Source organism: Pseudomonas sp. GLN_2 (genome assembly GCF_043106005.1).
In the GTDB taxonomy this organism is placed as follows: Bacteria; Pseudomonadota; Gammaproteobacteria; order Pseudomonadales; family Pseudomonadaceae; genus Aquipseudomonas; species Aquipseudomonas alloputida.
This window is the reverse complement of the sequence record NZ_JBICMC010000074.1, coordinates 1-57,053: the sequence shown is the minus strand read 5'-3', so window position 1 is coordinate 57,053 and position 57,053 is coordinate 1. Positions and strand designations below refer to the sequence as shown.

At 62.8% G+C, this 57,053-nt stretch carries 49 protein-coding genes (1 of these 49 running past the window's edge); 22 read left to right on the top strand and 27 right to left on the bottom strand.

Features of this window, described 5'->3' with window-relative positions; all coding sequences use genetic code 11:
• Both ACF8Q6_RS16665 and ACF8Q6_RS16660 read left to right on the top strand, forming a co-directional pair.
• Positions 1 to 780: the 3' end of a hypothetical protein gene (locus tag ACF8Q6_RS16665; RefSeq protein WP_392499128.1), read on the top strand. It extends 852 nt beyond the left edge of the window; only the last 780 of its 1,632 coding nucleotides appear in the window; its start codon lies beyond the left edge, outside the window; its stop codon occupies positions 778 to 780.
• A 350-nt stretch (positions 781 to 1,130) separates the two neighbouring features.
• Positions 1,131 to 1,793, top strand: coding sequence for an Ig-like domain-containing protein (locus ACF8Q6_RS16660; protein WP_080574926.1), 663 nt, complete (start codon positions 1,131 to 1,133; stop codon positions 1,791 to 1,793).
• A 165-nt stretch (positions 1,794 to 1,958) separates the two neighbouring features.
• Here ACF8Q6_RS16660 and ACF8Q6_RS16655 read toward each other — a convergent pair whose 3' ends face one another.
• Complete coding sequence (locus tag ACF8Q6_RS16655; RefSeq protein WP_392491434.1) at positions 1,959 to 3,365, bottom strand: purine-cytosine permease family protein; 1,407 nt, start codon at positions 3,363 to 3,365, stop codon at positions 1,959 to 1,961.
• 316 nt (positions 3,366 to 3,681) lie between these two features.
• Between ACF8Q6_RS16655 and ACF8Q6_RS16650 the strand changes: the two genes are divergently transcribed.
• The 10 genes from ACF8Q6_RS16650 (at position 3,682) to ACF8Q6_RS16605 (ending at position 13,342) form a co-directional block, all read left to right on the top strand.
• Positions 3,682 to 4,167: a flavin reductase family protein gene (locus ACF8Q6_RS16650; RefSeq protein WP_003256061.1), complete on the top strand. Its 486-nt coding sequence runs from the start codon at positions 3,682 to 3,684 to the stop codon at positions 4,165 to 4,167.
• A gap of 80 nt (positions 4,168 to 4,247) precedes the next feature.
• Positions 4,248 to 5,288 carry an LLM class flavin-dependent oxidoreductase gene (locus ACF8Q6_RS16645; RefSeq protein WP_318080108.1) on the top strand — a complete coding sequence of 347 codons (1,041 nt, stop codon included), beginning with the start codon at positions 4,248 to 4,250 and terminating at the stop codon, positions 5,286 to 5,288.
• Between the two features lie 263 nt (positions 5,289 to 5,551).
• Entirely contained in the window at positions 5,552 to 6,148 is a 597-nt protein-coding gene (locus tag ACF8Q6_RS16640) for an amino acid synthesis family protein (protein WP_003256068.1), read from the top strand.
• Between the two features lie 68 nt (positions 6,149 to 6,216).
• Positions 6,217 to 7,050 carry an alpha/beta fold hydrolase gene (locus tag ACF8Q6_RS16635; RefSeq protein WP_003256070.1) on the top strand — a complete coding sequence of 278 codons (834 nt, stop codon included), beginning with the start codon at positions 6,217 to 6,219 and terminating at the stop codon, positions 7,048 to 7,050.
• Positions 7,047 to 8,528 carry an aldehyde dehydrogenase gene (locus tag ACF8Q6_RS16630; RefSeq protein WP_392491432.1) on the top strand — a complete coding sequence of 494 codons (1,482 nt, stop codon included), beginning with the start codon at positions 7,047 to 7,049 and terminating at the stop codon, positions 8,526 to 8,528. The genes ACF8Q6_RS16635 and ACF8Q6_RS16630 overlap by 4 nt, the downstream gene beginning before the upstream one ends.
• A gap of 12 nt (positions 8,529 to 8,540) precedes the next feature.
• Entirely contained in the window at positions 8,541 to 9,026 is a 486-nt protein-coding gene (locus ACF8Q6_RS16625) for a flavin reductase family protein (protein ID WP_003256072.1), read from the top strand.
• Positions 9,027 to 9,210: 184 nt separating this feature from the next.
• Entirely contained in the window at positions 9,211 to 9,600 is a 390-nt protein-coding gene (locus tag ACF8Q6_RS16620; RefSeq protein WP_003256073.1) for a carboxymuconolactone decarboxylase family protein, read from the top strand.
• Positions 9,601 to 9,688: 88 nt separating this feature from the next.
• Positions 9,689 to 10,441, top strand: coding sequence for a GntR family transcriptional regulator (locus ACF8Q6_RS16615; RefSeq protein ID WP_012052005.1), 753 nt, complete (start codon positions 9,689 to 9,691; stop codon positions 10,439 to 10,441).
• 2 nt (positions 10,442 to 10,443) lie between these two features.
• The gene (locus tag ACF8Q6_RS16610) at positions 10,444 to 11,007 is read left to right on the top strand and encodes an NUDIX hydrolase (RefSeq protein WP_392491186.1); all 564 of its coding nucleotides are present in this window, start codon (positions 10,444 to 10,446) and stop codon (positions 11,005 to 11,007) included.
• Positions 11,008 to 11,158: 151 nt separating this feature from the next.
• On the top strand, positions 11,159 to 13,342 hold the full coding sequence (locus tag ACF8Q6_RS16605) for an ATP-binding protein (protein ID WP_392491185.1): 2,184 nt from the start codon (positions 11,159 to 11,161) through the stop codon (positions 13,340 to 13,342).
• A 22-nt stretch (positions 13,343 to 13,364) separates the two neighbouring features.
• On the opposite strand, the gene ACF8Q6_RS16600 is transcribed toward ACF8Q6_RS16605, so the two are convergent.
• Positions 13,365 to 13,997, bottom strand: coding sequence for a LysE family translocator (locus tag ACF8Q6_RS16600; protein ID WP_392491184.1), 633 nt, complete (start codon positions 13,995 to 13,997; stop codon positions 13,365 to 13,367).
• A 66-nt stretch (positions 13,998 to 14,063) separates the two neighbouring features.
• Positions 14,064 to 14,678 carry a LysE family translocator gene (locus ACF8Q6_RS16595; RefSeq protein ID WP_003256078.1) on the bottom strand — a complete coding sequence of 205 codons (615 nt, stop codon included), beginning with the start codon at positions 14,676 to 14,678 and terminating at the stop codon, positions 14,064 to 14,066.
• A gap of 111 nt (positions 14,679 to 14,789) precedes the next feature.
• Here ACF8Q6_RS16595 and ACF8Q6_RS16590 point away from each other — a divergent pair, with 111 nt between their 5' ends.
• Positions 14,790 to 15,242, top strand: coding sequence for an Lrp/AsnC family transcriptional regulator (locus ACF8Q6_RS16590; protein WP_392491183.1), 453 nt, complete (start codon positions 14,790 to 14,792; stop codon positions 15,240 to 15,242).
• A 377-nt stretch (positions 15,243 to 15,619) separates the two neighbouring features.
• Positions 15,620 to 17,032 carry a purine-cytosine permease family protein gene (locus ACF8Q6_RS16585; RefSeq protein ID WP_392491182.1) on the top strand — a complete coding sequence of 471 codons (1,413 nt, stop codon included), beginning with the start codon at positions 15,620 to 15,622 and terminating at the stop codon, positions 17,030 to 17,032.
• A 244-nt stretch (positions 17,033 to 17,276) separates the two neighbouring features.
• On the opposite strand, the gene ACF8Q6_RS16580 is transcribed toward ACF8Q6_RS16585, so the two are convergent.
• The gene (locus tag ACF8Q6_RS16580; protein WP_392491187.1) at positions 17,277 to 17,981 is read right to left on the bottom strand and encodes an NUDIX domain-containing protein; all 705 of its coding nucleotides are present in this window, start codon (positions 17,979 to 17,981) and stop codon (positions 17,277 to 17,279) included.
• 136 nt (positions 17,982 to 18,117) lie between these two features.
• Here ACF8Q6_RS16580 and ACF8Q6_RS16575 point away from each other — a divergent pair, with 136 nt between their 5' ends.
• The gene (locus ACF8Q6_RS16575) at positions 18,118 to 18,768 is read left to right on the top strand and encodes a nicotinamidase (RefSeq protein WP_392491181.1); all 651 of its coding nucleotides are present in this window, start codon (positions 18,118 to 18,120) and stop codon (positions 18,766 to 18,768) included.
• Positions 18,765 to 19,964, top strand: a complete 1,200-nt coding sequence (pncB, locus tag ACF8Q6_RS16570; RefSeq protein WP_392491180.1) for a nicotinate phosphoribosyltransferase — start codon at positions 18,765 to 18,767, stop codon at positions 19,962 to 19,964. The genes ACF8Q6_RS16575 and pncB overlap by 4 nt, the downstream gene beginning before the upstream one ends.
• 91 nt (positions 19,965 to 20,055) lie before the next feature.
• Here pncB and ACF8Q6_RS16565 read toward each other — a convergent pair whose 3' ends face one another.
• Positions 20,056 to 20,940 carry a LysR family transcriptional regulator gene (locus tag ACF8Q6_RS16565; RefSeq protein ID WP_392491179.1) on the bottom strand — a complete coding sequence of 295 codons (885 nt, stop codon included), beginning with the start codon at positions 20,938 to 20,940 and terminating at the stop codon, positions 20,056 to 20,058.
• Between the two features lie 112 nt (positions 20,941 to 21,052).
• On the opposite strand from ACF8Q6_RS16565, the gene ACF8Q6_RS16560 reads away from it, so the two are divergent.
• Positions 21,053 to 22,114 (top strand): YeiH family protein, encoded by a 1,062-nt coding sequence (locus tag ACF8Q6_RS16560; protein WP_019751092.1) that lies wholly within the window; start codon positions 21,053 to 21,055, stop codon positions 22,112 to 22,114.
• Between the two features lie 213 nt (positions 22,115 to 22,327).
• A complete protein-coding gene (gene ppnN, locus ACF8Q6_RS16555) occupies positions 22,328 to 23,701 on the top strand; it encodes a nucleotide 5'-monophosphate nucleosidase PpnN (RefSeq protein WP_003256095.1) in 1,374 nt (457 codons plus the stop codon).
• Positions 23,702 to 23,822: 121 nt separating this feature from the next.
• Here the strand turns inward: ppnN and ACF8Q6_RS16550 are convergent, their stop codons facing one another.
• Together ACF8Q6_RS16550 and pssA are read right to left on the bottom strand one after the other, a co-directional pair.
• Positions 23,823 to 24,968: a GGDEF domain-containing protein gene (locus tag ACF8Q6_RS16550; protein ID WP_143493915.1), complete on the bottom strand. Its 1,146-nt coding sequence runs from the start codon at positions 24,966 to 24,968 to the stop codon at positions 23,823 to 23,825.
• A gap of 233 nt (positions 24,969 to 25,201) precedes the next feature.
• Positions 25,202 to 26,530, bottom strand: coding sequence for a CDP-diacylglycerol--serine O-phosphatidyltransferase (gene pssA, locus ACF8Q6_RS16545; protein ID WP_392490902.1), 1,329 nt, complete (start codon positions 26,528 to 26,530; stop codon positions 25,202 to 25,204).
• A 181-nt stretch (positions 26,531 to 26,711) separates the two neighbouring features.
• On the opposite strand from pssA, the gene ACF8Q6_RS16540 reads away from it, so the two are divergent.
• Positions 26,712 to 27,719, top strand: a complete 1,008-nt coding sequence (locus ACF8Q6_RS16540) for a GlxA family transcriptional regulator (protein WP_392490903.1) — start codon at positions 26,712 to 26,714, stop codon at positions 27,717 to 27,719.
• Positions 27,720 to 27,843: 124 nt separating this feature from the next.
• On the opposite strand, the gene ACF8Q6_RS16535 is transcribed toward ACF8Q6_RS16540, so the two are convergent.
• From ACF8Q6_RS16535 to katG, 3 genes are all read right to left on the bottom strand, one after another.
• Entirely contained in the window at positions 27,844 to 29,178 is a 1,335-nt protein-coding gene (locus tag ACF8Q6_RS16535) for an MFS transporter (protein ID WP_336088558.1), read from the bottom strand.
• A 162-nt stretch (positions 29,179 to 29,340) separates the two neighbouring features.
• Positions 29,341 to 30,552 (bottom strand): M24 family metallopeptidase, encoded by a 1,212-nt coding sequence (locus ACF8Q6_RS16530; protein ID WP_392490710.1) that lies wholly within the window; start codon positions 30,550 to 30,552, stop codon positions 29,341 to 29,343.
• Positions 30,553 to 30,711: 159 nt separating this feature from the next.
• Positions 30,712 to 32,967, bottom strand: a complete 2,256-nt coding sequence (gene katG, locus ACF8Q6_RS16525; RefSeq protein WP_392490709.1) for a catalase/peroxidase HPI — start codon at positions 32,965 to 32,967, stop codon at positions 30,712 to 30,714.
• 386 nt (positions 32,968 to 33,353) lie between these two features.
• On the opposite strand from katG, the gene ACF8Q6_RS16520 reads away from it, so the two are divergent.
• Complete coding sequence (locus ACF8Q6_RS16520) at positions 33,354 to 34,259, top strand: LysR family transcriptional regulator (protein WP_012051988.1); 906 nt, start codon at positions 33,354 to 33,356, stop codon at positions 34,257 to 34,259.
• 59 nt (positions 34,260 to 34,318) lie between these two features.
• Here ACF8Q6_RS16520 and ACF8Q6_RS16515 read toward each other — a convergent pair whose 3' ends face one another.
• Positions 34,319 to 35,197, bottom strand: coding sequence for a DMT family transporter (locus ACF8Q6_RS16515; RefSeq protein ID WP_003256106.1), 879 nt, complete (start codon positions 35,195 to 35,197; stop codon positions 34,319 to 34,321).
• A gap of 245 nt (positions 35,198 to 35,442) precedes the next feature.
• Here ACF8Q6_RS16515 and ACF8Q6_RS16510 point away from each other — a divergent pair, with 245 nt between their 5' ends.
• Positions 35,443 to 36,267 (top strand): aldo/keto reductase, encoded by an 825-nt coding sequence (locus ACF8Q6_RS16510; protein WP_392490708.1) that lies wholly within the window; start codon positions 35,443 to 35,445, stop codon positions 36,265 to 36,267.
• A gap of 30 nt (positions 36,268 to 36,297) precedes the next feature.
• On the opposite strand, the gene ACF8Q6_RS16505 is transcribed toward ACF8Q6_RS16510, so the two are convergent.
• The 5 genes from ACF8Q6_RS16505 to ACF8Q6_RS16485 form a co-directional block, all read right to left on the bottom strand.
• Positions 36,298 to 38,394, bottom strand: a complete 2,097-nt coding sequence (locus ACF8Q6_RS16505; RefSeq protein WP_392499118.1) for a putative bifunctional diguanylate cyclase/phosphodiesterase — start codon at positions 38,392 to 38,394, stop codon at positions 36,298 to 36,300.
• Between the two features lie 160 nt (positions 38,395 to 38,554).
• Positions 38,555 to 39,049: a GNAT family N-acetyltransferase gene (locus ACF8Q6_RS16500; RefSeq protein WP_003256109.1), complete on the bottom strand. Its 495-nt coding sequence runs from the start codon at positions 39,047 to 39,049 to the stop codon at positions 38,555 to 38,557.
• Between the two features lie 117 nt (positions 39,050 to 39,166).
• Complete coding sequence (catA, locus tag ACF8Q6_RS16495; protein ID WP_003256110.1) at positions 39,167 to 40,102, bottom strand: catechol 1,2-dioxygenase; 936 nt, start codon at positions 40,100 to 40,102, stop codon at positions 39,167 to 39,169.
• Positions 40,103 to 40,145: 43 nt separating this feature from the next.
• Entirely contained in the window at positions 40,146 to 40,436 is a 291-nt protein-coding gene (catC, locus tag ACF8Q6_RS16490) for a muconolactone Delta-isomerase (RefSeq protein WP_003256111.1), read from the bottom strand.
• A gap of 17 nt (positions 40,437 to 40,453) precedes the next feature.
• On the bottom strand, positions 40,454 to 41,575 hold the full coding sequence (locus ACF8Q6_RS16485; RefSeq protein WP_392491652.1) for a muconate cycloisomerase family protein: 1,122 nt from the start codon (positions 41,573 to 41,575) through the stop codon (positions 40,454 to 40,456).
• A 135-nt stretch (positions 41,576 to 41,710) separates the two neighbouring features.
• Here ACF8Q6_RS16485 and catR point away from each other — a divergent pair, with 135 nt between their 5' ends.
• The gene (gene catR, locus ACF8Q6_RS16480; protein WP_392491653.1) at positions 41,711 to 42,583 is read left to right on the top strand and encodes an HTH-type transcriptional regulator CatR; all 873 of its coding nucleotides are present in this window, start codon (positions 41,711 to 41,713) and stop codon (positions 42,581 to 42,583) included.
• Positions 42,584 to 42,715: 132 nt separating this feature from the next.
• Here catR and ACF8Q6_RS16475 read toward each other — a convergent pair whose 3' ends face one another.
• From ACF8Q6_RS16475 to ACF8Q6_RS16425, 11 genes are all read right to left on the bottom strand, one after another.
• On the bottom strand, positions 42,716 to 43,615 hold the full coding sequence (locus tag ACF8Q6_RS16475) for a helix-turn-helix transcriptional regulator (RefSeq protein ID WP_392491654.1): 900 nt from the start codon (positions 43,613 to 43,615) through the stop codon (positions 42,716 to 42,718).
• Positions 43,612 to 45,024, bottom strand: coding sequence for an aminotransferase (locus ACF8Q6_RS16470; RefSeq protein WP_392491656.1), 1,413 nt, complete (start codon positions 45,022 to 45,024; stop codon positions 43,612 to 43,614). The genes ACF8Q6_RS16475 and ACF8Q6_RS16470 overlap by 4 nt, the downstream gene beginning before the upstream one ends.
• A gap of 34 nt (positions 45,025 to 45,058) precedes the next feature.
• Positions 45,059 to 46,162, bottom strand: coding sequence for a polyamine ABC transporter substrate-binding protein (locus ACF8Q6_RS16465; RefSeq protein WP_392491658.1), 1,104 nt, complete (start codon positions 46,160 to 46,162; stop codon positions 45,059 to 45,061).
• A gap of 296 nt (positions 46,163 to 46,458) precedes the next feature.
• Positions 46,459 to 47,160, bottom strand: coding sequence for an NAD(P)H-dependent oxidoreductase (locus ACF8Q6_RS16460; protein ID WP_017148265.1), 702 nt, complete (start codon positions 47,158 to 47,160; stop codon positions 46,459 to 46,461).
• Between the two features lie 43 nt (positions 47,161 to 47,203).
• A complete protein-coding gene (locus ACF8Q6_RS16455) occupies positions 47,204 to 48,616 on the bottom strand; it encodes an aldehyde dehydrogenase family protein (protein ID WP_392490155.1) in 1,413 nt (470 codons plus the stop codon).
• Complete coding sequence (locus ACF8Q6_RS16450; RefSeq protein WP_392490154.1) at positions 48,609 to 49,799, bottom strand: pyridoxal phosphate-dependent aminotransferase; 1,191 nt, start codon at positions 49,797 to 49,799, stop codon at positions 48,609 to 48,611. Before ACF8Q6_RS16450 ends, ACF8Q6_RS16455 begins: the two co-directional genes overlap by 8 nt.
• Positions 49,800 to 49,823: 24 nt before the next feature.
• Complete coding sequence (gene alr, locus ACF8Q6_RS16445; protein WP_392490153.1) at positions 49,824 to 51,053, bottom strand: alanine racemase; 1,230 nt, start codon at positions 51,051 to 51,053, stop codon at positions 49,824 to 49,826.
• Between the two features lie 34 nt (positions 51,054 to 51,087).
• Positions 51,088 to 52,695: a 5-guanidino-2-oxopentanoate decarboxylase gene (locus ACF8Q6_RS16440; protein ID WP_392490152.1), complete on the bottom strand. Its 1,608-nt coding sequence runs from the start codon at positions 52,693 to 52,695 to the stop codon at positions 51,088 to 51,090.
• The gene (locus tag ACF8Q6_RS16435) at positions 52,688 to 54,805 is read right to left on the bottom strand and encodes an acetate--CoA ligase family protein (protein ID WP_392490151.1); all 2,118 of its coding nucleotides are present in this window, start codon (positions 54,803 to 54,805) and stop codon (positions 52,688 to 52,690) included. The genes ACF8Q6_RS16440 and ACF8Q6_RS16435 overlap by 8 nt, the downstream gene beginning before the upstream one ends.
• A 17-nt stretch (positions 54,806 to 54,822) precedes the next feature.
• Positions 54,823 to 55,983: an acyl-CoA dehydrogenase family protein gene (locus ACF8Q6_RS16430; protein ID WP_392490150.1), complete on the bottom strand. Its 1,161-nt coding sequence runs from the start codon at positions 55,981 to 55,983 to the stop codon at positions 54,823 to 54,825.
• A gap of 33 nt (positions 55,984 to 56,016) precedes the next feature.
• Positions 56,017 to 56,811, bottom strand: a complete 795-nt coding sequence (locus tag ACF8Q6_RS16425; protein ID WP_014756237.1) for an enoyl-CoA hydratase/isomerase family protein — start codon at positions 56,809 to 56,811, stop codon at positions 56,017 to 56,019.
• Positions 56,812 to 57,053: the final 242 nt, after the last annotated feature.

The window sequence follows — 57,053 nt, the reverse complement described above, 5'->3', positions numbered from 1 at the left end:
ACGGCTTGGGGAACCAAGCTCGACAAACAGTTGAAACTCTCGGCAGGGCAATTGCTTGAATATGCTGATGCGATCGCGAAATCAGACGCTGATTATCTGAGCATGCGGAGCCACGTTTACACGACTTCGACCTCCACCGACGGTGAGCGAAGCGTGTCTCTTGGCGATAAAGGCAAGGCTTACTCTGCAATCAGTGGCGAACCATTCTCACCATCCTCCGGACTTTCCTCCAACTGGTTCGAAACATATTCCGCTCTGGTCGCCTATGATCAAGACAAGCACTACTGGACAAAAGTGTTGCAGCCCGAATCGCAAGCGCTCCATTTTACGGGCGTCGTAGTGAAACCTAGTGACACATTCAGTGTTACCGCAAAAGGGGAAATTGCTGCCCGCCCAGACCAGAACGTGAAGTCTACCCTTGAATCTGACCGCCTGCGCGTTTATGTTGGGTATTTGGAAGCAACTCTTCCCGCCCCCGAAATCAATCCAAAATTGAACAAAAACATATTGAACCCCGCATTGAGCACTTTCGAGTTAGGCGCTGAAATTATAATTCCCGAGATAAATGGATTCAGCATGCCATATACGGTAACTCTGGTTTGGACTACCTCCGCAGGGGGACATTTTGAGGACGTGCAAATTGTTGACACAGCAACACCCTTATCGGACTTTCTGATCCCTAGAGCCGAGCTTGAACTCAATGATAAGACATCCATCGATGTTCAGGTCTACTACACCGTATCTAAAGACGGCAGGCGAGTCAGACCTCGGCCAATTTAAAGTTGAACATTAATGCATCACTTTTTAACCCACGCATTTACATTTTGGCCGGGGCAGCGCTGTTGTTGCCCCTCCCCGCGAGCGCTACTCGTCGGGCTGATCGGCACTCGCAGCGGCACCCCACCGAGGTCGAAGGCGGCCAAGCAGGTGAAGGTCGCGGCATCGATCACTGCAAACGTCAAATGGTCGGGGACAGACGCCAATGCTTGCTTTGCGCTGTACAAATGCGCTTGATCTGAAAACAAGTGCAAGACAACTGGCAGAGAGCTCACCTGACATTTTTGACAGTTTCGACAGTTCAGGTTTCAGCTAATACTCATGATTGCGTTCGCCAACTCACCGGAGCCAGCATGAATACCGACACTTCATCACCAGCGGTAACATTACCCAAAGTATCTGCCTCTCTCACCTTCAAGATATCAAGTACATTGTCGTTCGGCACCGACCATGTACAGCAATTGGGCCCAAATTACATCATCGTTCAAAACCGCCCCCCCAAACACCCGACCGCTCAAGCCAATGCCTCCTACCAGCGTACGGCTGAAGGCGGCGTGCCCCCCTATACTTACACTTCGAGCGCCCCACATATTGCTGTGGTGTATCAGGACGGAAAAGTGGTGGCCGCAGGCGCAGGCAAGGCGCGTATCACGGTTACCGATAGCAGCGGCGCGCAAGCCAGCTATGCTATTACTTTCAAGGGCGTAGTAAGGCTGGTCCGCCGGTGCGATCGCATCTGGTGGCCTGGTCCCGCGTCCCATAGGCTGCGCCCCGAGCACCATGCGTTGACGCGGAGACAAATGAATCTGTTCTGGTTACAGTACAGAAATGAGGCACCCGGATATTCTGTACCGCAGATCCTGGGTTGGCCCAACACAGCCTACTGGTCAGCAGACAATTGGTTAGGCGGCCCGAGTGCATACGCAGTAGCATTCAATCAGGTAACGCCGAACTTCCAAGGTTATTTGGCCACAGGAGGAACGGTCTTGCCATCAATTAGCCGGGTGGGCTGGTAAAACAACGACCAGGCCACTGAGCACCACGGCGGCCTGGTCACCCACTCATGTGTAGATTGCGCAGAGCCCACGGCTTGCGCTGTGTCTTTAGGAACGGGCTTGTCCTATCGGCGGACCGCTCGCGATGGACTGAAGCCCAGACTTTATCGCAGCAATGTCAATCCATCAGTCATTGATACTCACAACCCGCCCCGCCGTCTCGACAGCCTTCCCCCGCGTCGCCAGGCAGTAGTAAAGCGGCACGGTCACCAGCAAGCCGAACAGCCACGACAGGTCAGCCCCTTCGACAATGTTCGAGTACGGCCCCACATACAGCGAAGTATTGGCAAACGGCAGCTGCACCAGGATGCCGCAGGCATAGGCGATGATCGCGTGGTGGTTGAAGCGGCCATAGATGCCGCCGTCGGCACTGAAGATCGAGGCGATGTCGTACTGGCCCTTCTTGATCAGGTAGAAATCGATCAGGTTGATCGAAGCCCACGGTACCAGCACCAGCAGCAGCGCCAGGATCAGGCCGATGAACTGGCCGATGAAGTCCGCCGAGGCATTCAGTGCCACCATCCCGCAGCCCACCAGAATGATCGAGGCCAGGATCACCCGTACCCTGATGCTCGGCGTCCACTCGGCCATGAAGGTCTGGATCGCGGTCACGATCGACAGCACGGCGCCGTAAAGGTTGAGGGCGTTGTGGCTGATGATGTTAAGCAGGAACAGCACCATCAGGATCGGGCCCAGCCAGCCGGTAGCCTGCTTCACCGCGTCCATTGCGTCGGTGCCTTCCGGCACGCACAGCACCGCCACCGTACCAAAGCTGAAGCACAGGATGGTGCCCAGGGTGGCGCCGAAGTAAGTGGCCCAGAACGGCTTGGCGATGCCCACTTCACGGGGCAGGTAGCGCGAGTAGTCAGAGGTGTACGGCGAGAAGCTGATCTGCCAGATCACACCCAGCGACACGGTGGCAATGAAGCCCGACAGGTTGAACGCGCCACGGCTGAAGAAGTCTGCCGGCAGGTCCTGGATGAACATCATGATGAAACCGGCCAGCAAAGCCGAACCCATCACCCAGGTACCGATGCGGTTGAGGATATGGATGAAGCGGTAGCCGATCACGCCAATGGCAGTAGCGCTCAGGGCACCGATCACGATCGCGCCGGGCATCGGCACGCTCGGCGCGATGCCGTGGATGGTCTTGCCTGCCAGGACAATGTTGGAAATAAAGAAGCCGACATAGATCAGCGCAGTGAAGAACACGATCAGCAAGGCACCGTAACGGCCAAATTGGCCACGGCTTTGCACCATTTGCGGAATGCCCAGCTGCGGCCCCTGTGCAGAGGCCAGGGCGATGACCACGCCCCCGACCAGATGGCCCAGCACGATGGCGATCAGGCCCCACAACAGGTTCAGGTGGAACACCTGGACCACCATGGCGCCGGTCACGATAGGCAGTGGCGCGATGTTGGTACTGAACCAGAGGGTGAACAGGTCGCGCGCCTTCCCATGGCGCTCGGCAGGTGGAACGTAATCGACCGTGTGATTCTCGACAAACTGGTGTTGCGACGACGGTTGGGACATGGTTTTCAGCTCGAAAGGTCGTTTTTATCTTTGTAAGGAAACCGCATCAAGGCGGCCTCTCAGCTGCGGACCATATTATGGTATTCCAAACTTTTGACAACACTGATCCGCATGAAAAAACGGCCACTGATCCGCTTGCGAAACCCCTGCGACAAACCGCCTCACCGCTCAAGGCCACGTTTTTCGTGGCTTTGGGCCGTTCATCGCGAAAACTCAGGGTTGAAAATTCCGCTTGCAAAATAGGTATTACGGTATACCATCAGACACATCAACGATAAAAACCGCGGACCACCGCAGCCCTTCAGAGGTACTCCCGATGATCGACGCAACTGTCTACAAGAACGTTCTGGGCTCCTTCCCGTCCGGCGTTACCGTCATCACCACCCAGGACGACGACGGCTCGGTCGTCGGCCTGACCGCCAGCGCCTTCTCCTCCCTGTCGATGGACCCGCCGCTGGTGCTGTTCTGCCCCAACTACACCTCCGACTCCTACCCGGTACTGATCAAGCAGAAGCGCTTTGCCATTCACCTGCTGTCCGGTGAACAGCAGGCTGAAGCCTACGCGTTCGCCAAGAAGGGCAAGGACAAGGCCAGCGGCATCGAGTGGACCCTGAGCGAACTGGGCAACCCGATCCTGGCCGGCGCCACCGCCGTCATCGAATGCGAACTGTGGCGTGAATATGAAGGTGGCGACCACGCCATCATGGTCGGCAAGGTACACAACCTGATCGTCCCTGCCGAAGCGCCACGGCCGATGGTGTACTGCCGCGGCAAGATGGCCAGCCTGCCGGCCTTTGCCTGAAGCCTGCAGTTGGACGCAGCCTGCTCCCACACTGAAGCCCGATTGACTGACGGGCAATAACAAGCGTTGAGGAAAAACCCATGAAATTTTCGTTGTTCGTACACATGGAACGTTGGGATGAACAGGTCAGCCACCGCCAGCTGTTCGAAGACCTGACCGAACTGACCCTGATGGCCGAAAACGGCGGTTTCAGCACCGTGTGGATCGGCGAACACCACGCCATGGAATACACCATTTCGCCAAGCCCGATGCCGCTGCTGGCCTACCTGGCCGCGCGCACCGAGAAGATCCGCCTGGGCGCTGGCACCATCATCGCGCCGTTCTGGAACCCGATCCGCGTCGCTGGCGAATGCGCCCTGCTCGACGTGATCAGCAACGGCCGCATGGAAGTCGGCCTAGCCCGCGGCGCCTACCAGTTCGAGTTCGACCGCATGGCAGGTGGCATGCCGGCCACCGACGGCGGCAAGGCACTGCGCGAGATGGTGCCGGTGGTGCGCAAGCTGTGGGAAGGCGACTACGCCCACGACGGTGAAGTCTACAAGTTCCCGACCTCCACCAGCGTACCGAAGCCGTTCAACGCCACGCCGCCCATGTGGATCGCCGCCCGCGACCCGGACTCGCACAACTTCGCCGTTGCCAATGGTTGCAATGTCATGGTCACCCCGCTGATGAAGGGGGACGAAGAAGTGCTGGACCTGAAGAACAAGTTCCAGGCCGCCCTGGACAACAACCCAGGCGTGCCGCGCCCGCAACTGATGGTGCTGCGCCACACCCATGTGCACAGCCCGGCTGATCCGGAAGGCTGGAAGGTCGGCGCCCAGGCGATCTCGCGCTTCTACCGCACCTTCGATGCCTGGTTCGGCAACAAGACCACCCCGGTGAATGGCTTCCTGGAGCCGAGCCCGGAGTCGAAGTTCGCCGAAGTGCCGGCGTTCCAGCTGGAGAACATTCGCAAGAACACCATGATCGGCACACCGGAAGAGATCATCGCACGCATCAAGTACTACCAGGAACTGGGCGTCGACGAGTTCAGCTTCTGGTGCGACAACAGCTTGCCCCACGCCGAGAAGAAGAAGTCGCTCGAGCTGTTCATCAAGGAAGTGGTGCCGGCGTTCGCCTGAATTCCCATTGCCTGAATCATTGCGGGACGCGCCCGCTCCCGTGGGCCCCTTCGGCCTGCGTGAGCGGGCTTTTTTTGAGACCTGTGCAGTCCCTGTGGGAACGGGCAAACCCGCGAAGAGACCAGTACAGACAACAGAGAAATCAAGGCATCAGGCCACCTTTCGTCCCCTGACAAGAGAAATTTCCTGACACCTCTTGCACAACAAATATTATGGTATACCATCAGACAACAAGAGCTGATAACCCTCACCAGGAGCCATCCATGAGTTTCGAAATCCGCAAGATCGTCACCTACTCCGAAGAGACCCGTATCGAAGGCGGCAAAGCCACCGACAAGCCGGTGACCATGGTCGGCCTGGCCGTCGTGATCAAGAACCCGTGGGCCGGTCGCGGTTTCGTTGAAGATCTGAAGCCGGAAATTCGCGCCAACTGCTCGGAGCTGGGTGCCCTGATGGTCGAGCGCCTGACTGCTGCCATTGGCGGTGCCGACAAGATCGAGGCCTACGGTAAGGCCGCCGTCGTCGGCGCCGATGGCGAAATCGAGCACGCCTCGGCCGTCATCCATACCCTGCGCTTCGGCAACCACTACCGCGAGGCGGTACAGGCCAAGAGCTACCTGAGCTTTACCAACAAGCGCGGCGGCCCAGGCACTTCGATCCAGATCCCGATGATGCAGAAGGACGACGAAGGCCTGCGTTCGCACTACATCACCCTGGAAATGCAGATCGAAGATGCCCCGCGTGCCGATGAAATCGTCGTGGTCCTCGGCGCAGCCGATGGCGGCCGCCTGCACCCGCGCATCGGCAACCGTTACATCGACCTGGAAGAACTGGCTGCAGAAAAAGCCAACGCTCAATAACAACAACCAAGACGGGCCGGGGCGTGGCGTGCTTACCCGCCGCGCCCGACCTTCAAGGAGCGCCCTCCATGATTCAGCCTGTCGCTGAACGCACACCTGCCGGCACCAGCTATCTGGATGTCGGCCAGGGCCAACCCGTGGTGCTGATCCACGGCGTGGGCCTGAACAAGGAAATGTGGGGCGGTCAGTTCGTTGGCCTGGCCAACGACTACCGCGTCATCGCCTACGACATGCTCGGCCACGGTCAAAGCCGCGTACCGGCCGCCGACACACCGCTGGAAGGCTATGCCGACCAGCTCGCCGAACTGCTTGACCACCTGCAAATTGCACAAGCCACCGTGATCGGCTTCTCCATGGGCGGCCTGGTTGCCCGTGCGTTCGCCCTCAATTACCCGCAGCGCCTGGCTGCACTGGTCGTGCTCAACAGCGTGTTCAACCGCACCCCCGAGCAAAGTGCCGGGGTGATCGCCCGCGCTGCCCAGGCGGCGGAGCTGGGCCCAGACGCCAACGTCGATGCTGCCCTGGACCGCTGGTTCAGCCGTGAATACAAGGCTGCCAACCCGGCGCAGGTCGCCGCCATTCGCCAGGTGCTGGCGAGCAACGACCCGCAGGGTTACCACACCACTTATTCGCTGTTCGCCACTCAGGACATGTACCGCGCCGACGACCTGGGCAGTATCCAGGTGCCGACGCTGATCGCCACCGGCGAACTCGACTCGGGCTCCACCCCGGCCATGACCCGCCAGCTCGCCGCCAGCATTCCTGGCGCACGCAGTGTGGTCCTCGCCGAGCAACGGCATATGATGCCAGTGGAAGCACCGCGTGAAGTCAACAAGATGCTGCTGGACTTCCTCACCCAAGCCCGCACCCTCACCGAATCCGCCAAGGGGATTGTTGCATGACCCTCGTTCGTTTCCAGATGTGCATCGACGGCCAATGGCGCGATGCCCAGAACGGCAAGACCTTCGACAGCCTCAACCCGGCCACCGCCCAGGCCTGGGCGCAACTGCCCGACGCCGATGAAGCCGATGTGGAGCTGGCCGTTCAGGCCGCCCAGCGTGCCTTCGACAGCAAGGCGTGGCGCAGCATTACCGCCACCGCGCGCGGCAAGCTGTTGCGTCGTCTGGGTGACCTGATTGCCGAGAACAAGGAGCACCTGGCCCAGCTGGAAAGCCGTGACAACGGCAAGCTGATCCGCGAAACCCGCGGTCAGGTCGGCTATCTGCCGGAGTTCTTCCACTACACTGCGGGCCTGGCCGACAAGCTCGAAGGCGGCACCCTGCCGCTGGACAAACCCGACCTGTTCGCCTACACCGTGCACGAGCCAATCGGCGTGGTTGCCGGGATCATCCCGTGGAACAGCCCGCTGTACCTCACCGCGATCAAGCTGGCCCCTGCCCTGGCTGCCGGCAACACCATCGTGCTCAAACCGTCCGAGCACGCCTCGGCAACCATCCTCGAGCTGGCCCGACTCGCCCTTGAGGCCGGCTTCCCGGCCGGTGTGGTCAACGTGGTCACCGGCTACGGCCCCAGCACCGGCGCGGCGCTGACCCGCCACCCGCTGGTGCGCAAGATCGCCTTCACCGGCGGTGCCGCCACCGCCCGCCACGTGGTGCGCAGCAGTGCCGAAAACTTCGCCAAGCTGTCGCTGGAACTGGGCGGCAAGTCGCCGAACATCATCTTCGCCGACGCCGACCTGGACAGCGCCATCAATGGCGCCGTGGCCGGCATCTACGCCGCGTCCGGGCAAAGCTGCGTGGCCGGTTCGCGCCTGCTGGTGCAGGATGAAATCTTCGACGTGTTCGTCGAGCGCCTGATCGCCCGCGCCAAGCGCATCCGCATCGGCAACCCGCAGGACGACGCCAGCGAAATGGGTCCGATGGCCACCGCGCAACAGCTGGCAGTCGTCGAAGGCTTGGTGGCAGCAGCCAAGGCCGAAGGCGCAAAACTGCACATGGGCGGAAAGCGTGCCGACGTTGAAGGTGACGGCTGGTTCTACGAGCCGACCCTGTTCGAGTGCGACAGCAACGCGATGACCATCATGCAGGAAGAAGTGTTCGGCCCGGTCGCCGCGGTGATCCGCTTCAAGACCGAAGAAGAAGCGCTGGCCATAGCCAACGACTCGCAATTCGGCCTGGCTGCCGGCATCTGGACGCGCGATCTGGGCCGTGCCCACCGCCTGGCCCGCGACGTGCGTTCGGGGATCATCTGGGTCAACACCTACCGTGCCGTGTCGGCCATGGCACCGATAGGTGGTTTCAAGAACAGCGGCTACGGCCGTGAGAGCGGCATCGATTCGGTGCTGGCCTATACCGAGCTGAAGACCGTGTGGATCAACTTGTCCACCGCGCCGATGCCCGACCCGTTCGTGATGCGCTAAGAGGAACACGAGATGATCGAACCCGGCATCTACAAAGACGTGATGGGCTCCTTCCCATCCGGCGTCACGGTAGTGACCACCCTGGACGCCGACGGCGGCATCGTCGGCATCACCGCCAGTGCATTCAGCGCGCTGTCGATCGACCCGGCGCTGGTGCTGTTCTGCCCCAACTACGCCTCCGACACCTACCCGATCCTGCGCGACAGCAAGCAGTTCGCCATCCACCTGCTGTCCGCCGACCAGACCGCCGAAGCCTATGCCTTCGCAGGCAAGGGCAAGGACAAGGCCAAGGGCGTGGAGTGGCACCTGAGCGAGCTGGGCAACCCCCTGCTGGCCAAGGCTACGGCGATCATCGAGTGCGAGTTGTGGCGCGAGTACGACGGCGGTGACCACGCGATCATTGTCGGCGCGGTGAAGAACCTGGTGTTGCCGGCCGAGCCGGTGACCCCGATGGTCTACCACAAAGGCAAGCTCGGCGCCCTGCCGCCGCTTGGCTGATACATCTTGAAGTCGGTGTTGGCCGCTTCGCGGGCTCGCCCGCTCCCACAGGTATCGCACAGATCCTGGAACCCGTGGAGCGGGCAAGCCCGCGAAAAGCCAACACCGATGACCCTGTTTTCAGGGGTCGCGCTAATCGTCTCACCCTCGGTTGCGGCCCCTGTTTTATGCCGGAGTACTGCACATGAGCAATGAAAAGTACGAAAAGGGTCTGAAAATCCGCACCCAGGTGCTGGGCGAGGACTACGTCAACCGCTCGATCCAGAACGCAGATGAGTTCACCAAACCGTTGCAGGAGCTGGTCACCGAGTATTGCTGGGGTCACGTCTGGGGCCGTGAAGGCTTGTCGCTGAAAGAGCGCAGCATGATAAACTTGGCCATGATTTCCGCGCTCAACAGGCCCCACGAGCTCAAATTGCACATTCGCGGTGCCCTGCGCAATGGCCTGAGCCGTGAACAGATTCGCGAAATCCTGCTCCAGGTCGGCATTTATTGCGGCGTACCCGCGGCGGTGGACAGTTTCCGCCTGGCCCGTGAAGCCTTTGCCGAAGCCGATGCGGAGCCAACCCGTTAACAACGGGCTGTTCGAACCACTGCATGGAAAGCCTCGGTTCGAGGCATTCCGCGATGTTGGCGCAACAGCCTCATAAAGAGCGCACCTGATGAAACGCCAGCCACTCGACGACAGCTTCAAGGTCAACCGCAATCCCGTTACTCTGCGCGAAATCGTGCTCGACAAGCTGCGCGCCGCTATCATGAACTTTCACCTGCTGCCCGGCGACCGCCTGGTCGAACGCGATCTGTGCGACCGCCTCGGCGTCAGCCGCACTTCGGTACGTGAAGCGCTGCGTCACCTGGAGTCCGAAGGCCTGGTGGAGTTCGCCGACGCCAAAGGCCCACGCGTGGCCATCATCACCCTGGAAGACGCACGTGACATCTATGAGCTGCGCTGTGTGCTCGAAGGCCTGATCGTGCAACTGTTCACCCTCAACGCCAAGGCCAAGGACATCCGTGCGCTGGAACGCGCGCTGGAAGTGAACCGCGAGGCACTGGAAGAAGGTGAGCTGCAACAGGTGCTGGATTCGGTACAAGGTTTCTACGATGTGCTGCTGGAAGGCTCCGGCAACCAGGTGGCGGCCCAGCAGTTGCGCCAGTTGCAAGCACGCATCAGCTACCTGCGCGCCACCTCGGTATCGCAGGAAAACCGCCGCGGCGCCAGCAACCGCGAAATGGAAAAGATCGTCGAGGCCATCAAAAGCGGTGACCCGCTGGTAGCCCACCAGGCCTCGGTCGACCACGTCCGCGCCGCCGCCAAGGTGGCCTTGGACTACCTGCGCCAGAAGCAGGATGACAACGCCAAGGTGCGCGACATTGTCGAACCCTTGGCCCTGAAGGAACCCCGCATAGGTCGCTGATCATGCCCAATGCCCCGCGCTACTGCCCGCACTGCACCACGGAACTGGCCCGGGGCGTTCCCACAGGCGATACCCACGAACGCCTGCATTGCACCGGCTGCGGCTACATCCATTACATCAACCCCAAGATCATCGCCGGCTGCATCATCGAGCGCGATGGAAAGTACCTGCTGTGCCAGCGCGCCATTCCCCCTCGCCCCGGCACCTGGACCTTGCCTGCGGGGTTCATGGAAGCTGGCGAAACCACCGAGCAGGCGGCGCTGCGCGAGGTATGGGAAGAAAGCGGCGTACGTGCAGACATCGTCTCGCCGTATTCGATCTTCAGCGTGCCAAAGATCAGCGAGGTCTACATCATCTTCCGAGCCATCGTCACCGAAGAAACCGGGCAGTACGGGCCTGAGACGCTGGCGTACAAGTTCTTCGAGCCGGCTGAAATCCCCTGGGATGAGATCTACTACCCGGCCATCCGGCAAATTCTCGAACGCTACATCCTCGAGCGGCAGGCCGGGGTGTATGGCATTTACATGGGCAATGATGACACCGGCAAGGTGCACTTCATGCGCTAGCCGGTACGGCCTCTTCGCGGGTGAACCTGCACTCACCCGGATTGCGCAGTCACCGAGGCTCGTGCAGTGGCACAGCCCCTCACAAAACCCTCGCCAACGGTCTATTCTCGGTGCACCCTAAGGGCCTTGAGAAAGAGGACCGGCAAAGCACATGGCTAGATGGCTAGATGGCGGCGGGCTAATGGCCGAACGCATCCGCAACCACGACTGGGCCACCACCCCACTGGGCCCGCTGGAACATTGGCCCGACGCCCTGAAAACCACGATGGCTCTGTGCCTGGCCTCGCGCTTTCCGCAAGCCGTGCTCTGGGGCCCGGACTTGATCACCCTGTACAACGATGCCTTCACCCCGATTCTCGGTCGCAAGCCCCTGGCCTTGGGCATCCCCTTTCGCGACGTGTGGCACGAAGCCTGGGATGAAATCAGCAGCATGGCGGCCCGCGCGTTGGCCGGCGAAGCGGTTTACATCGAAGACTTCCCGCTGATGATCGACCGCAACGGCGGCCTGGAGCGGGCCTATTTCACCTTCTGCTACAGCCCGATTCGCGGCCATGATGGCGAAATTCTGGGCATGCTCGACACGGTCACCGAAACCACCGCCAGTGTGCTCACCAACCAGCGCCTGAACTTTCTCGATACCCTCGGGCGAGCCGTGACCGAGGCGGCCGACCCGGACCAGATCATGGCCATCACCACCCGCATGCTGGTCGAGCACCTTGGCTTGTCCAGCTGCGCCTATGCGGTGATGGACCCCGACGAGGACGGTTTCACCATTTGCGGCGATGCGGTGACACCCGGCTCACCACGCCTGGTCGGCCACTATCACCTGCATGACTTCGGCCGCCTGGCGGTCAGCCGCCTGCGCAGCGGCCTGGCTCTGGTGATCAACGACAACCTGCGCGAACTGGCCACTGACGAGGCGGCGACTTTTCAGGCCATCGGCATTACGGCCACCATTTGCATGCCACTGATCAAGGGTGGCAGGCTGACCGCGCTCATGGCGATTCACGACCGCGTATCCCGGGTATGGACTGACTACGAGCAAACACTGATCAGCGAAGTGACCGAGCGATGCTGGGCGCACATACAGCGGGCCCAGGCCCATGCCGAAGTGCGCGAAGCGATGGCGGCCCTTGAAGCGCTCAACACCACCTTGGAACATCGCGTAGAAGAACGCACCACTCAGTTGCTGCACACCGAGGCCGTGCTGCGCCAAGCCCAGAAGCTGGAAGCCATTGGCCAGCTGACCGGCGGCGTAGCCCACGACTTCAATAACCTGCTGACCATCATCCGCTCGTCGCTGCACTTCCTGCAGCGCCCCAACCTGGCCGAGGAGCGCCGCGAGCGCTACCTCAAGACCATGTCCGACACAGTCGACCGTGGTGCCAGACTGACCGGCCAGCTACTGGCCTTCGCCCGACGCCAGGCCCTCAGCCCACAGGTGTTCGAAGCCGGGCCACGGCTGGAAGCCATGGCCGACATGCTCGACACCGTCACTGGCGCGCGCATCCGGGTCGAGCTGCAGCTACCCCAAGCGCCCTGCCACATCCGCGCCGACCTCAGCCAGTTGGAAACCGCGGTAATCAACCTGATGCTCAACGGCCGCGATGCCATGGCTGGCGAAGGTGCCTTGCAGCTGCGCCTGCAGGCCGACCAGTGCCTGCCGGCCTTGCGCGGTCAGCCTTCACAGCCAGGCCCGTTCGCGGCGATATCGGTGAGCGACAACGGAGTCGGTATTGCCACCGAGTTGCTGGAGCGCATCTTCGACCCGTTCTTCACCACCAAGGCCCCAGGTGAAGGTACCGGGCTCGGGTTGTCGCAGGTGTTTGGTTTCGCCAAGCAGTCCGGGGGCGATGTACAGGTGAACAGCATCCCCGGCCAGGGCACCACCTTTACCCTGTATCTGCCGCAGGAGGCCCCAGCTGCAGCCGCGCCCGAAGACGCCTCGGCCGGCAGCCAGCCACAGGTACAGGGCGAGCGGCGACGAATACTGGTGGTAGAAGACAATCCCGACCTGGGCAGTTTCACAGCTCAGCTCCTCGAGGACCACGGCTACCAAATCAGCTATGCACGGTCTGCAGAAGAAGCGCTGGCGCAGTTGACTGGCCCGGCAGGTGATTTTGATGCGGTGTTTTCCGATGTGGTCATGCCCGGCATGGGTGGCTTGGCACTGGCCCGCGAACTTCGCCGCCAGCGCCCGCAGTTGCCGGTGATCCTCACTTCGGGCTATAGCGAGGCGATTGCCGAAGGCGGGCACCAAGGGTTCACCTTTCTGGCCAAACCCTACTCGGCAGAACAGGTGTGCCAGATACTCGGCAAAGTATTCGGCCATTGATACCTTGCATCGCAATAGGCGATCAACGGCGCCCTTCTGCCAGCATGCGCACCGCCAGCCCCGCCAGCACCGTTCCCATCAACCAACGCTGAACCTGTTGCCACAGCGGCCTGCCAGCCAGGAACACGGCGATGGAACCGGCCATGATCGCAATCAGCGCGTTGACCGTAACGCTGATGGCGATCTGCGTCGAACCCAGCACCAGCGACTGCAACAGCACGCTGCCGTGGCCCGGCTCAATGAATTGCGGCATGAGCGACAGGTACATGACGGCGATCTTGGGGTTGAGCAGGCTGGTGGCAAACCCCATGGTGAATAGCCGCCGCGGGCTGTCGGCGGGCAGTTCACGGAGCTGGAACGGCGATTGGCCACCCGGCCGCAGCGCCTGCCAGGCCAGGTACAACAGGTACAGCGCGCCACCGATGCGCAGCGCGTCGTAGGCAAAGGGTACCGCCATCACCAGCGCCGTGATGCCCATTGCCGCGCAGAACATGTAGATGACGAAGCCCAGAGCCACACCGCCAAGCGAAATCAAGCCGGCTTTGCGGCCCTGGCAGATCGAGCGGGAAATCAGGTAGATCATGTTCGGCCCTGGGGTCAGGACCATGCCGAGGCAAATCAGGGCGAACGTGAGCAGTTGCGTGGTTTCGGGCACGGGGCACATCCTGGTTGTGCATTAGGGTGCAGCGAGTGTATCTGAAGTCATGCTGAACCGGTAAATTCAGGTCATTTGCCCGGCTATCAAGCCCAGGGCCACGGTAATCATCGCCATCCCCGACACCCGCCCGACCAGCTTTGCCGCACCCGGCCGAGTGCTCAGCACCGCTTTGGCGCCATAGCCGACCAGCGTGTAGATCACCAGCGAACTGCACAGGTGGACCAGCCCCAGCAACAAGATCTGCAAGGGCACAGGCCAGCTCGACTGCGGGTCGGTGAACTGCGGCAGCAGGGCCAGGAACAGCAGGAATACCTTGGGGTTCAGGCCGCTGACGCAAAACCCCTTCAACGCCCAGCGTGAGCCCGACTCCCCCGCGCCGCCCTGCCCGGCCGCCGGCAATGCCGGGCTGAGCAACAGGTTGCCGCCCAGCCACAGCAAGTAGCTGCACCCCGCCAGGGTCAGCAAGGTCAGCGCCAACGGGTGACCTGCCAGCAAACTGCCGACCCCGGCCGCCACCACCAGCGTGGCCAGGAAATGCCCCGACAACATCCCCGCCACCGCTGGCATCACCCAGCGCCCACGCATGCCGGCCGAGATGGCATAGGCCCAGTCTGCACCGGGGGTAATCACGAACAGCATCGACACAGCCCAGAACGCCGTCAGCACACTGATAGCCACTTGAATCTTCCTTATCTACTGCATTGGGGTGTCGAAAGATTACGGATTTCGCTCGGGGATTTTCTTTCGTATATTTCCCCTTAGCATTTATGAATTGGAAGATTCTTCCCAATGGACAGAACTGATCGAAAAATCCTTGCCGAGCTGCAAAAAGACGGGCGCCTGTCGATAACCGAACTGGCCGACCGCGTAGGGCTCAGCCTTTCACCCTGCCATCGGCGTTTGAAGGCACTGGAAGAGTCCGGCGCCATTCTGGGCTATCACGCACGGCTGGCACCGAGCGCCCTTGGGCTGAACTTTGCCGCGCTGGTATTCGTGACGCTACGCGAGGTGACCCGCCAGCCGGTAGCGGACTTTGAAACGGCACTGGCGCAGATCCCACAAATTGTCGAAGCGCAGCGGCTGTTTGGCGACCCGGATTACCTGCTGCATGTGGTCGCCAAGGACCTGCCGGCGTTTCAGAAGCTGTATGACGAGCATCTGACCAGTATTCCCAATGTGAAACGCTTGAGCTCGACCTTGGTGATGAAGGAAGTGATTCAGGATCGGTTGCTCCCCATGTAGCTGTTTCCTCTTGTGCCGGCCCCTTCGTGGTAAACCCGCGCCTGCTGCAGGAGCGGGTTTACCCGCGAAAAGGCCGGCCCAGGCAACCTTTCATCTGCCCTGAAAACGCGCACATCGCACCAACCCAGCCCACCGTGATCCGGGTTGCCAACCCGCCGCCCCTCTACCCCAGGGCCTTCAGCCAGCTGGCACTCTCCTTGCTACCGTCACCCGCTTAAGCTTTTGTCAGCCTTAGTTTTTTTAACGCTTATGGGTACATATTTACTAATTTCTCGTTACCCCCGCGCCCCTCATCATCGCTCCAACAAGAACGCGTCGCCCACCGCCGGCACGCCCCCGGGCAGTTCCCAATGCCCTACCTTGCCTTGGAGTCAGTCATGACCAGTGCAGCCAATTCGGCACCCCTGATAGAAAAACACACGATCGGCTACGTGCCCCCGCAAGACCGCCATGGAAAGGTAAGGGATCTGTTCACACTCTGGTTCGGCGGCAACATCGCGCCGTTGCCCATCGTCACCGGCGCGCTGGGTGTGCAGCTGTTCCACCTGAACCTGGTATGGGGCATCGTCGCCATCCTCGTCGGTCACCTGGTCGGCGGGGTGCTGATGGCCCTGCACTCGGCCCAGGGCCCGCAAATGGGCATTCCGCAGATGATCCAGAGCCGCGCCCAGTTCGGCACCCTCGGCGCGCTGCTGGTGGTGGTGATCGCCGGCGTCATGTACATCGGTTTCTTCGCTTCCAACATCGTCCTTGCCGGCAAGTCACTGCATGGCGTGGTCGACGCCGTTCCGGTACCGGTGGGCATCGTCATCGGTGCGCTGGGTTCAGGCATCATCGGCATCATCGGCTACCGCTTCATCCACGTGCTCAATCGCATTGGCACCTGGGTACTGGGTATCGGTATCGTGGTTGGCTTCGGCTACATCCTCACCCATGTGCAGAGCGACGACTTCCTCACCCGCGGCGGCTTCAACCTGGCCGGCTGGCTGGCCACCGTGTCGCTGGCAGCGCTGTGGCAAATCGCCTTTGCGCCCTATGTGTCGGACTACTCGCGCTACCTGCCGGCAGATGTAAAAGTCAGCTCGACCTTCTGGACGACCTACCTGGGCTCGGCCCTGGGCTCGAGCCTGTCGTTCATCTTCGGCGCCGTGGCCGTGCTGGCGATCCCGGCCGGCATGGACACCATGGACGCGGTCAAGCTGGCCACCGGCACGCTCGGCCCGATCATGCTGGTGCTGTTCCTGCTCAGTGTGATCAGCCATAACGCCCTCAACCTGTATGGTGCGGTGCTGTCGATCATCACCCTGGTGCAAACGTTCGCCTACCGCTGGATCCCCACCGCCAAAAGCCGTGCAGTGCTGTCGCTGATCGTGCTGTCGGCCTGCTGCGTGGTAGCGGTGTTCGCTTCGGCAGACTTCATCGGCCACTTCGTTGACATGGTGCTGGTACTGCTGGTGGTGCTGGTGCCGTGGACGGCGATCAACCTGATCGACTTCTACGCCATTCACAAAGGTGATTACGACATCCAGTCGATCTTCCAGGTCGATGGTGGTATCTACGGGCGTTACAACCCGCAGGCCCTGATCGCCTACGCTGTGGGTATCGTGGTGCAGATACCGTTCATGAACACCCCGCTGTACGTCGGGCCGATTTCCGAGCACATCAACGGGGCTGACCTGTCGTGGCTGGTAGGGTTGGCGATCACGTCGCCGCTGTACTGGTGGCTGGCGAGCCGTGACAGTGCCTACCGTCGTCGGCAGACCAGCGCCAAGCTGGCAGCAGTGGCTTGATCGGTACTGGCCTTTCGCAGCAAAAGATGAAACGGCCGGGTGCAGGAGCCCGAACGCCTGGCCGAGACCTTTGCAGCTCGACCACGACCAACAGAAGCTGTGTTAATCGCGCTGGCGACCATCCTTGCGGCAGCGCGCAGGACACCAGTTGGACAAGGTCATACGAGGCGCTGCGCGCTCGCGGTCTTGAAAATGGCACGTTTTATAAGGTTCATTGCTTGAATCAGCAAACGTGCTGGCGCTATCAGCTCCCCTCCGGCAGCAGACTGCGATCAAACATGAATGGCCGTTCGCCCTGCGGCGTGTACTGATACAACTGCTGCGGCCGGCCCAATTTGGGCTGGTTTTTCTCCCCGGTGTCACTCACCCACCCCAGCTCGCGCAAGCGCTCCAGGCGTTTGCGCAACGAGGTGCCGTTCACTGCCTGCCCCAGGCACGCCTGCACCGCCCCCAACGCATCGAGCACAGTGAATTTCTCCGCCAGCAGGTACAGCGGCAGGCTGCTATACACGGTCTTCGCCGCAAGCCGCTCGCGAGCGCGCTCTATCAGCAGGTTGTGATCGAACGGCAACAGCACCTTGCGCGCCAACACGCGTTCCAAATCGAAAAATGCCAATTGCTCGCCTTCGACTACCTGCCCCGGATCTAGCAAGGCCAGGTAATAAGTACTGAGCGACCAACCACGTGGATCGCGAAAAGCATTGCCCTCGGTGCCAACCTGTTCCATGTAGCAAGGCGCAACCTGGGTTTTCTCATGCAGCGCTCGCTCGGCAGCAGCTTCCAGACTGGTATCGGGGGTGCGGCCATTGACGATAACCCCGGGCAAAGCCCACTGGCCGGCGTGAGGTTCACGTTCACGGCGGTGCAACAACACTTGCAGATGCTGCGCACTCGGCGCCAGACGCAAGGCGACGATATCGACACTGGCCAAAACTTCGACTGTACTCACCGGAAACTCCCACTTCAGTGACGCAATAATCCACCAGAGCATATAAATAAAGCAACCATAAATTCCGCAATAAAAGCGACTTGACATACATAATACACCAGGTGAATTATATAGGCATTCCAGCAAGGAGAACGCCATGAAGATCGCCAGTTTTGATGTCGACGCGCAGAACGGTTTCACCAGCAACGCGGCGCAGGAGCTGCCCGTACCCGAAGGCGATGAAATTGCCCCCGACCTGAACGCCATGGCCCTGCGTGCCGACCTGCGCCTGGGCAGCAAGGACGCCCACCCGGCCAATGCTGCCTGGGTGGTTGCCGACCCCGCGCACATGCTGCGGCCCCTGCAACTGACCAACGCCGACCTCACCTGGGTCAGCCACTGCGTCCCAGGCACCCTGGGCTTCGAGCTGCTACCCGGCCTGCCCGCCCCGATCGATTACGACTATTTCGTGTGGAAGGGTGTCGAACCCGACCTGCACCCCTACGGCGCCTGCTACCACGACCTGGCCGAGCGCCGTTCTACCGGTGTGATCGAGTACCTCAAGGTGCAGCAAGTAGACGCGGTGATCGTCGGTGGCCTGGCCTTGGACTACTGCGTCAAGACCACCGCCCGCCAGCTGCGCCAGGCGGGCTTCCAGGTGTTGCTTTACCTGCCGGCCTGCCGCGCACTCACCCAGGCAGGTGCCATCGAAGCCTGTGGCGCCTTGGCGGCGGAGGGTGTGATCCTTTGCGGTGATGAAGCGGCGCTCGACCACCAGCTTGCCCTGATCAAGGAAAAACGCCCATGAGCGAGAGTGTTTTCGGACCACGCATCATCCAGAACCTGCTGGACACCGACTTCTACAAAATCACCATGATGCAGGCGGTGCTGCACAACTACCCCAATGCCGAAGTGGAATGGGAGTTCCGTTGCCGCAATGGGGAGGACCTGTCCCCTTACCTGGCAGAGATCCGCTACCAGATAGAGCAACTGGCCGAGGTCACGGTCACGCACGATCAATTGGCCTATCTGGAGAAGTTCCCGTTTCTGAAACCCGACTTCATCCGCTTTCTCAACCTGTTCCGTTTCAACTTGCGCTATGTCCAGGTTGGCCTGGATGACGCCGGGCAACTGGCTATCCGGGTGCGTGGGCCGTGGCTGCACGTGATCCTTTATGAAATTCCGCTGCTGGCGATCATCAGCGAGGTGCGCAACCGCTATCGTTATCGCCAGGTGGTGATCGAGCAGGTCGGCGAGCGCCTTTATCAAAAGCTCGACTGGCTGAAGGCCGAGGCCAGTGCCGATGAGCTGGCCGGTTTCCAACTGGCCGACTTCGGTACCCGACGGCGCTTCTCCTACCGGGTGCAGGAAGAGGTGGTGCACATCCTCAAGCATGATTTTCCCGGACGATTCGTCGGTACCAGCAATGTGCACCTGGCGCGCGAATTTGAGATCAAACCGCTTGGGACCATGGCGCACGAATGGTTCATGGCCCACCAGCAGCTCGGCCCGCGCCTGGTCGATAGCCAGGCTGCTGCGCTGGAATGCTGGGTGCGGGAGTATAGGGGGTTGTTGGGTATCGCCTTGACAGACTGTATCACCATGGACGCCTTCCTGGCTGATTTCGACTTGTACTTCACCAAGCTGTTCGATGGCCTCCGGCATGACTCGGGCGACCCGCTGGCCTGGGCGGAAAAGGCTATTGCCCACTACCAGCGGCTTGGGATCGACCCGAAAAGCAAGACACTGATTTTTTCCGATGGGCTGGACTTTGCCAAGGCGCTGGGGCTGTATCGGGCGCTGCATGAGCGAGTCAATGTGAGCTTTGGTATCGGTACCCGGCTGACTTGCGATATCCCGGGGGTGGAGCCGATGAACATCGTGATCAAGATGACCGACTGCAATGGGGCGCCTGTAGCGAAAATTTCCGACAGCCCAGGCAAGACACAGTGCCGGGATGAGAATTTTGTGGCTTATATGAAGCATGTTTTCAGGCTGGTGTGAGGGCGCCTGTGCTGGCCTATTCGCGGGTAAACCCGCTCCTACGGGGCCCGCTCCGCCCTATTAGGGCTGATCCGCGAAGAGGCCAGTACAGTCAACCTACCTCCTGCATATCCACACACAACTCAAGAAACCGAGCCGCCGCCCGAGACGGCGTGGCCGCATGCGGCATCAGTATGGAAAATCGCCGCACCAACCTCGGCCCTAACTGCAGCCGGTGCAGCGCCCCATCTTCATGACGAATGGACATCGCCGACACAAAGCCAACCCCCATCCCGGCCCGGACCGCCTCCTTTACCCCTTCAACGCCAGCGATCTCCAGCGCCACACGCATCGCCACGCCATCACGGGCAAACGCCCGCTCGACGATCTGCCGCACACCCGAGCCGCTTTCACGCAGTACCAAGGGGTAGGTGCCGAGCGCCGCCAGTGTCTGCTGGTCACTGCTTGCCAGGGGATGCCCGCGGGGCACAATCGCCACGATCTCGTCCTCGCGCCACGGCGTCACTTGCGTACCCAACGGCAACTCCTGCCCGGGCGGCCCCTCGATCAGGGCAATATCAACACTGTCCAGGGCGGCGACGATCTCCGCCGTGTTGCCATGCGAGGTGCTGACCAGCACATCCGGATGACGCCCGTGAAAATCGGCGATCAGGTAAGGCAGCAGGTAACTGGCGGGCGTGGTACTGGCGCCGATGCGCAAGGTGCCGCGCTCCAGCCCGCGCATGGCCTCGCGCAATGCTTGGGCCTGGCGGAAGGTTTCGCGCAGGCGCTCGGCATGCGCCAGCAACTGCTCACCGGCCGCTGTCAGCCGCACGCCGCGGCCGGCACGTTGGTAAAGGGGTTCGCCAAACGCCTCTTGCAAGAGCTTGAGCTGGCCGGACACCGCCGGCTGCGACAGATGCAGGGATTGAGCGGCATGGCTGATGTTGCCGTGCTCGGCAACCGTGGCAAATGTTATCAGCTGTTCTGGGGTCATGATTCAAAAATATCAGCTAAACGGATATTTGCCATCCTAAATTACGATTTTTTATAAGCTTATAACCAGATTAACGTAGGCCTTGTCGAAACACCTTTTCCGGAGGACTCACATGGCCACGGTTCCGTCCAACCCTGCCTTTGCCCCTACCCTCTCCACCCGAGGGCGGCTCAATGGCATTCTTTTCGTCGCGCTGTTCGCGGTCGCAGTCACTCAACTGGCGGCCCTGCCCGCTATTGCCAACCTGGGCATCAGCCCGCTGATCGTGGGTATCGTCGCAGGTGCCTTGTATGGCAACGCGTTGCGTGACGGCGTACCGGCAAGCTGGGCGGCAGGCATCAATTTTTCCGCACGCGGCCTGTTACGCATTGCTGTGGCATTTTTTGGCCTGCGGGTAAGCCTGCAGGAAATTGCCGAAGTCGGCTGGTCGGGGCTTATCGTGTCGGTGCTGGTAGTCACCAGTACCCTGCTGATCGGCCTGTGGTGTGGCATGAAAGTGTTCAAGCTCGACCGCGATACCGCCTTGCTCACCGCCGCCGGCAGCGCTATCTGCGGCGCTGCCGCCGTGCTGGCATTTGAATCGGCGCTGCGCAGCGCCCCCCATAAAAGCGCCATGGCAGTCGGAAGCGTGGTGCTGTTCGGTACCTTGTCGATGTTCCTTTACCCACTGGCGATCAATGCCGGCTGGCTGCATCTGGATACCATGGGCGCCGGGCTGTTGCTGGGCGGCACTGTCCACGAAGTGGCGCAGGTGGTAGGCGCGGCCAGCAATGTCAGCCCCGAAGCCACGCATGTCGCCACCATCGTCAAGATGACCCGGGTCATGCTGCTGGTGCCGGTACTGCTGGTGGTGGGCCTGTGGATCAGCCGTTCGCGCAAGCCTGGCCAGGCGCAGGGCAACGGGCGCATTGCCATGCCCTGGTTCGCTTTTGGCTTCCTGGCACTGGTACTGGTGAATTCACTGCAAGTGCTGCCTGGCAGCGTGACCCAGGCGGTGAACAGCCTGGACACCTTTGCCTTGACCATGGCCATGACGGCGTTGGGCATGGAGACCCGCTTCAGCCAGATTCGCCAGGCCGGGCCACGGGCGCTGGCGACAGGGGCAATCCTCAACCTGTGGCTGGTTGGCGGGGGGTTGGCGATTACCCTGGGGGTGCAGAAGCTGTTGGGCTGACGGGAGACCGAGTCGGCTGCTTCGCGGGTAAACCCGCTCCTACACAGGTCTGCACCGCCATCAAGGCTTGCGCCGTACCTGTATAGGAGCGGGTTTACTCGCGAAGCAGGCCCGCCGGTCTCAAGGTTTTTCGCAGCCCCCCTCGTTGCCGTCCACATTTCTCGGTATGGTGGTGTCAAAGAAGGATGTTTTACCCGCACAGGAAAGACTTAGATGCCTCAACGCCATGTCATCAATGCATCCGTCAGCCCCAAAGGCAGCCTGGAGACGCTGTCACAACGTGAAGTGCAGCAACTGAGTGAAGTCGGTACCGGTAGCCTTTACACACTGTTCCGCCAGTGCGCCCTGGCAATCCTCAACACTGGCGCCCATGTTGACAATGCCAAGACTATCCTTGAGGCCTACAAAGACTTCGAGGTGCGTATCCACCAACAGGACCGCGGCGTGCGCCTGGAGCTGCTGAACGCCCCGGCCGACGCCTTCGTCGATGGCGAAATGATCGCCAGCACCCGTGAAATGCTGTTCAGCGCCTTGCGCGACATCGTCTACACCGAAAGCGAGCTGGCCAGCCAGCGCATCGACCTGGAAAGCTCCCAGGGCATCACCGACTACGTTTTCCACCTGCTGCGCAACGCGCGTACCTTGCGCCCGGGCGTGGAGCCGAAGATGGTGGTGTGTTGGGGCGGCCACTCGATCAGCACCGAGGAATACCAGTACACCAAGAAGGTCGGCCACGAACTGGGCCTGCGCAAGCTGGATGTCTGCACCGGCTGCGGCCCGGGTGTGATGAAAGGCCCGATGAAGGGCGCCACCATCGCCCACGCCAAGCAACGCATGCATGGCAGCCGCTACCTGGGCCTGACCGAGCCTGGCATCATCGCCGCCGAGGCGCCCAACCCGATCGTCAACGAACTGGTGATCCTGCCAGACATCGAGAAGCGCCTGGAGGCCTTCGTGCGTGTCGGTCACGGCATCATCATCTTCCCGGGCGGTGCCGGCACGGCGGAGGAGTTCCTGTACCTGCTGGGCATCCTCATGCACCCGGACAACCACGACCTGCCGTTCCCGGTGGTGCTCACCGGCCCGCGCAGCGCCGAGCCTTATCTGCAACAGTTGCACGCTTTCGTCGGCGCCACGCTGGGTGAAGCGGCACATCGCCTGTACGAAATCATCATTGATGACCCGGCGGAAGTCGCCCGGCACATGGTCGAAGGCCTCAAAGCGGTCAAGCAGTTCCGCCGCGAGCGCAACGATGCCTTCCACTTCAACTGGCTGCTGAAGATCGAGGAGAGCTTCCAGCGACCGTTCGACCCGACCCACCAGGCCATGGCCGACCTGGACTTGCGTCGTGAGCTGCCGCCCCATGAACTGGCGGCCAACCTGCGCCGGGCGTTTTCCGGGATTGTCGCAGGCAACGTCAAGGACAAAGGCATCCGCCTGATCGAGGAACACGGGCCGTATCAGATCCACGGTGACAGCGCCGTACTGGACCCGCTGGGCCGGCTGCTGCAGGCATTTGTCGACCAGCACCGGATGAAGCTGCCCGGCGGCGCGGCGTATGTACCGTGCTATCAGGTGGCAACCTGACCACGCTGCTTTGCTGATGACGGGCATGGATGCCCGTCAAACGCGGGGGCCGGATGACGGGAGCGTCTGTACGGATCACCCACATGGGTTACATGAGAGCTCACCCACCTAGGTGATTCGCTCACTGCCGGAGTTCAACCACCGTCCGCTCGAAAAACCGAATGCTGTCGCGCCCCCCACGTTTGGACTGGTACAACGCCACATCCCCCTGCTCGATCAACGCCGCCAGGCTCGCCGGCGGCTGATCGAACACGTTGGCACCAATGCTCAAGGTCACCGCCTGGGGCGTAGGCACCGTCTTGTCGGCGTACTGCTGGAACTGCTCACGCAGCCCACTACCCAGTTCCATGACCCGTTCACTGCTCGCGCCACTGAGCAAGATGACGAATTCATCCCCGCCCAATCGCGCCGCCAGCGAGCGCTCGGGCAGCGCCGTACGAATCATCTCGCTCAAGGCAATCAGCAAACGGTCGCCGGCGATATGCCCGTGCAGGTCGTTGACCAGTTTGAAGTTGTCGATGTCGATCAGTAGCAATGCCCCAGGTTGCGCCGGGCTCACGTCCTTGAAGAAATGCCCCGCCCTCACCTCCAGTGCACGCCGGTTGTAAAGCGCAGTCAGCGGGTCACGGGCTGCCAGCCGGGCAATCCGCTCTTCACGCCGGTAACGTACGGTGCCGGTCATCGACAAGGCAATCAGCATGATCGCCATCGCGCCTTCCACCAGCGAAACCTGAATGATCAGCCCGCCAAAGGTCGCCAGGTCAATCAGCGTGCCTGGCGTGATCGCGATGGCCGCCTTGGCCACATAGAACAGCCCATGGATCAGCAACACATAGCGCAGCTGCACGGCCCCGACACTCAGGGATTTGCCATGTGGCCGCAGCAGGAAACTGGCCTTGAGCGTCAGCGAGGCCACCAATAATGAGTTGACCATCAGCATCACCTTCGACCACTGCGGGCCCACAGGCAGCAGCAGCAAGGCGAACCAGACCAGCACAATCAACAGCCAGGCACGTGACAAGCGCTCCTGGGTGAAGCGCAGCACGCCGATCAGGAAAAAAACGTGGGCCACCACCAGCAAGCCATTGGCGAACCAGATACCGATGAACAGCAAGCCGATCCCGCGCAACAATGCCAGAGTGCTACCAACCGTAATCGTGGCGAAACCCGCACTCCAGTAAAGCAACGAGGGTTCGCGCACACTCCGCCATTCAATCGCCAAATACAAGGCGGCCGCAGCGGCCAAAGCGACTGTAATAGTCAGCATCGTGGGTGGATCTAATGCCATATACGCATTGGCCTGTCTGGTTAACGGGAAAAGGCCCGACTGTCTGCGACCGTGATCACGTTTCAGAGGGGCCTTGCAGTGTTGCCTGCACATTGTAATCCAGCCCCTGACAAAGGGCCGTGGGCAGCAATATCATAATGACATCAATGCGCGGTGCGCACCACTCTGACCCTGTCGCTGGCTCGCTGGCGACAGGGCCCGTACAGGCGATGTCAGAGCACCCGCTTGATCAACGGTTCCAACCGGCTATAGCGCAACCGACGCAGAAACTTGCGCACTTGCTTGGGATGTTCCGCCTTCTCCCCCAGCGCCTCTGCCGAACCGATTCTCGGCGCAAAGCGCCGCAGTTCGCTCAACTCCGCTTCCCGTGGCGCCAGCCATTGCCCCTGCGGGTCGTCGATCAGCAGGCCGTTCTCCAGGTCCAGGTTGAACCCGCGCGGGTTCAGGTTGTTGCCGGTCAGCAGCGAATAACGCTGATCGATCCACACACCCTTGGCATGGAAGGTATGCCCCGGGTCGTTCCAGATGCGTACTTGCAGCTGGCCACTGGCAATCGCGGCGTGGCGGCGGCGGGCAAAGGCGCGCAGGTTGTCCTCATACAGATAGGGCAATGCACCACTGGCACTGAACGGCTCGCCAGGGGCGATGTAGAAGTCGTTGGCGGTGCGGTCACCGACAATCAGTTCCACCCCAACCCCCCGTGCCAGGGCATGGTCAAGTTCGCGCATCACGACCTGCGGCGGGTTGAAATACGGCGTACTGATGATGATCTGCGTGCGCGCCACTGCCAGCAAGGCGCACAGCGCCCGGTTCAGTGGATTGCCACGGCCCACACCCAGCAGCGGGATCACCTGCAGGCCCTGCCCCGTCACGCTGGCCGGTACCTCGTAGGCCATGCGCCGCAGCCGTGCGCGCAAACGCCGAATGTCACCGCGCAAACTGCGGGTAGAAGGTGGCGCCGGCAGGTCGAGGCGCGGCGTGGCGGTATGGTGCAGCAAACGCTGAACCAGGCCGACCATGGCATCAGCCAGTGCCGGTGACTGGAACAGGTGGTAGCGATCCAGGCGATAGCGATCGAAACGATGCAGGTAGACGTTGTTCAGACTGGCGCCGGTGTAGATCACGCAATCGTCGATGATGCTGCCTTTGAGGTGCAGCACCCCGAACAGTTCGCGGGTCTGCACTGGCACGCCATGAATCGCGATGTCCAGCCCGCGCAACTGACGCTGGGCCTGATACCAGGCGGCATTGCCCGGCTGACGCCCGGCCCCCAGCAGCCCGCGCCTGGCGCGGAACCAGTCGACCACGATGGTGATCTCCAGGCCTGGCCGCTCGGCCTTGGCCTGGTACAAGGCATCCAGGACTTCCTGGCCAGCCTCATCCTCCTGCAGGTACAGCGCGACGATAACGATACGCCGAGTCGCCGTACGGATGCGCTCGAACAGGCAGGCGCGGTAAGCCCTGGCATCGGGCAGCACCTGGATCGCTTCGGGGGCCATGGCATAGCCTGGCAAGCCCGCCAGCATGTTTTCGGGGTTCACTGACGCTCACCTTCTCTGTGCAATCACTGTCGGCCCTGCCAGCCGGCGGGGCCATTCCTGGCCGCTGCATCCGGGGTGTATGATCGACCCGGCAACGACCCATAACAACAAGAACCGCGCGAGGCTCTGCTTTCTCACTGCCCCTGACCAACCAGGCCTCAGCTTGCACAGGAACAGCGCAATGGTCCACCCCGCTTCTGCAAACCTATCGCCGTCTAGTGTAAAGAATTGTTCGGCAAAGACCTTTGGCTTCCTGATTTTGCCCAATTTCACCACCATCGGCCTTGCGTCGGCGGTTGAGACCCTGCGCATGGCCAACCTGGCCGCGCGCAAGCCGCTGTATCGCAGTGTGCTGATCGCCGCAGACGAGGCGCCGGTGGTGGCCAGCAACGGCATGCGCGTACTGCCCGACTACAACATCGCCAACGCCCCCGCGCTGGATGCCTTGCTGGTGGTCGGCGCCAACCCGATCGACCGAAGCCGTAGCAACCGCCCATTGATCGACTGGTTGCGCCAACTGGCCCGCCAGCGCTTGCCGCTAGGCGGTATCTGCACCGGTAGCTACCTGTTGGCCAAGGCCGAATTGCTCAAGGGTTACCGCTGCACCATCCACTGGGAAGACCTGCCGACGTTGCAGGCACACTTCCCCGGTATTGTGATCTCCAGCCAGCTGTTCGAACTGGACCGCGACCGTTACACCTGCTCAGGCGGCGTGGCAGCCATGGACATGATGTTGCAACTGGTGGCCCGCGACACGGGCGGCCAGGACATCGCGGCCAAGGCCGCCGAGCTGTTGCTGTGCGACCGCGTACGCGGTGAGCGTGAGCGGCAGCGTGTGCCGCTGCGCACCCTGCTCGGCAGCGCCCAGCCCAAACTGAGCCAGGTGGTGGCGATCATGGAGGCCAATCTGGAGGAACCGCTGGGGCTGGAGGAACTGGCCAGCCTCAACGACGTGACCGTGCGCCAATTGGAGCGGCTGTTCCACAAGTACCTGCAGCGCACACCCAGCCAGTATTACCTGGAGCTGCGGCTGTCGCGGGCGCGGGAGTTACTGCTGCGCAGCGACGTGCAAGTGCGTGAGGTAGCGCTGGCCTGTGGCTTCAGTTCGCCTGCGCATTTTTCCAAGAGTTATAGCCGGTTCTTCGGGCTGTCGCCTTTAGGGGAGCGGCGCCAGGCCTCTCTCCACTGACTTGGGTCAGGTATTGGCATTGCTGGCCTCTTCGCGGGTAAACCCGCGCCTACACGCACATCGGTGGTCCGCCACAGGCCGTTGTAGGAGCGGGCTTGCCCGCGAAGAGGCCAGTGCAGGTCAACTAATCTTCAAGGGCCCCGTGCGCCGTCTCCCGACACATCAGCATGGCCACCAGCGCCACCAGTGCTGCCGCCAGCAAGTATCCTGCCGGAGCCAGCTTGCTGCCCGTCACCTGAATCAGCCAGGTGGCAATGAACGGCGCAGTCCCGCCAAACAGCGAATTGGCCACATTGAAGCTCAGGGCAAAGCCGCTGAAGCGCACCCGGGTCGGAAAGATTTCGGCCAGCAGGCACGGCAAGGTCCCATCGTTCATCGCCAGCATCGCACCGAAAAGGATCTGGATGGCCAGAATCACCAGCAGCGGCTGGCCGTCCAGCAGGCGAAACAACGGCACGGTCAACCCCAGGAACAACAGCGAGGCCACCACCAGCATGGTCTTGCGACCAAACTGGTCGGACAGCCGCCCCATCAGGAAGATCAAGCCGATATAGGTGGCCAGCGACACCGTCGAGGCGATGAACGAATCCCGCTCGCTCATGCCCATTTCACTGGACAGGTAGGTCGGCATGTAACTGAGCAACAGGTAGAACGCAACCGCATTCAGGCAGGTGACACCCATGCCGATCGCCAGACTGCGCCGGTGCTGGCCCAGCAGTTCGCGCAGCGGCGTCGTGGCCATGCCGGCCTTGGTTTCCAGGCGCTGCTCCATCTCCAGGAACTTGGGCGTGTCCTGCAAGCTCATGCGGATATAGCGCCCTACCAGGCCGAACGGCGCCGCCAGCAGGAACGGCAGGCGCCAGCCCCACTCATGCAGGGCTTCACTGCTGAGCAGCTCATGCAGCACCGCAACGAACGCCGCACCGAACAACAACCCCGCCGCCGTGCTGGCCGGCACGATGCTGGTGTACAAGCCACGCCGCCCAGGCGGCGCGTACTCGGCCAGGAACGCAGCGGCCCCGGCGTACTCACCCGAGGCGGAAAACCCCTGTACCAGGCGGATCAGCAACAGCAAGGCCGGCGCCCACAGCCCGATCTGCGCATAGCCCGGCAACAAGCCGATGCAGAAGGTGGATACCGACATGATCAGGATCGACCAGGACAACGCGTTGCGCCGACCGTGTCGGTCGCCGAAATGGCCCCAGACAATGCCGCCCAGCGGGCGTACCAGGAAAGACAACGCGAATACCGCGAAGGTAGCCAGCAGGCCGGTGGTCTTGTCAGTTTGCGGGAAGAAGGTGGCGGCGATGATGGTAGCCAGATAGCCGTAGGCGGCGTAGTCGAACCACTCGACGAAGTTGCCCATGAAGCTGGCCCGGGCGGCCTTGCGCAGCGCCTGGCGTTCGGCGTTGTGCGCGGGGCCGGCGATGGCGGATGGGTCTAGGGTGGTGCTGGACATGACGGGTACCCTCTGGTTCTTTTAATTGGAGGCAGGGTCTGGTGGTCATACGGGGATCTTGTTGTTGTCTGGGCCGGCCTTTTCGCGGGTGAACCCGCGCCTACGACAACGGTGAAATCCCCGTAGGAGCGGGCTTGCCCGCGGAGCAGCCGACGCCGATGCTTATTTGTGAATGATGTTGTGCTCCGGCCCATACGGGAACCTGGTGATGTTCTCGGCGCCGCTGTCGTTGACGATCAGGATGTCGTGCTCGCGATAACCGCCCGCCCCCGGTCGCCCTTCAGGCAGCATGATCATCGGCTCGATCGACACCACCATGCCCGGCTCCAGCACGGTATCGATGTCCTCGCGCAGCTCCAGCCCAGCCTCGCGGCCGTAGTAATGGCTGAGCGTGCCGAACGAATGGCCATACCCGAAGGTGCGGTACTGCAGCAGGTCGTGGCGCAGGAAGATCTCGTTCAGTTCGCGGGCGATATCGCTACAGCGCATGCCTGGGCGCACCAGTTGCAGCCCGGCTTCGTGCACTTCGACGTTGGCCTGCCACAGACGCAGGTACTCGTCCGGGCAGTGATCAAGGAACAGGGTGCGCTCCAGCGCGGTGTAGTAGCCGGCGATCATGGGGAAACAGTTGAGGCTGAGGATCTCGCCCTTGCCCACACGGCGGCTGGTGACCGGGTTGTGTGCGCCATCGGTGTTGAGCCCGGACTGGAACCAGGTCCAGGTGTCCATCAGCTCGGCGTCGGGGAAGCGTTTGGCAATTTCGCGCACCATCGCCTGGGTGGCATGCAGTGCCACCTCGTACTCGGGCACCTGCTCACGCAGGGCCTCGACCACTGCCGCCCCGCCGATGTCGGCCACCTGTGCACCGTGACGGATAAGCGCCTGCTCCTCGGCCGACTTGATCATGCGCATACGCATGCACGGCGCAGCGATGTCCACCAGCTCGGCCTTGGGGTAGCAGGCGGCGAATTTGCCGTGGTTCTGCAGGTTCAGGTGGTCGTACTCCACGCCGATGCGCGAGGCCAGCGGCAACGCCTGCTGGATGGCGACGAAATAGTTGTCGCGCTGCCAGTCGGTGTAGACGATGTTGTCAGTGCCCACCGTGCGCCGCCAGGGTTGCCCGCCGTCGATATTGGCGCTGATCGAGACCACCTTGTCCTGGGTGATCACCAGCGCATAAGGGCGGCCGAACGAGCAGTAAAGGAAATCGCTGTAATAGTTGACGTTGTGATACGAGGTGAAGATTGCCGCCTCAATGTCCTGCTCGGCCATATAGGCCCGCAGCCGGGCGTGGCGAGCAGCGTATTCCTGAGCGGAGAAGGTTGGTTGTACCTTGTCGCCATTGCGGATTTTCAGGGTCTTGGGCATTTGCATGGTCGGGGTTCCTTGTCGTTGTGAGCACGCTGTTCAGGCCGGCCGCCTGAGAAGCATTGCAACAGAACCGACGAGGACACTTTTGTATCTATCCGACCTGGAATTGGCGGGATAACCACTGGCCAAGGGGGCGCTGAGCGCGCCCCCCGCCAGGCAACGCTATTTCAAATCAAAGCGGTCAAGCTCCATGACCTTCTGCCAGGCGGCCACAAAGTCGCGGACAAACTTGTCACCCCCATCACTGCTGCCATACACCTCGCTCAACGCCCGCAACTGGGCATGCGAACCGAACACCAGATCGACCCGGCTACCGCTCCACTTCACCTGCCCGGTCTTGCGGTCGCGGCCTTCGAAGGTTTCGTTGTCCGCCGAGGTCGGTTTCCACTCCACGCTCATATCCAGCAAGTTGCGGAAGAAGTCGTTGCTCAGCGTCCCCGGCTTGTCGGTGAACACGCCGAGGTTGCTGCCACCATGGTTGGCACCGAGCACCCGCAGGCCACCGATCAGCACGGTCAGCTCCGGCGCGGTCAGGGTCAGCAACTGCGCCTTGTCCAGCAACAGTTTCTCGGCCTTGACGCTGTAGCGTGCCTTGGTGAAGTTGCGGAAGCCATCGGCCAGCGGTTCCAGCACGGCGAACGACTCGACGTCGGTCTGCTCCTGGGACGCATCGACTCGGCCCGGGCGGAACCCTACGCTGCCGCTGTAACCCGCATCCTTGGCAGCTTTTTCGACTGCCGCGGTACCGGCCAGCACGATCAGGTCGGCCAGGGAAACCTTTTTGCCGCCGTTGTTGAACTCGCCCTGGATCTTCTCCAATGCCGCCAGCACCTTGTCCACGCCCTGGTTTGCAGCCCAGTCCTTCTGTGGCGCCAAGCGCAAACGTGCGCCGTTGGCACCACCGCGCTTGTCGGAGCCGCGGAAGGTCGACGCGGATGCCCAGGCGGTGGAGACCAGTTCGCCCACGCTCAAACCCGAGGCCAGTATCCTGGACTTGAGGGTCGCGATGTCTTGCTCGCTGATCGTGGATGGGTCAGCCTTGGGCAACGGGTCTTGCCACAGCAACTCTTCATTGGGCATTTCCGGGCCCAGATAGCGCGCCAGCGGGCCCATGTCGCGGTGGATCAGCTTGTACCATGCACGGGCAAAAGCATCCGCCAGCTGGTCAGGGTTTTCTTTGAAGCGGCGAGCGATTGGCTCGTAAATGGGGTCGAAACGCAATGCCAGGTCGGAGGTCAACATAGACGGTGCGTGCTTTTTACCGGGATCGTGTGCATCGGGCACCGTGCCTGCGCCTTTGCCGTCTTTCGGCCGCCACTGGTGCGCGCCGGCCGGGCTTTTGGTCAGCTCCCACTCAAAGTCGAACAGGTTATTCAGGTACTCGTTGCCCCACCGGGTCGGGGTGGAGGTCCAGGTCACTTCCAGGCCGCTGGTGATGGTATCCCCGCCTTTGCCGGAGCCAAACGTGTTGTGCCAGCCCAGGCCCTGCATCTCCAGGCCTGCCGCTTCCGGCTCGGGGCCGACGTTGTCGGCGGGGCCGGCACCATGGGTCTTGCCGAACGCGTGACCACCGGCGATCAAGGCCACGGTTTCTTCATCGTTCATGGCCATGCGGCCAAAGGTTTCACGGATGTCCTTGCCCGAGGCCACGGGGTCGGGGTTACCTTCCGGGCCTTCCGGGTTCACGTAGATCAGGCCCATCTGCACGGCGGCCAGCGGGTTTTCCAGGTTACGCTCGGCCGACAGGTCGCGATTCTGCTCTTCACCATGCTTGGCCGGCTCGGCCACCAGGTCACCCTGCCCCGGCGGTTGCGCCTTGACCTGTTCCTTGCCGTAACGGGTATCGCCGCCCAACCAGACCTTTTCCGACCCCCAGTACACGTCTTCGTCCGGCTCCCACACATCGGCACGCCCGCCGGAGAAGCCGAAGGTCTTGAAGCCCATGGACTCGAGGGCAACATTACCGGTGAGTACGATCAGGTCGGCCCAGGAAATCTTGTTGCCGTATTTCTGCTTGATCGGCCACAGCAGGCGCCGGGCCTTGTCCAGGCTGACGTTGTCCGGCCAGCTGTTGAGCGGGGCGAAGCGTTGCTGGCCAGAGCCCGCACCACCGCGGCCATCACCAATGCGGTAGGTGCCCGCGCTGTGCCAGGCCATGCGGATGAACAGCGGGCCGTAGTGGCCAAAGTCGGCCGGCCACCAATCCTGCGAGTCGGTCATCAGGGCAGTCAGGTCTTTCTTCAGGGCCTGGAAGTCGAGGCTCTTGAACGCCTTGGCATAGTCGAAGTCCGGGTCGGGGCTGGACTTGGAGGAATGCTGGTGAAGAATTCTCAGGTTGAGCTGGTCAGGCCACCAGTCACGGTTGGTGGTGCCGCCACCTGCGGTTTGATGGAACGGGCATTTCGATTCGTTCGACATCTGCGGGTACCTTTGGGTCGGTTATCCAGATTTCCGGTCTATGCCAGTGTTCTTTCAGCCGAGCGGGTGGGCTCGTACTACCCCTCATCAGGTGTACACGGGGCTTGCGAAGCTGTCACGGCGGGGGGACACGGTCTTGCACGCAGGTGCTGACGCGCTGCCCTGTCGCGGAATTCGCGGGGCCACGTGAAAGACTAGCCGAGCTTGGGCAGAGTTCTAATAGAGTGGCTGTTGGAGCCTGATAGGCTGACTCTGTCAGGCGCAGGCCTGTATCGGCCTCATCGCGGTCAAGCCCGCGATAAGGCCGGCACATCCATACAAGGCACAGGGCCCTGCACCCTGCTTCAATACACAGCCATACCCTTTGCCCAGGACGCCGAGCCCTCATGAACCGCAATGACCTGCGCCGCGTCGACATGAACCTGCTGGTACTGTTCGAAGCCCTGATGATCGAACGCAACCTGACCCGCGTGGGTGAAAAGCTGTTTATCACCCAATCCACCGTCAGCGCCGCCCTCGCCCGCCTGCGCGAGCTGTTCGACGACCCGCTGCTGATCCGCAGCGGCCGGGCCATGGAACCCACCCCACGGGCCATGCAGATCTTTGCTGAACTGGGCCCGGCCATGGACGTGATTTCCGCCGCCATCAGCCGCGCCCGCGAGTTCGACCCGGCCAACAGCTGCAACGTGTTCCGCCTGGGCCTTTCTGACGATGCCGAGTTCGGCCTGTTTCCGGCCCTGCTGCAGGCCCTGCGTGAAGAAGCCCCCGCCATTAGCGTGGTAGTGCGGCGGGCCAATTTCCTGCTGATGCCGGGCCTTCTGGCCAGCGGCGAGATCTCGGTAGGTGTGAGCTATACCACCGACCTGCCGGCCACCGCCAAGCGCCGCAAGCTGCGCGACATCGGTGTACGGGTGCTGCGCGCCGACGACCGCCCGGGGCCGCTGACCCTCGACGAATACTGCGCCCGCCCGCACGTAATGGTGTCGTTTTCCGGTGACATGAGCGGCAACATCGACCTCGACCTGGCACGCATCGGTCGTTGCCGCAAGGTGGTGCTGGCGGTGCCCCAGTTCGGTAGCCTGCGCGCCCTGCTGCGCAACACCGAGCTGATCGCCACGGTGCCGGACTATGCCGCTTGTGCCCTCGCCGACGACGGCAGCCTGCGCGCCGACCCAGCGCCGTTCGACATCACCGAGGCCGAGCTGTCGATGGTCTGGAGCGGCGCCCAGGACAACGACCCCGCCGAGCGCTGGCTGCGCGACCGCATCCTGCAGTTCATGGCCACGCCGTGATGCCCGCTTCGCAGCACAACGCTATTGCTACCGGCCGTAAAGCCTGAAGTACGCAGCTGCTATTTGCTGCGCTGCATCCACGCTGCGCCAAGCCCACTGAGGCAGATCACCAAAATCCCCACCAGGCTCAGGGTATCCGGCACCTGGCTGTACACCACGAAGCCAAGCAACCCGGCAAACACGATCTGGCAATAGCTGAACGGCGCCAGCAACGCCGGCGCTGCATGGCGGAAGGCCTGGGTCAGTAGCAGGTGCGCAGTCATGCCAAAGCCGCCCAGTGCCAGCATCAACAGGGCATGGTCCCAGCGCGGCACCTCCCAGAAGAACGGCACCAGGGCACTCATTGCCAAGGTGTTGCACAGCCCCGCGTAGAAGTTGCTGGTGGTCGGGCTGTCATGCGCCGCCAGAATGCGCGTCAGCAACTGATAGAAGCAGAAGCCCAACGCCGAGCCGAACGGATACAGAATGGCCGGGGTAAACATCGCCCCACCCGGGTGCACCACCACCAGCACGCCGATAAAGCCCATGACCACCGCCACCCACTGCCCCACTGTCACTCGCTCTTTGAGCAGCGGCGCCGACAGCGCGGTGACCAGCACCGGGGCAAGGAAGTTGACGGCCGTGGCCTCGGCCAGTGGCAGGTATTGCAAACCGGTCGTGAACAGCAGGCTGGTGCTCAGCAGGCTCAGGGCCCGCAAGGTCTGCAGTACCGGCCGACGTGTGCGCAATACATTGAGCCCAGACTTGGGCAGGAAGATACCGGCCATCAGCAACGTGTGCACCACATAACGCGCCCATACCACCATGACTATCGGGTACAGGCCACCCAGGAATTTGGACAAGGCATCGTGGCTGGCGAACAGGAACGTCGCCACCACCACCAAAGCGATGCCACGCAGGGGTTGGTTGACGCCGGACAGCGGTGTGCTGGAACTCATGGCTCTCTCGATGACGGCGCGGCAACATGCCCCGCCCAAGGAAGACCGCGCAGGCATCGCCTGGCGGATGTAACAGCTGGGATTCTAGAAGAGATGCCGCAGCATAAGGAAGTTCATTTGCCGCTTGCCCCGGCCAAGTGCAATTTCTGTTCGGTGATCGACCACTTTTCACCTTGTAAGCATGGCCCGTGCACTGTCGATCGCCGACCATCGACCGACCCCTGCCCACCCTACAAGGAATTTACATGCAAAGGCTCAGCACCCGCACCGGCCTGGACCTGCCCGCCATCGGCCTGGGCACCTGGCCAATGACCGGCAGTGAATGCACCCAGGCCGTGCGCCAGGCACTGGACGTGGGTTACCGGCATATCGACACTGCCACCGCCTACGAAAACGAAGCAGCCGTTGGCCAGGCGCTGCGCGACAGCGACGTGCCACGCGAGCAGATCCACCTGACCACGAAGGTCTGGTGGGACCGCCTGGAGCCCAACGCCATGCGTCAGTCGCTGGAAGACAGCCTGCGTGCGCTGGGTACCGAACAGGTCGACCTGTTCCACATCCACTGGCCAGGCAAAGACTGGGACCTGGCCCGCAGCATCGACACCTTGGTAGCCCTGCGTGACGAAGGCAAGGCGCGCCACATTGGCGTGGCCAACTTCCCGTTGGGGTTACTGCGCCAGGTGGTGGAAACCCTGGGCGCGCCGTTGTCGGCGATCCAGGTGGAATACCATGTTCTGCTCAGCCAGCAACCGCTACTCGACTTCGCTCGCAGCCATGACCTGTTGCTCACCGCCTACACCCCGCTGGCACGCGGCCAGGCAGCGGCGCAGCCGGTGATCCAGGCGATTGCCCGCAAGCATGGCGTACTGCCCAGCCAGGTCGCGCTGAAATGGCTGCTGGACCAGGACGGCGTGGCGGCGATCCCCAAAGCCAGCAGCCGCGAAAACCAGCTGGCCAACCTGGCTGCGTTGACCGTGCCGCTGGATGACGAAGACCGCGCAGCCATTGCCGGACTGCCGAAAGACCAGCGCGTGGTTAGCCCGCCGTTTGCCCCGGACTGGAACAGCTGAGGCCGCGCCTGCCAGGGGCCGCGCAAACCATTATGCTTGCGTGATGACCTGCTTCAACCGCTCGCTCGCCGGTGCCGGCCGCCCGTAAAAGTAGCCCTGGAAGTGCGAACAGCCTTCCGCCGCGAGCCGGCGCATCTGCTCCTCCGACTCCACGCCTTCGGCCGTGGTCTTGATCATCAGGCTGTTGGACAGCTCGGTAATGGCGCGAATGATCGACATGGCCTCGCGGCTGTCGCACATGTCATGCACGAACGACTTGTCGATCTTGATCCGGTCGAACGGGAACGAACGCAGGTAACCCAACGATGAGTAGCCGGTACCAAAGTCATCCAGTGAAATGGACACGCCCAGGTCTTTCAGCGCGCGCAAGGTGCGCACGTTTTCCTCGCTGTTGCCCAGCAGTACCGACTCGGTAATTTCCAGCTCCAGCCGCTGCGGCGGCAGGCCCGAGTCGGCCAGCGCGAGGGCGACGGTATGCACCAGATCGCCGTTCTTGAACTGCACCGCCGACAGGTTGACCGACACCGTCTGCTCACTGTCCCAACTGGCCGCCTCCTGGCAAGCCAGATTCAGCGCACGGTTGCCCAGCTCGTGGATCAACCCGGTTTCTTCGGCAATGGGGATGAAGTCCATCGGCATGACCATGCCACGGGTCGGGTGTTCCCAGCGCAGCAGCGCCTCATAACCGGTAACGCTGCTGGTCTGATGATCGACTACCGGCTGGTAGTGCAGCTGCAACTGCCCCAGGTGCAGCGCTGTGCGCAGGTCGGTTTCCACCAGGCGGCGCTGACGGGCGGCAACGTCCAGTTCGACATCAAAGCATTCATAACGATTACGGCCGTTACGCTTGGCTTGGTACAGGGCCATGTCGGCGTAACCCAACAGTTGCTCTGCCTGGTCATTGTCATCAGGCGCGATGGCGATGCCGATGCTCACCCCCACTACGAACTGATGCCCTTCGATCTGGAATGGCGGGCTGATGGCCTTGATCAGGCGCTGCGCGGTATTACACGCGGCCTCCCGCCCCTCCAGGCCCGTCAGCACCACGGCGAACTCGTCGCCCCCCAGGCGGGCCAAGGTGTCGTGCTCACGCAGTTCGCGGCGCAGACGCTTGCCCAACTCGCGTAGCAGCTTGTCACCAAAGGCATGGCCAAGGGAGTCGTTGATGTTCTTGAAGTTGTCCAGGTCCAGGCACAGGGCAGCCGTCAGCTTGGCGTTTTCGCTGCCGCGCAACAGGGCCTGGCGTAGCCGTTCGTGGAACAGCGTACGGTTGGGCAGCCCGGTGAGCGCGTCATGGTGCGCCATGTGATGGATCTGCGCATGGGCGGCCAGCTCTTCGGTGGCGTCTTCAGCCACGAACAGCACGTAATCGGCCTGCCCCTCGCGGCTCTGGCTGAGCAGGGTACGGCTGCGCAGGGTGCGAGGGCCACGGGCGGTCTCGACGCGCGTTTCGGCGGCGTGTCCCTTGGTGCTGCGGGCACCCCGCACGAACTGCTGCTCCAGGTAGTCACCGGCAGCCGGCGCCAGGCATTCCTTGGGCAACTGGCCGATCATGCTGCGCTGCGGCCCGCCGAACAGGCGTTCGGCCTGCTGGTTGGCCAACAGGATGCGCTGGCTTTCCAGGTCCTGGACGATGACGCTCGCGGGAATGTTGGCAATCACCGAATCGAGAAACTGCGAAAGCTTGGCCATTTCCTGGCTGTACTGCTCGGCCAGCTCTTTGGCCTGCAGCAGTTCGAGCTCCTGGCGGTGGCGTTCGGAAATGTCGCGGGTGACCTTGGCGAAACCCACCAGTTGCCCGGCATCGTCGTACACCGCTTCGATGACCACATGGGCGTGGAAGACCGTCCCGTCCTTGCGCAGGCGTGCGCCCGTTTCTTCAAAGCGTCCGGTGCTGCGCGCCTGCTCCAGGTTTAGCGCCGGCAACCCGGCTACGCGCTCGGCATCGGTGTAGAACAACGAGTAATGCTGGCCGACGATTTCCTCGGCACGGTACCCCTTGGCGCGCTGGGCGCCGGGGTTCCAGTTGGCGACGATACCTTCAGGGGTGAGCAGGTAGATGGCATAATCCACCACGCTCTGGATCAACAGCCGGTACATGATGTCGGAGTTTGCTGCGAGCGACATGAACTTTACCTGAACCTTCGAAGCGCATGAAAAGGGACCCCGGCAAGCGGCGGCCGGGTCTTGGAAAGCAATGGTGGCATTATGCCGCTCGTGAGCATTTTGTGAAGCACATCACAAAAATGGCGCTATCCCTTATCCGCACCAACGAAAAGGCGCCCCCTCAATGGCGGGTGCCGGTCACCAGGAAATTGAGCAAGTCCGGCTCATCCCCCAAGGCGATAGCCTGCGCCGGCCGCGGCAGGCTCGCCAGCACGGCATTGCAGAAAGCCACGGCGGGCAGATCCTGTGCGTAGCAACGCAGCAGCCAGTCACCCTCGCCACTCAGCAACTGCAACGCCACCGCTTGGCCGATGCCCTGGCGACGGTACTTCTTCAAAATAAACAGGTCGGCAAGTTCCTGCGCATCGATGCCAGGCAGTTCGCTGCGCTCGACCAGGACGAAGCCGGCGATGAATCCGTCCACCAGCACCAGATACGCGCCCCAGCCGTCGTCCTGCCAGTAGCGTTGCAGGTGCTCCTCGTGGATGTAGAAACGGCCATCCGCCTCGACGTCCTCCTGCTCCCAGTCGGAGGACTCGTAGCAATAGAACTGGTAGAGATTGCGGATCAGCGAAGCCTGGTCGAGGGTGGTTGGCAGCAGCGCGATGGGGAGCATGGTGTGGGAGGCCTGAACAAAAAGACGATTCTAGATCACCCGCCCCTGGCGACAAAAAGCCCGGGACCTCCCCGCACGGAAAGCCCCAGGCAAAATCACAGTGACATAACCTTGAACTCAGCCCTCCTGCAACGCCCGCGGCCGATGGCTTCGCGCCTCGGCGTCAGGCGACTTGGCACCCTGTAAGCGGAAGTCGAATGACAACTCGGCAAAGCGCTCTGCTTGCACGCCGCGGTCGCGCGCCGCCGCCGCATCCTCGACAAAACGCAGTTCGCCGATCAGCCCGTCACGGGTGGCATAGGCAAAGTCGTCCCACAGGTACTTGTCGCCCGCAAAGTTGATCTGCGTGGTCAGGTGGCGGTGCCCCGGTGCCGAGATGAAAAAGTGCACGTGCGCCGGGCGCTGGCCATGGCGGCCGAGCAGGTCCAGGCATTCCTGGGTTGGCCCCTGCGGGTCGCAGCCATACCCCGACGGCACGATCGAGCGCGCGCGATAACGGCCCTCGGCATCGGTAATGATACGCCGACGCAGGTTGAACTCGGACTGTGTCGAATCGAAGTACGAATAGGTGCCCTGGGTGTTGGCGTGCCACAGGTCGACGGTGGCACCGGCCAACGGTTTGCCGTCGGCATCGAACACTTGGCCCTGAAGGAACATCACCACGCCTGGGTCAGTGCCGTCGTCCATGCGCACTTCGCCCTCTGCCAGCGGCGCCCCGGCAACGTACAACGGGCCTTCGATGGTGCGCGGGGTGCCGCCGCCAAGGCCGGCTTCGGCATCCTTGGCATCCTGCAGCAGGTCGAGGAAGTGCTCGATGCCCAGGCCAGCAGCCAGCAGGCCTGCCTCGTTACGGCCGCCCAGGCGGTTGAGGTAGTCCACGGCGTGCCAGAACTCGTCCTCGGTGATGTCCAGGTCTTCGACCAGGCGAGCGGTGTCTTGCAGCACACGCAGAATGATCTGCTTGAAGCGCGGGTTTCCTTCGGCATGGTCCAGGCCAGCCACCCGGTTGAAGAAGGCTTGAATGTCGGCAGTGTGGGAAATTTTCACGGTCATCGTGCTTACCTCGTATTGTTCTTGTCAGGCATACAGGTGCGAATCAGCGATCGTCGCTGTGAATAGACGAGGGATGCCGACACAGGCCGTCGACCTCAATGTCCATGTACGGGAACAGCGGCAGCTGCATCAGCGTGTCATGCAACGCCTCGACGCTGGGTACATCGAACACGCTGTAGTTGGCGTAATGCCCGGCAATGCGCCACAGGTGGCGCCAGGTGCCTTCGCGCTGCAGGCGCTGGGCCAGTTCCTTTTCATCGGCCTTGAGCTGGGCGGCCTTGGCCGGGTCCATGTCGACCGGCAGCTTCACGGTCATCTTCACGTGGAACAACATGGTTATCTCCTTGCTTGTCAGCGACGAGCGAAGCGCGCCAGGCGCTTTTCGTCCAACGTCAGGCCCAGGCCTGGGGTATGGGGGATGTGCAGCTGGAAGTCGCGGTATTGCGGCGGCTCGTTGACGATCTCCTCGGTCAGCAGCAGCGGCCCGAACAGCTCTGTACCCCAGGTGAGCTGGCGCAGGGTGAGGAATGCGTGGGCCGAAGCCAGGGTGCCGATCGAACCTTCGAGCATGGTGCCGCCGTACAAGGCAATGCCAGCGGCCTCGGCGATCTGTGCAGTGCGCAGCACCGCGCGCGGGCCACCATTCTTGGCGATTTTCAGGGCGAAGATGCTGGCGGCGCCGTCGGCGGCCAGGCTGAAGGCGTCCTCGACGCTTTCGATCGACTCATCGGCCATGATCGGTGCCGGGCTGCGCTGGTTCAGGCGCACCTGGCCACCGCGGTTGATGCGCGAGATCGGCTGCTCGATCAGGTCGATGCCGTTGTCGCCCAATACCTGGCAGGCGCGGAGGGCCTGGGACTCGTCCCAGTACTGATTGACGTCGACCCGCACGCTGGCGCTGTCACCCAGCTCGCGCTTGATCGCGACCACATGCTTGAGGTCCTGCGCCAGCGGGTTGGCGCCGATTTTCAGCTTGAACACCCGGTGCCGGCGAATGTCCAGCATGTGCTGGGCTTCGGCGATGTCGCGGGCGGTGTCGCCGCTGGCCAGGGTCCAGGCCACCTCCAGGCTGTCACGTACGCGGCCACCCAGCAGTTCGCTGACCGGCAGGCCCAGGCGTTTGCCCTGGGCGTCGAGCAAGGCGCTTTCGATGCCGGACTTGGCGAAGGTGTTGCCCTTGGCCAGCTTGTCCAGCTTGAGCATGGCGGCATTGATGTTGTCTGCCGGCAGGCCGATCAGCGCCGGGGCGAGGTACGCGTCGATGTTCGCCTTGATGCCTTCGGGGCTTTCGTAGCCATACGCCAGGCCACCGATGGTGGTGGCTTCACCGATGCCTTCCACACCATCGCTGCAGCGCAGTCGCAATACCACCAGGGTCTGCTGCTGCATGGTGTGCATCGCCAGCTTGTGCGGGCGAATGGTCGGGAGATCGACGATAATTGCATCTATGTGTTCAATCAGCGCGCTTGTCATTGTTGCCAGGTCCCGTCAGGTCGGGCTTACAGTCGTAGGCCCGAGTGATGCGTTTACTTGATAGTTGAAGGATTGCGCGAGACCCTGACGACCGTCCAATATCAAATGAATCTCCCACCATACCCTGGAGGTCTGATGGAGCTGCGCCACCTGCGTTACTTCAAAGTCTTGGCCGAGACCCTGAACTTCACCCGCGCCGCCGAGCTGCTGCACATCGCCCAGCCACCCCTGAGCCGGCAGATCAGCCAGCTGGAGGACCAGCTCGGCACCCTGCTGGTGGTGCGCGAACGTCCGCTGCGGCTGACCGAAGCCGGCCGCTTCTTCTACGAGCAGACCTGCACCGTGCTGCAGCAGTTGCAGAACATCAGCGACAACACCCGCCGCATCGGCCAGGGCCAGCGCCAGTGGCTGGGCATCGGTTTTGCGCCCTCGACGCTGTACACCGTGCTGCCGGAGCTGATCCGCGAACTGCGCCAGGACAGCGAGCTGGAACTGGGCCTGAACGAGATGACCACACTGCAACAGGTGGAGGCGCTGAAAAGCGGGCGTATCGACATTGGCTTCGGCCGCATTCGCATCGACGACCCGGTGATTCACCAGCAGGTGCTGTGCGAGGACCCGCTGGTGGCCGTGCTGCCCAAGGGCCACCCCCTGGCGGGCAGCCCGCTCAGTCTGGCCCAGCTGGCTGGCGAAGCGTTCATCCTCTACCCGGCCAATCCCCGGCCCAGCTATGCCGACCACGTGCTGGCGCTGTTCGCCCACCACGGCATGAGCATTCGTGTCAGCCAATGGGCCAACGAACTGCAGACCGCCATCGGCCTGGTAGCGGTTGGCGTCGGCGTGACTCTGGTGCCGGCATCGGTACAGCAGCAGCACCGTACCGATATCGAGTATGTCGGCCTGCTTGATAGCGGCGCCGTCAGCCCCATCATCCTCAGCCGGCGCAAAGGTGATGTGAGCCCGATCGTGCAGCGGTGCCTGGCGTTGATCGAGCAACAGGCCCTATGAACACACCATGCCCACAGGGGCTGTATAGCCCTGCCCTATTGGCTATGCCGGCCCCGTATACCCATCGGTATAGGGATGTTCCCATTGAGCTGTTTCATGCTGCGACACGCGAATCGCCAGGGCTCAAGACAGTCAATCTAAAATCATCGGCAAATGATCACCGCGTAACCAGTCGATAAACCGTGCAAACAACTCCGATTGCGAGTTGATCTCAAGCTTCATGTACAGGTTCTTGCGGTGCATGCGCACGGTCTCCGGCGAGATACCCAGCTCCTGCGCAGTAGATTTCACCGAGTGCCCGCGCAGGATCATGTGCGCCACTTCCCGCTCGCGGTCGGTCAGCACCTGGCAGCCAAAGCTGTCGAACGCTGCCTGCAGGCTGCCGCGCTCGGTTGATGCAGCGCCCGGTTCCAGCTTGTGCCGGGCATAGCGCCCCAGCAATTCGCGCACCATCGGCTCCAGCGCACGCAACAGGTCGACCTGCCCGGCGCTCAGGCGCGTGCCGCTGCAGCCCTGGAACAGGCTCAGCGACAGCTTGCGGCCTGCGCTGAGGTCGACGATGTAGTAGCTGTCTTCACTGCAACCTGTACCCAGGTAATAAGCCTTGTAGTAGTCGCTGTCGAAGAAGTTGTCGGGGGCGATTTCCTGCAGGTGGTAGAAGCCTTCGGCCAGGCCGCTTTGCACGGCAAGGCAGAAAGGGTCCAGCAGGTAGCCGGCGCTGAAATAGCGCTCCAGCACGGCGGCCCGATGCCGTTCGGGAATGCCTTGCTGGTACAGCAACTGCGGTGCCCGCCCCTGGCACTCAAGGCTGATCATCATTGACTCCACCTGCACCAACTGGCCGATGGCAGCGGCCACATACTCCAGCGCCTCGGGGGTTTCGCCATGGGCCAGGGCGCGCTGCAACGCCACGTGCCACTGCTGCAGCGCGCCCATTGTGAGGGTAAGCGGGGTATCGGGGGAGGCCTGGGTCATGCCCGGCAGTCTAGCCTGCCAGGCACGCCCGCGCACAGCCCTTTGCGCCAGGTTCATCGGCCTTGGTACAGGCCAAGCGCCGTGAGTTCACGCGCGGTTTCGAGGATGCACTGGCGCAGGGTCTCGACGATCTCGTCCACCTGCGCATGGGTGATGATCAACGGTGGCGACATCACGTTCAGGTGCATGATCGGGCGCACCAGCAACCCTTTTTCCTGCGCCTTGCTGTGGATGCGTTCGCCGATGTTCACCTCATCGGCGAACAGTGCCTTGCTGGCCTTGTTGGCGACGAACTCGACACAGGCCATCAGCTTCATGCAGCGCACATCCCCCACCAGCGGCAGATCGCGCAGGCTCTGCAAGCGTTGCTCAAGGTAACCCCCCACGTCGTTGACATGATCGAGCAGTTGCTCGCGCTCGATGATCTCGATGTTCTTCAGCGCCGCCGTGCAGCACACCGGGTGGCCGCTGTAGGTAAACCCGTGGGTAAAGCAACGACCCTTGCCTGGCTCGGCAATCACTTGCCAGATGCGCTCGGAAAAAATACACGCGCCCAGCGGCAGGTACGCCGAGGTCAGGCCTTTGGCGGTGGTGATGATGTCTGGGGTGACGCCAAACAGTTCCTCGCTGGCGAAGAAGGTGCCCAGGCGCCCGAACGAGGTCACCACTTCGTCGGCGACGAACAGGATGTCGTAGGTCTGGCACAGCTGCCACATGCGCTGGAAGTAGCCCTCGGGCGGAATGATCACCCCGCCCGAGCCCATGATCGGCTCGGCGAAGAACGCCGCCACGTTGTCGGCACCCAGCGACAGGATCTTGTCCTCGAACTCGGCCACCAGGTAGTCGAGGAGTTCGGCCTCGTCCATGTCGTGCGGGGCACGGTACGGGTTGGGGTTGGAGACGTGGTGGATCAGGTCGTGGTGATAGTCGAACTCCGGCACCCGGTCGGCGGCCTTGTTGCCGATCGACATGGTCAGGGTGGTAGAGCCGTGGTAGGCGTTGTAGCGGGCGATGATGTGCTTCTTGTGTGGCTTGCCGCGGCAGTTCTGGTAGTACTGGATCAGCCGGTAGGCGGTGTCGACAGCGGTCGAGCCGCCGGTGGTGAGGAACACATGGTTCAAGTCGCCCGGCGCCAGCTGCGCAAGCTTCTGGCACAGTTCGATGGCCACGTCGTTGGCCATGTCGGAGAACGGGTTGGAATACGCCAGCTGGCGCACCTGGTCTGCGATGGCCAGGGCCATTTCCTCGCGGCCCAGGCCGATGTTGGTGCACCACATGCCGCCGACGGCATCAAGGAAGCGGTTGCCGTGGGTGTCACGAATGTAGGCGCCCTCACCGGCGACGATGTTCAACGCACCTTGCTCGCGGTGCTCGTCGAACACATGGTAGCCGTGCATGTAGTGGGCCTTGTCGGCCTCCACCAGCGGGTCGTGGGCGATAGCGAATGCTTTGCTTGGGGTGGCCATGGGCAGCTCCTTGGCGAGAATGTTTGGGCAGTGTTCAGAAACCGGTCTTGACCGTGCTCCAGACCCGGGTGATGGCGCGCATGTCCTTGGGGCTCTGGGTTTTCTGCGCGAACAGGCGCTCACGGGTTTGTGCGTCGGGGTAGATGGCCGGGTCCTGGCGGATGTCGTCACGCACCAGCGCGGTGGCGGCGGCGTTGCTGTTGGCGTAGTGGATGTAGTCAGTGACCTTGGCCATGGTCTGCGGCTGCAGCAGAAACTCGATGAAGCGGTGGGCGTTGGCCGCGTGCGGCGCATCCTTGGGGATGTACAGGTTGTCGAACCAGATCAGCGAACCTTCCTGGGGGATGAAGAACGACAGTTTGATGTCCTTCTTCGCTTCCACCGCGCGGGCCTGGGCGGTGGCGTAGTCACCGGACCAGGTCAGCGCCAGGCAGACATCGCCGTTGGGCAGGCTGGTGAGGTAATTCACCGAATCGAACTTGCGAATGTAGGGGCGGATACCCAGCAGCAGTTGCTCGGCCGCCTTGAGGTCGGCAGGCGACGCGCTGCGCGGGTCCTTGCCCAGGTACTGCAGGGCCAGCGGAATGACCTCAGTGGGCGCGTCCATCAGGGTGACGCCGCAGTCGGCGAAGCGCGAGACGATCTTAGGGTCGAACAGCATGGCCAGCGAACCGATCGGCGCGTCGGGCATGCGCGCGGTGATCTTGTCGACGTTGTAGGTTACCCCCGAGCTGCCCCAGGTGTAGGGCGCCGAGTACTTCAGGCCAGGGTCGTAGCCCTGCAGATTGTTGACCACCTGCTGATCGAGGTTTTGCCAGCTAGGGAGTTGCTGCTTGTCCAGTGCCTGGAACACGCCGGCGCTGATCAGCGGGGGGACCAGCGAGGCGTTGAGCATGACCAGATCGTAGCCGGAACGGCCGGTGAGCAGTTTGGTCTGCACGGTTTCGTAGCCATCGAAGGTGTCGTAGATGACCTTGATGCCGGTGGCCTTCTCGAAGTCGGCCAGGGTGGTTTCACCGATGTAGTCGGTCCAGTTGTACAACCGTAACGTGTTAGCGCTGTCCACCTCTGCCGCCTGGGCCAGGCTGGCGCCAGACGCCAGCAGCAGACCGCCAATCACCTTCAGTACCTTGCGCATGGCAACTCCATCGTGTGAGTGCTCCGGATCGAGCCGATGGGTTCACTATCGGTGGATTTGCCCAGGGGTGACATACCCCGAATGTGTGGGTGGTCGCTTTTTGGCAGGTGGCGCTGGAAGGTTTGCAGAACATCGTATGCCGACAAAATGTTGGGGCTGCTTTGCAGCCCTTTCGCGACACAAGGCCGCTCCCACAAGGACGGCGCAGCCTTCGAAGCTGGCGGTAATCCTGTGGGAGCGGCCTTGTGTCGCGAAAGGGCCGCAACGCGGCCCCAGTGCTCAGTACAGGAGAAAGGTCACGTCAGCGGGTACAACGCTTCATCGAACTGCGCCAGGCGCGGGAACACCAGTGGCTGGTCGTCCGAGAGCTGCTCCAGACGCTGCCGGTATTGCTGCAGAAAGTCCTGCCGCGCAGCAGCACTGATGTAAGGCACATGCCACGCCACGAACGGCGGCAGCACCTCGAACCCGACATAGGCCAGCGTGCCCCGCAGGATCGGCCGCAGCATGTCTTCCAGCGGCCCGTGAATCGCGCCATCGCCAAACATGTGCTCGCGCCCGCCCAGGGTCACGGTCACCAGCGCCCTCTTGCCGGCCAAGCCGCCCTGGTCGTAGAAGCGCTTGCCGCCATAGCACACCCCCGACACCAGCACCCGGTCGATCCAGCCCTTGAGCATGGCCGGGGCCGAGAACCAGAAGATCGGGAAGTTCAACACCAGCAGATCGGCCCACAACAGCTTGTCCAGCTCCTGCTGGATATCTGCGGCAATGGCACCGCGCTTGACGCCCTGACGCTGCTCCAGCGCATACACGAGGTACTCGGGGTTCTCGCGCTGGGTAAAGTCATCGGCACTGGCCACCGGGTTCCAGCCCATGGCGTACAAGTCACTGACCTGCACCTGATGACCTTGGGCACGGAAGGTTTCCACAGCCTGATCTCGCAGGGCAGCGGTGAACGATTGCGGTTCGGGGTGAGCGTGGACGATCAGTACATTCACAAACATTCTCCTTACACAAAACAAGTTGTGCTGCAGCGGTGGCTCAGCACTGTACGGCTTTCACCTCGACGAACTCCGCCAGGCCTTCCTCGCCCCACTCACGGCCGTTGCCCGACTGCTTGTAGCCCCCGAACGGTGCCTGGTAGTTGAACGCGCCACCGTTGATGAAGCACTGCCCGGCCCGTATCTCCCGCGCCAGAGCCAGGCCCTGCTCGCGGCTGCCGGCCCACACTGCACTGGACAAGCCAAATGGCGAGTCATTGGCCAGGGCCAGTGCCTGGGCTTCATCGGCATACGGGATCAGGCACAGGACCGGGCCAAAGATTTCCTCCTGGGCGATGCGCATGCGGTTGTCGACGTCGGCGAACAATGTCGGCGCCACGTAGAACCCGCGCTCGATGCCGCCGTGATCACCGCCGCACAACACCCGCGCGCCTTCCTCCTGACCCAGGCGGACATAGTCAAGCACCGTGCGCCGCTGGCCTGCAGAACACATTGGCCCAAGGAAGCTGGCCGGGTCACGCGGGTCGCCCATGACCAATGCACGGGTCTCGGCCTGGGCAATGTCCAGCGCCTCGGCATAGCGGCTGGCCGGCAGCAGCATGCGGGTCAGCGCCGTGCAGGTCTGCCCCGAGTTGATCATCACGTCCTGCACGCCATGGCGCACCGCAGCCTGCAGGTCAGCGTCGGCGGTAATCAGCAGCGGCGACTTGCCGCCCAGTTCCAGGCATACCCGCTTTACCGTCGGTGCTGCTGCCTGCGACACCCTGACCCCGGCGCCGGTGGAACCGGTAAACGACACCATGTCCACCTGCGGGTGCCGGGCCAGCGCCTCGCCGACCTTGGCCCCCGGGCCGCTGACCAGGTTGAACACACCCGCCGGCAGGCCAATGGCCTCGATCATATCGGCCAGCAGGAACGCGTGCAGCGGTGTTTCCTGGCTGGGCTTGACCACCACCGTACAACCCGCGGCCAGGGCTGGCCCCAGCTTGCCGATCATCTGGTGCAGCGGGTAGTTCCACGGGTTGATGAATGCGCACACGCCAACAGCATCGCGGTACACCAACGAGTTGCCGACTTCGCGCACCTCGTCCATCAGCCCGGCCAGTTCGGCGTATTGCTCCAACCCGGCAATCGGGCCTTCGACTTGCACCGCCTGGCACCACTGCACCGGCATGCCCAACTCGTCGGTGATGACCGCTGCCATTTCCGCCACACGGTTTTTCAGCTGCGTGGCCAATGCCCGGATGTACCCTGCGCGTACGCTGGAAGGTGCGCGCGACCAGCTATGGAAGGCCCTGCGCGCCGCCATCACCGCCCGTTCGACATCGGCCTCGTCCCCCAGCGGCACACGGCCGATGGCCTGCTCGCTGGCGGGGTCGATCACCTCGGCCATGCCCTGCCCGCTCGGCACCTGCCAGGCCCCGTCGATGTACAGCCGTGCATACTCACGCATCGGTCTGCCCCTGCATCAGCTCGCCGGCGCAGCGGGCGATGCGCTGGCAGGCATCGGCCAGCGCCTCATTGCCCAGCACCAGGCCCAGGCGGATATGCCCGGCAGCGCTCGGGCCGAATGCCTCGCCGGCGAGCACCGACACGCCTTGGCTGTCCAACAGGTAGTCGGCGAAAGCCTGGGCGCTAAGGCCGGTTTCACGGATGTCGACCATCACGAACATGCCACCATCGGGCTTCAATGCCTTGAGGCCCGGGCAGCCGGCCAGCTGCTCGCACACCAGATCGCGCCGCTCGCGGTAGGCTTCGCGCATGGCGTCCAGCTCGGGCAACGGCTGCTCCAGCGCCACCACGGCGGCATCCTGGACGAAGTCCGGCAAGCCGTAGAGCATGCACAGGGCGAGGTTTTCCAGATGCGTGGCCAGTGCTGTCGAGCTGACCACCCACCCCATGCGCCAGCCGGTCATGGCATGCGATTTGGACAGGCTGTTCAACGTTGCAGTGCGCTCGGCCATGCCCGGCAGGCTGCCGGGGCTGACATGCTCGCCTTCATACAGCAGCTCGCTGTAGACCTCGTCAGAGATCAGCCACAGATCATGGGCAATGCACAGTTCGGCCAGCGCCTCCCAGGTGGCGCGCGGCAGGCTCGCCCCCGAAGGGTTGTGCGGGCTGTTCAGCGCCAAGGCGCGGGTGCGAGGGGTAATGCGCTCGGCGACGTCACGCGGGCACACGCGAAAGCCATTCTCGGGCTTGACCGGTACCGGTACCACCTTGGCGCCACAGGCGCCGAACACGGCCTCGTAAGTGACATACATCGGTTCGGCAACGATCACCTCATCGCCTGGGTCGAGTATGCACTGGGCCACGCAGAACAGCGCGCACTGGGCGCCCGCCAGCACGGTCACCTGGTCGACGCTCACCGCCTGGCCACTGCGCTGCCGGTGACGGTTGGCGATGGCCTGGCGCAGCGCCAGCTTGCCGCGTATATCGGCGTAATGGGTATGGCCAGCGCGCAGGCTGTCGATGGCCGCCTCGACGATAGGCGCGGGGGTGTCGAAGTCCGGGTCACCCACCGACAGCAGCAGGATGTCCTTGCCCTCGGCCTGCAGCGCAAGGGCGCGGTAGTGGATGTCCCAGGCCGCAGCCCCGTCGCCGGCGATGCGTTGGGTGAGCTTGGCGTAGCGCATGGCAATCTCCCTTCTTTGGCGGTTTCAGTCGACGAGGATCTTCGGGTTGGAACTGCCCCACACGGTGTACAGGTCGGCGAGCAACGCGCCGTTGATTTCTTCCATCTCGGCCTGGGTAATTTCGCCCCCGGCCTGCTTGCCGAACAGCACCACTTCGTTGCCCCCCTTCACATCAGGGAAGTCGGTGACATCGACCATCAGCGTGTTCATCGACACCTTGCCCACCACCGGCACACGGTGGCCGTTGATCAGCACATGGCCCTTGTTGGTGAATACCCGGCGGTAGCCGTCGGAGTACCCGACCGTAATGTTGGCCAGACGCGAATCACGGGCCAGGGTGACGGTGCGGTCATAGCCCACGGTGTTGCCAGCCGGATAGCTGTGCACCGCAGCCACGTGCGATTTGAACTGCATCGCACGCTTGTACTCGGTGCGCGCCGGCAGGGTGTCGCCGAACAGCGCGCCCCCCGTTCGTACCATGTCCAGGCGCGCTTCCGGCACCTCCAGCGTAGCGAACGAGTTGGCGGCGTGCAGGGTGAGCTTGCTGCGGTCGAGCTTCGCGTGCTTGATCAACCAGTCGGTCTGCTCGTTGAAGGCCGCCAGGCCCTTGCGGACATCGTCCTTGTCTTCGACGGCGAAGTGGGTCATCAGCGCGACCAGCTTGAGGTGCTTCTGGTCGGTAATCTGCAGCGCTTCGCCACGGCCGGACCAGGTGGCCATCTCCACCCCGTTGCGGCTCATGCCGCTGGAGTTGAGCGCCATGTGAATGCGCAAGGTCTTGCCATGGCGCGCGGCGATGGCATCGGCCTGGCGGGCAAATTCCGCGCTGCCCACCAGCTCTTCCATGTCGTACTGCAAGCCATCTTCCAGCTCGCTGAGGCTGGCCAGGCGTACCCGCACCAGTTGCCCGGTGAAGCCACTGGCGCGGACCACGCGGGCCTCCTCGTTGCTGGCCACCGCCACGCAGGGCACGCCCTGGGCGATGATCGATGGCATTACCAGGCCGATACCGTGGCCATAGGCATCGGCCTTGAGCACGGCGCACAGCTTGGACTTGCCGGCCAGCTCGGCCTGCAGCGTGCGGATGTTGTGCTGCAGGGCGCTGGCGCTGACTTCGACCCAGGCATTGCTGTTTTGCGCGGTCAGGGCGTTGGTACCGTTGTCCATCGACAGCGGGGGGGCGGCATACAGTGGGGCTTGGCCGGTGATCAGCAGGGCGAGGGATGCGGCCAGAAGTGTACGGCGAAATGGCATGTGGGTTTCTCTTGTTCTTTTGGTTGTTCGCGGCTTAACAGACGCAGGTGTGTTTGAGTTCGATGAAGGTCACGCCGGGTGTGGCGAAACCGCTGGCCAAGTCGGCCTGCAGCGCGTCCAGATCACGCGGCTGGCGCACCGCGCAACCAAAGGCACGGGCCAGGCCGATGAAGTCCGGGTTACGCGGCAGCACGCCGACCGGCTCGATGTTCAGGCCGAGCATGTCATCGCGGATCTGCCCGAGGGCGTCGTTGTTCCACAGCAGCACCACCATCGGCCGGTCCAGTTCCTCTACAGCCGTGGCCAGCTCCTGGGCGGTATAAAGGAAACCGCCGTCGCCCACCAGCACCAGGCCTGGGCGATGGTCGGTGGCAAGCATGCCGCCAATACCGGCCGGCAGGCCATAGCCGAGTGTGCCGTAGCCGGTAGGATGCAGCCAGCTGCGCGGCGCCCGGCTGGCGAAGGCGTAGTTGCCGGTGTAGGCCAGTTGGGTCATGTCGCTGCTGATGAACGCATCGTCGGGCAGCACGGCGGCAATGCGGTCAAGAATCGCCTGATGGGTGGCCTGCAACGGTGCATGCCCATGACGAATGGCCTGGCGCAGGTCGCTCACCGCTTCGCTGGCCTGAGCAGGGTCTCGGTCGAGTGCAGGCAGGTGTTCGAGCAAACCGTCCACGGTTTGCCGAGCATCGCCCTGCAGGGCTATGGCACAGGGGTAGAAATCGTTGAACTTGCGCGGGTCGATGTCCACGCGCAGCAGCTCACCGCGGATCGGCAGGCGCTCGCGCCAGAAGTCGGTGTCGGCCATTTCGGTGCCCACGGCAAGCACCACATCAGCCTGGCTGATCAGCTGCCAGCCGGGTTCGACGCACAGGCTGGCGCCAGCATTGAGTGGCGCGTCTGGTGGCAGCACGCCCTTGCCGGCCACGCTGGTGAACAGTGGCGCTGCCAGCCGTGTACTGAGTTGCTGCAACTGCTCAGCCGCGTGCAACGCGCCACCCCCGGCAATGATCATCGGCCGCTGGGCGGCGGCAAGCTTCAGGGCAGCCTGCTCGAGGGTTTCGCGGCACGGCTGGCCACGCCCAGGACGGCGTACCACCTCGTCGCTCCAGTCCCGGCTGACCGATGCCGCCAGCACGTCCAGGGGCACCGAAATGTGCACCGGGCGCGGTCGTTCGCTGTCGAACACTGCCCAGGCGCGCGCGATCAGCTCGGGCAAGTCGTCGCCCTGCAGGGCCACCGCAGAAAACGCCGTGATGGGCGCAGTCATGGCGCGCTGATCCTGGGTTTCATGCAGGCAGCCCCAGCCCTTGCCCAGGCTGGCGGTGTGGTTGACGCTGGAAATCACCAGCATCGGCACCGAGTCGGCATAGGCTTGGCCGATGGGGGTGGCGACGTTGGTCACGCCTGGGCCGGTAATGACGAAGCACACCCCCGGCTTGCCACTGACCCGCGCATAGCCGTCGGCCATGAAGCCGGCGCCCTGCTCGTGGCGGGTCAGTACATGGCGAATGCCACTGCCCGGCAGGCCACGGTACAGCTCCAGGGTGTGCACCCCAGGGATGCCGAACACGGTCTCCACGCCGTAGTTGGCCAACAACCGCACCAGCGCCTGGCCGGCCGTCAGGGTAAGGTCATTCATGTCGTTCTCCTTGCGCCTGGCCGAGGCGGATCAGCGCGTCGACCGCGGTGGTGCCGTGGGCACCGACCATCAATGGGTTCACATCCAGCTCCAGCAACTGCCCGGCGTTTTCGCAGGCGTAATCGGCGACTGCGCGGATGGCCGAGACCAAGGCATCGAGGTTGGCGGCCGGGCGGCCACGGAAACCTTGCAGCAGGTTGGCACTGCGCAGGTTCAGCAGTGCGGCGCGGATGGCGCTGTCGGTGGTGGGCAACAACAGGCTGACACTGTCCTTGAGCAGTTCGACCAGCACGCCGCCGGCACCGATCACCAAGGCCAGGGCAAAGTCGTGTTCACGTTTGATGCCCACTATCAGCTCGGCCAGCGGCGGCTCGGCCATGGGTTCGAGCAGTACCTGGTCGAACGCGACGTGCGGGGCGTAGGCAGCGATGCGCTGGCGCATCTGCAACAGTGCAGCTTCCAGGGCGGCGGCATCACGCAGGTTCAGCGCCACCGCACCGGCTTCGGTCTTGTGCGGCAGCTGTGCGCTGACCGCCTTCAGTACCAGCGGGTATCCCACGCAGGCGGCGTCTGCCACAGCGCGTTCTGGCGTACTCAGCACGCCCGCAGGCACGGGCAGACCGAAGGCGCGCAGGGCCTGCTTGGATTGCCATTCGTCCAACAGTTGGCTTTCGCCCGTGAGGGCCTGCGGGCACAGCGGTACCCGCGCAGCCTCGCCCTGGTCCAGCAACCGCTGGCGGTTCCTTTGGTAAGCGACGATGCGCCCCCAGGCCGCCAGGCCATCTTCCACGCCCTGCAGGGCTGCGATGCCCCGCGCATGCAGGCGCTCACGCGCACTGGCAGGCAACAGTTCCGGGAAAGCCGAGGTGACGAAGCCGATCTTGCCGTGGCGTTCAACGGCATCGCAGTACAGCCCCAGCAGCAGGTCACATTCCTTGCGCTCGCCGGTGAACGCCGCCGGGTAGTCCAGCACCAGCATCGCCGCGCCCGCGCCGCCGCTCAGGGTACTGTCGAGCATGCGTTGCAGGGCGGCCTCATCGCCCCAGATGGCTGTGGTGAAGTCCAGTGGGTTGACCAGGTTGGCATAGCCCGGCAACACCTCGGCCAGTGCCGCCACCTGCCCTTGCTCGAGCTTCGGCAGTTGCAGATGGTGGCGTTCGGCATAGTCGGCAATCAGGCCGGCATCGCCGCCTGAGCAGGCCAGCGCAATCAGCTCGCCATCTGCCGGCAAGCGTCCGCAGGCTGCGGCCTTGAGCGTTTCGACAAAGCTCACCGGGCCGCTGACACGGATCACGCCCAGGCGCTGGAACAGGCTGTCGTACAACGCATCGGAGCCGGACAACGAGCTGGTGTGGCTGAGCGCCAGTTCAGCGCCGATCTGCGAAACGCCCGTCTTCAGGGCAATGATCGGCGTACCCTGCTGCAATGCCTTGTAGGCGGCGCGTGCAAAGCCCGGCACGTTCTTCAAGCCTTCCAGGTGCAACCCGATGGCGGTTACCCGTGGGTCGTCGAGCAGCACATCCATCAGCTCGGCCACACCCAGTTGCGCCTGGTTGCCGACCGAGGCCATGTAGGCCACCGGCAGCGAGCGGTCGCTCATGGACAGGTTGTAGGCAAAGTTGCCGCTCTGGGTGAGGATCGCCACGCCCTTCTCCACCTGCTCGCCGCCATGGGCCACCGGCCAAAGGGCTGCACCGTGCAGGTAGTCGAGCAGGCCATAGCAGTTGGGGCCGAGCAGGGCCATGTTGCCGGCCGCAGCGAGCAGGCGCTGCTGCAACTCGCAGCCCTCTTCGCCGCTTTCGGCAAAGCCGGAGGCATAGCAGATGGCGCCACCGGCACCACGCGCGGCCAGCTCGGCAACGCACTGCAAGGTCAGCTCACGGTTGGTGGCAATGAACACCGCGTCCGGGGCATAGGGCAAGTCGGCCACCTGTGCCACACAGGGGATGCCCTCGAGGCTTTCATGCTGCGGGTTGACCAGCCACAGCTCACCGCCAAAGCCGCCTTCGGCGCAGCGCTTGAGCGCCCGCGCCATGCTGCGCCCGCCAACGAAGGCCAGGTGCCGGGGCGCCAGCAGGCGTTTGAGGTTGTCACGAATCGATTGCGACATGGGTGTTCTCCTGGCGCTCAGCGCAGCAGCGGGCGCAGCAGTTCGCGGGCGATGATGTGCCGTTGAATTTCCGAAGTACCCTCCCAGATGCGCTCGATACGCGCGTTGCGCCAAATGCGCTCAACCGGCCCTTCATCCATCAGGCCCATGCCACCGAAGATCTGCACGGCTTCGTCGGCGACCTTGCCCAGCACTTCGCTGGCAAACAGCTTGGCCATGCCGGCCTCACCGTCGGTCATGTTGTCCTGGTCCATCTTCCAGGCGGTGTGCAGGGTGAGCATCTCTGCGGCGCGGATCTGCGTGGCCATATCGGCCAGCTTGAACGACACCCCCTGGTAGCTGCCGATGGCCTGGCCGAACTGCTTGCGGTCGGCGGCCCATTGCAGTGACAGGTCGAGGGCGCGCTGGGCCTGGCCCACGCAGTTGGCGGCGACCATCACCCGGCCGGCGGTAAGCCAGGCATTGGCCACTTCCCAACCTTTGCCCACTTCGCCCAGCACCTTGCTGGCCGGCACCCGGCAGTCGTCGAAGAACAGCTCGTAGGTGTGATAACCACGGTTGCTCACGCACTTGGGACCACGGCGGATGGTCATGCCCGGCGTACCCCGGTCGACCAGCAAGGCGGTGACCGCATTGCGCTTGCGCCCGTTGTGCTCGTAGGTGTCGGTGACCGCGAAGACGATGGCAAAATCGGCGTGGCCGGCGTGGCTGATGAAGTGCTTGCTGCCGTTGATGACAAAGTCATCGCCCTGGCGCACGGCGCGGGTCTTGATGGCGTTGGCATCGGAACCGGCGCCCGGTTCGGTGAGGGCAAAGCAGTCGGTTTTCTCGCCCTGCACACAAGGCAGCAAGTAGTCGTTGATCTGCTCGTCCTTGCAGGCCATGAGGATTTTCGACGGCCGTGCAACGAAGACATGCAGCGCCCAGGACACCTTGGACAGCTCACGTTCGATCAGCGCCTGGGACAGGTAGTCCAGGCCGCCCCCTCCCACTTCCTCGGGCATGTTGAAGGCATAGAAGCCGGCAGCGATGGCTTTGCCACGGATCTGCGCGGCCAGTTCGGGTGACACAGCGTCGGCGCGGTCCACCGCTTCCTCATGGGGCAGCAGCTCCTTGGCAACAAAGCTGCGTACCGCTTCCACCAACATTTCTTGTTCTTGGGTCAGTTGGAAATTCATCTGCGAAGGTCCTGATGAGGGTCGGGTATCGGATTACTGGCCGGTAAAACGGGGGGCGCGGCGTTCAACCGAGGCTTGCAGGGCCTCGGCGCCATCCTGGCTGCGGCCGCACAGCAGGCCGGCGTGGCGCTCGGCCTCCAGCTGCTCGGCCAGGGTGCGCCGGGCGCCGTCGCGGATCAGCTGCTTGGTCTGCGCATAGGCGAACGTCGGGCCATTGGCCAGGCGCCCGGCCAGTTCGGCGGCAACGGCAGGCAACTGCTCGTCGGCGCAGACTTCGCTGACCAACCCAGCCGCCAGGGCACGCTCGGCGCCCCACAGTTCATCGAGGAACAACAAGCGCTTGGCCTGCTCGCTGCCGATCAGACGTGGCAGGTGCCAGCTGGCGCCGGCATCGGGGCTGTAGCCCATGCTGGTGTAGCCGGCCTTGAAGCGCGCCGAGGCGGCGGCGATGCGCAGGTCGCAGCACAGGCTAAGGTCCATGCCACCGCCCACGGCGGTGCCGTTGATGGCGGCGATGGTGGGTTTGTCGAGGCTGTGCAGGCGCAACATCAGGGCATGGGCAGTTTCGGTCCAGCCATAGCTTTCCAGGGTGCCGGCAGCTTCGGCGGCAGCCCATTCGGCCAGGTCGGCGCCAGCGCAGAAGCTGCGGCCGCTGCCGGTCAGCACCACCACGCGTACGGCGGGGTCGTCGGCATGGCTGTCGAGCAAGGCGTGCAGTTGCTTGAGGGTGGGAATGTCCAGCGCGTTGCGCTGCTCGGGGCGGTTGAGGGTGATCCAGGCAACGCCAGCTTCGACCTTGCTCAACAGTGACGACGACGGGGTAGTCATGGGGGCCTCGGTGTTGTTGTGATGGTTTTGGAGGGCTTGACGAGAAAGATACTAAACGAGTGTTCAACAAGACGGCAATTGGCGGAAAAATGGCCTGTAACATCACTCGAAAACAACCTAACCTATTGTTTCAATAGTGATTTTTTTAACCTTTAGAGGGTTAAATCCGAGGTAGTTGTTACAACTTTGTACAACTGTGGGATTGCCGGGGGCGCTTTGCGCCCCTTTCGCGACACAAGGCC

What these genes read in the sequence shown, in the direction of transcription:
- ACF8Q6_RS16660 (WP_080574926.1), top strand. Translation starts at nt 1,131, where the DNA reads ATGAATACCGACACTTCATCACCAGCGGTAACATTACCCAAAGTATCT.
- ACF8Q6_RS16655 (WP_392491434.1), bottom strand. Translation starts at nt 3,365, where the DNA reads ATGTCCCAACCGTCGTCGCAACACCAGTTTGTCGAGAATCACACGGTC.
- ACF8Q6_RS16650 (WP_003256061.1), top strand. Translation starts at nt 3,682, where the DNA reads ATGATCGACGCAACTGTCTACAAGAACGTTCTGGGCTCCTTCCCGTCC.
- ACF8Q6_RS16645 (WP_318080108.1), top strand. Translation starts at nt 4,248, where the DNA reads ATGAAATTTTCGTTGTTCGTACACATGGAACGTTGGGATGAACAGGTC.
- ACF8Q6_RS16640 (WP_003256068.1), top strand. Translation starts at nt 5,552, where the DNA reads ATGAGTTTCGAAATCCGCAAGATCGTCACCTACTCCGAAGAGACCCGT.
- ACF8Q6_RS16635 (WP_003256070.1), top strand. Translation starts at nt 6,217, where the DNA reads ATGATTCAGCCTGTCGCTGAACGCACACCTGCCGGCACCAGCTATCTG.
- ACF8Q6_RS16630 (WP_392491432.1), top strand. Translation starts at nt 7,047, where the DNA reads ATGACCCTCGTTCGTTTCCAGATGTGCATCGACGGCCAATGGCGCGAT.
- ACF8Q6_RS16625 (WP_003256072.1), top strand. Translation starts at nt 8,541, where the DNA reads ATGATCGAACCCGGCATCTACAAAGACGTGATGGGCTCCTTCCCATCC.
- ACF8Q6_RS16620 (WP_003256073.1), top strand. Translation starts at nt 9,211, where the DNA reads ATGAGCAATGAAAAGTACGAAAAGGGTCTGAAAATCCGCACCCAGGTG.
- ACF8Q6_RS16615 (WP_012052005.1), top strand. Translation starts at nt 9,689, where the DNA reads ATGAAACGCCAGCCACTCGACGACAGCTTCAAGGTCAACCGCAATCCC.
- ACF8Q6_RS16610 (WP_392491186.1), top strand. Translation starts at nt 10,444, where the DNA reads ATGCCCAATGCCCCGCGCTACTGCCCGCACTGCACCACGGAACTGGCC.
- ACF8Q6_RS16605 (WP_392491185.1), top strand. Translation starts at nt 11,159, where the DNA reads ATGGCTAGATGGCTAGATGGCGGCGGGCTAATGGCCGAACGCATCCGC.
- ACF8Q6_RS16590 (WP_392491183.1), top strand. Translation starts at nt 14,790, where the DNA reads ATGGACAGAACTGATCGAAAAATCCTTGCCGAGCTGCAAAAAGACGGG.
- ACF8Q6_RS16585 (WP_392491182.1), top strand. Translation starts at nt 15,620, where the DNA reads ATGACCAGTGCAGCCAATTCGGCACCCCTGATAGAAAAACACACGATC.
- ACF8Q6_RS16575 (WP_392491181.1), top strand. Translation starts at nt 18,118, where the DNA reads ATGAAGATCGCCAGTTTTGATGTCGACGCGCAGAACGGTTTCACCAGC.
- pncB (WP_392491180.1), top strand. Translation starts at nt 18,765, where the DNA reads ATGAGCGAGAGTGTTTTCGGACCACGCATCATCCAGAACCTGCTGGAC.
- ACF8Q6_RS16565 (WP_392491179.1), bottom strand. Translation starts at nt 20,940, where the DNA reads ATGACCCCAGAACAGCTGATAACATTTGCCACGGTTGCCGAGCACGGC.
- ACF8Q6_RS16560 (WP_019751092.1), top strand. Translation starts at nt 21,053, where the DNA reads ATGGCCACGGTTCCGTCCAACCCTGCCTTTGCCCCTACCCTCTCCACC.
- ppnN (WP_003256095.1), top strand. Translation starts at nt 22,328, where the DNA reads ATGCCTCAACGCCATGTCATCAATGCATCCGTCAGCCCCAAAGGCAGC.
- ACF8Q6_RS16550 (WP_143493915.1), bottom strand. Translation starts at nt 24,968, where the DNA reads ATGCTGACTATTACAGTCGCTTTGGCCGCTGCGGCCGCCTTGTATTTG.
- ACF8Q6_RS16540 (WP_392490903.1), top strand. Translation starts at nt 26,712, where the DNA reads ATGGTCCACCCCGCTTCTGCAAACCTATCGCCGTCTAGTGTAAAGAAT.
- ACF8Q6_RS16535 (WP_336088558.1), bottom strand. Translation starts at nt 29,178, where the DNA reads ATGTCCAGCACCACCCTAGACCCATCCGCCATCGCCGGCCCCGCGCAC.
- ACF8Q6_RS16530 (WP_392490710.1), bottom strand. Translation starts at nt 30,552, where the DNA reads ATGCAAATGCCCAAGACCCTGAAAATCCGCAATGGCGACAAGGTACAA.
- katG (WP_392490709.1), bottom strand. Translation starts at nt 32,967, where the DNA reads ATGTCGAACGAATCGAAATGCCCGTTCCATCAAACCGCAGGTGGCGGC.
- ACF8Q6_RS16520 (WP_012051988.1), top strand. Translation starts at nt 33,354, where the DNA reads ATGAACCGCAATGACCTGCGCCGCGTCGACATGAACCTGCTGGTACTG.
- ACF8Q6_RS16515 (WP_003256106.1), bottom strand. Translation starts at nt 35,197, where the DNA reads ATGAGTTCCAGCACACCGCTGTCCGGCGTCAACCAACCCCTGCGTGGC.
- ACF8Q6_RS16510 (WP_392490708.1), top strand. Translation starts at nt 35,443, where the DNA reads ATGCAAAGGCTCAGCACCCGCACCGGCCTGGACCTGCCCGCCATCGGC.
- ACF8Q6_RS16505 (WP_392499118.1), bottom strand. Translation starts at nt 38,394, where the DNA reads ATGTCGCTCGCAGCAAACTCCGACATCATGTACCGGCTGTTGATCCAG.
- ACF8Q6_RS16500 (WP_003256109.1), bottom strand. Translation starts at nt 39,049, where the DNA reads ATGCTCCCCATCGCGCTGCTGCCAACCACCCTCGACCAGGCTTCGCTG.
- catA (WP_003256110.1), bottom strand. Translation starts at nt 40,102, where the DNA reads ATGACCGTGAAAATTTCCCACACTGCCGACATTCAAGCCTTCTTCAAC.
- catC (WP_003256111.1), bottom strand. Translation starts at nt 40,436, where the DNA reads ATGTTGTTCCACGTGAAGATGACCGTGAAGCTGCCGGTCGACATGGAC.
- ACF8Q6_RS16485 (WP_392491652.1), bottom strand. Translation starts at nt 41,575, where the DNA reads ATGACAAGCGCGCTGATTGAACACATAGATGCAATTATCGTCGATCTC.
- catR (WP_392491653.1), top strand. Translation starts at nt 41,711, where the DNA reads ATGGAGCTGCGCCACCTGCGTTACTTCAAAGTCTTGGCCGAGACCCTG.
- ACF8Q6_RS16475 (WP_392491654.1), bottom strand. Translation starts at nt 43,615, where the DNA reads ATGAACCTGGCGCAAAGGGCTGTGCGCGGGCGTGCCTGGCAGGCTAGA.
- ACF8Q6_RS16470 (WP_392491656.1), bottom strand. Translation starts at nt 45,024, where the DNA reads ATGGCCACCCCAAGCAAAGCATTCGCTATCGCCCACGACCCGCTGGTG.
- ACF8Q6_RS16465 (WP_392491658.1), bottom strand. Translation starts at nt 46,162, where the DNA reads ATGCGCAAGGTACTGAAGGTGATTGGCGGTCTGCTGCTGGCGTCTGGC.
- ACF8Q6_RS16455 (WP_392490155.1), bottom strand. Translation starts at nt 48,616, where the DNA reads ATGCGTGAGTATGCACGGCTGTACATCGACGGGGCCTGGCAGGTGCCG.
- ACF8Q6_RS16450 (WP_392490154.1), bottom strand. Translation starts at nt 49,799, where the DNA reads ATGCGCTACGCCAAGCTCACCCAACGCATCGCCGGCGACGGGGCTGCG.
- alr (WP_392490153.1), bottom strand. Translation starts at nt 51,053, where the DNA reads ATGCCATTTCGCCGTACACTTCTGGCCGCATCCCTCGCCCTGCTGATC.
- ACF8Q6_RS16440 (WP_392490152.1), bottom strand. Translation starts at nt 52,695, where the DNA reads ATGAATGACCTTACCCTGACGGCCGGCCAGGCGCTGGTGCGGTTGTTG.
- ACF8Q6_RS16435 (WP_392490151.1), bottom strand. Translation starts at nt 54,805, where the DNA reads ATGTCGCAATCGATTCGTGACAACCTCAAACGCCTGCTGGCGCCCCGG.
- ACF8Q6_RS16430 (WP_392490150.1), bottom strand. Translation starts at nt 55,983, where the DNA reads ATGAATTTCCAACTGACCCAAGAACAAGAAATGTTGGTGGAAGCGGTA.
- ACF8Q6_RS16425 (WP_014756237.1), bottom strand. Translation starts at nt 56,811, where the DNA reads ATGACTACCCCGTCGTCGTCACTGTTGAGCAAGGTCGAAGCTGGCGTT.